Here is a 57,671-nt window from a genome sequence, read left to right on the forward strand (position 1 = left end):
CGTATTATTGAAACTGACATAGTTGGTCAATGCCTGCAGACGCAGATCTCCCAGCCATAGCCGCCGGTCTCGTTTCGGGCCATCTTCAAAGACGGTCTGCATACACTCATGTAATGTCCTAATGCCGGCTTTATCGATATCCCGCCACAAAGGGCTGTCATACTGCGCCGGAAGGTGCTTATCCTCGCCGGCCGATGACACCGCCTGAACCTGAATCGCATCGAATGTGACGTTGAAATTGGATGAAGTTGCAATCACATCGATTTTCACATAGCGAAAAGATTGCCGCCGGGCGATCCTCACCGGTGCCGGAAGAAAATCGACATTGATAATTTCTTCCGGCAGCCAGGCCGCGCTAATCCAGCCGTTATAAGGATAAAGGGATTCCGCGACATCCGTGACCACTTCGCCAAAGGTCAGGCGTAAACGTGCCGGTGAATCGCAGGAAACCCCTTTCCAGCCTAACAAAAACGTCAAGAATCCCGTGTAATGATCGCCGAAATCGACAATCACGCTATCGCCCGTTTTAAAAGTACGCTGCGCCAACTCCGCCATGCCGGCGGTTTTCTCCATGACATACCCCAGCATGCGGCTTTTATCCACTCTGGGCTCCACCGCCGTCAACGCCGGATAGGCAACCTCCTGCAGCGTTGGCGTCAAAGCATCAGCCTGTTGCAGATAGCGCTGCGCCGGCATCGTAGCCGCGGCATCGGTTCCCATCCGTATCGGAGAACCGGATTTGGCCTGTGCGTTCTGCACCGGCCATGCTTTGATGCATGAGGCAACCACGGCAGCTTTTATCAGTAGTTCTCGTCTATTCATGTTCATATCCGCTCAACTGCGATAAAACCCTAAACCGTCGGCGACGCGGTAAGCGTTCGGGCCTGCCGGCGATTTAGGGGACGTTAAGCCTATTTCAGCGCTTCGCCATTGCTGTTAATCACATCGCGATACCAGTAAAAACTTTTCTTCCGCTTACGCTCCAGCGTGCCGTTGCCCTCGTCGTCGCGGTCTACGTAAATAAAGCCGTAACGTTTGGAAAGCTGTGCCGTCGAGGCGCTGACCAGATCGATTGGCCCCCAGCTGGTGTAGCCCAACACTTCGACGCCATCTTCCAACGCCTCGCCGACCTGAACCAGGTGATCGTTCAGATACTGAATACGGTAGTCATCGTTGATGCTGCCGTCGCTTTCAACCTGATCTTTAGCGCCCAGCCCATTTTCCACAATAAACAGCGGCTTCTGATAACGGTCATACAGCACGTTCAGCAGGTAGCGTAACCCCACCGGATCAATCTGCCAGCCCCATTCGGAACTTTGCAGATGCGGATTGGGGATGATATTCAGAATATTGCCGCGCGCTTTCTCCATCTCCGCCTCATCGGCGCTGGCGCAGCCGCTCATGTAATAGCTGAACGAGATGAAGTCGACGGTTTCTTTCAGCGCCTGGCGATCCGCATCGGTGATATCAAGGCTGATGCCATTCTCCTTAAAGAAGCGGGTGGTATAGGAGGGGTAAGCCCCGCGCGCCTGCACGTCGCCGAAGAACTGCCAGTCTCGGTTCTGTATCAGGCTCTTCATCACATCATCCGGTTTGCAGGTCAGAGGATAGAGGATACCGCCCAGCAGCATGTTGCCGATTTTGGCATCGGGGATGATCTCATGGCAGGCTTTCACCGCCTTGGCGCTGGCCACCAGTTGGTGGTGAATGGCCTGATAGATCTGTTGCAGCGAGCTGCCTCCCGGCAGGCCGACGCCGGTGAACGGCTCATGCAGCGAAATATTAATCTCGTTAAACGTCAGCCAGTACTTCACTTTATTGCGATAGCGTTGGAACACCGTGCGCGCATAGCGTTCAAAGCATTCGATGGTTTTGCGATTGCCCCAGCCGCCATGATTTTTCACCAGCCCATACGGCATTTCGTAATGCGACAGCGTCACTAAAGGTTGGATATTATATTTGGCCATTTCGTCAAACAGACGATCGTAGAATGCCAGTCCGGCTTCGTTTGGCGTCTCTTCATCGCCCTGTGGAAAAATGCGCGTCCAGGCGATCGAGGTGCGTAAACACTTAAAGCCCATTTCGGCAAACAGCGCGATATCTTCCGGATAGCGGTGATAAAAATCGATCGCCACATCCTTGATGCCGCTATCGCCGGGCGTACGTTCTACAGGCGGAGTCAAAATGCCATGCGGCTGCAAATCAGAGGTAGACAACCCCTTGCCTTCGCTCAGATAGGCGCCTTCCACTTGATTGGCGGCGACAGCGCCGCCCCATAAAAAGTTGTCAGGAAAACGGTGGCTCATCTTTAATCTCCTTCCCAATTCGGGTGCTAAATGTTTGTCAATCAAATAACCAGCGTTAACAAGGGCGACTGTTCCGAAACGGAATCCCCCGCCACAGGCAACACATCGATGTAAGCGTCGCTATTGGTAATAATGACCGGCGTGATCGTGTCGTATCCCGCGGCTTCAATAGCCTGATAATCAAACTCCACCAGGAGATCGCCCTGCTTCACCACATCGCCGGTTTTAACGTGGGCAGTAAAATACTGTCCGTTCAGTTTTACGGTATCAATTCCGACGTGAATCAATATTTCGGCGCCCTCATCAGACTCCAGGCCAATCGCATGATTGGTTTTGAACAGCGATGCGACCGTCCCGTTGACCGGCGAAACCACGCGTCCGCTCCGCGGTTTGATGGCGATGCCTTTTCCCATCAAGCCGCTGGCGAAAGTCTGATCGCTGACCTGCTCCAGCGGATGAGTTTCTCCCTCGATTGGGCTGCTGATGGATTGCTGACGTACCGGCGCGGCGCCTTTCTGTACGGTCTCGGCCGGCTGAGTCTCCGCTACGGGTTCTTTCTTTATCCCGAACAAGTAGCTGGCCAACGCAGAGAACGCAAAGGCGATGACCGTGCCGATGATTCCCCCCCATACGCTGATGTCCATGCCGGTCGGCGGGATGATTTGCGTAAAGGCGAAAATACTGGGCAAGCCGAAAGAGTACTGTGTCGTGCCGAAATAGCCGGCAATCGCGCTGCCGATCGCCCCGCCGATACAGCCGAAGATAAACGGACGACGCAAAGGAAGGTTGACGCCGTAGATAGCCGGTTCGGTAATGCCGAAGATCCCCGCCGGAAACGCCGACCCCGCAATGCCTTTCAACTTCGCGTCTTTGGTGCGCAGGGAGACGCCCAGCGCCGCGCCGGCCTGCGCCAATACCGCCGGCGTCAATACGGCGATCAGCGTGTCATGCCCCAATGCGCTCAGGTTGTTGATCATCAGCGGCACGAATCCCCAGTGCAGACCGAACATGACGAATATCTGCCATAGACCGCCCATAAAGCCGCCGGCAATGGTTTGATTCGCGCCATAGATCAACTGATAGCCATGCGCCAACTGATAGCTGAGCCAGGTGGTCACCGGACCGATGGCTAAAAACGTCAGCGGTACGGTAATCAGCAAGCACAGAGCCGGCGTAAGGAAGTTACGGATATTGGCGTGCAGGAAAGCGTTCAGCGGTTTTTCCAGTTTGCAGGAAACCCATGCGGCAAAAATAATCGGAATAACCGATGAGGAATAATTGATAAACGTGATGGGAATGCCGAGAAAGTGTAATGGCTGATAACCCGCCGCCGACATGGCATTAAATTCGGCAATCATCGTCGGGTGCACCAACGCGCCGCCAATCGCCATGGAGACAAAAGCATTGCCGCCAAATTTTTTACCGGCGGTATAACCAAGAATAATCGGGAAAAAATAGAATAATGCATCGCTGGCGGAAAATAAAAGTTTATAAGTTCCGCTGCTCTCCACCAGCCAACCGCAGGCCAGGCTTAATGCTAAAAAACCTTTTAATATACCGGAGGCGGCCATTACGCCCATTAATGGGGTAAAAATACCGGCAATGATATCAATAAAGCGGGATAATATATTTTCCTTATTACTATTTTCCTGATTTTCAGCGTTAGCGCCCGATGATTCACTGATACCAGACACTTCTAGCAAATCCTGATATACTTCGCCGACATGATTACCTACGACGACCTGAAACTGGCCGCCGCTTTCAAGCACCATGATAATTCCAGGATTATTTTTAAGCGCAGAAATATTTGTTTTCTTGCTATCCTTTAATTTAAAACGAAGCCGCGTCGCGCAGTGTATTACACTATTTACATTATCGCGACCGCCAACACCTTCAAGTACCTCACTGGCTAATGTCTTGTATTTCATTGCCTATCCTTAATGCCCAGTAACCACATAGTAAAATCAATACGTTATGCACGCTCAACGCTATTTTTGAGACAAAAAAAAACCCAAACTGTTTTTCTTACTGCCGTGACGGCAGAAAACAAAAACGGTTTAGGTTTTGCCTGTATGACCGATATTTAGCCTTACAGTTACAATCCTGATTTTACGAATCATCTTCAATGCAAGAATCTTATTCTTTCCTCTAACATTCTTGCAAGCAACTTATCCTTTTTTATCACTATAATGTGATGAACAGCAAATTTCTCTCTTCTTTATTTTTACGCTTTATCCTGCGATTCGGTTCTTACCCGCTCAATATGAATCGTCAAAAACATCAGCTCTTCTTTCGTCAAGCAATAGCGATACTGTTGATCGATATACGCCTGTATTTTTTCAGCGCATTGATAGGCAAGTTGATATTTTTCCTTAACTACATCATGTAATGATTCATCATCACTAAATACCGTATTTTTTCCAATAAGCCGCTGCGCAAAAAACTTAAGATGGGTAACAAAACGATGATAGCTTAATGCTTGCTCATTATAATCCAGATTTAACTGGTATTTCACAATATTCAAAATCTCCTGCATGATCTTGGTAATGTGAATAACTTCCGGCATTTCACTGTCTAGCTGCGCATTAACTAAATGCAACGCAATAAAGCCGGCTTCGTCCTCCGGCAACCGAACGGATAAACGCTGTTCAATGATATCCAGCGCTTCCACGCCGACCAGAAATTCCTTCTGGTAAAGCCGCTTGATTTCCCATAACAGCACGTTACGGATATTAACCCCCTGCTTATGACGCTCAATCGCGAAGTGGCAGTGGTCGGTCAACGAGATGTAAATGCTGTTTTGCAGCTTCCCCGGCAAACGTTCTTTTGCCAATGAAATGATTTTGTCCGCGGTAGTGATCACCTCCAGCGGGATCTCCGACAGCAGCTCCCGCAGACGCGATGTCAGTTCCCCGCTTTTCAGCGAAAACACTTTTTCAATCAGCGATTCGTCCAGGGAATCGCCAGTATGTTTTTTGAACCCCAGCCCGCGCCCCATCACAACCGACTCATTATTATTCTCGTCGATAACCGTCACGACGTTGTTGTTGAGTATCTTGGCAATTTTCATCGTTCATACCTTGAAAACAAAAAAACCAGACTCCCGCTGTAAAGCGGGAGTCTGGTTTTGCCTGCTAACGCAGTAACAATCCTTATGCCGGATAAATTATCACTTATCATATTCTTCTCAACATCTACTGGATAGAAACGTGATGCGGATCGATAGAACACACTTTATTTACAAATTCTTTTCTTTTCCATAAGAGAAAGTGACAATGATCACAATGTCTTCTGCCATCCCGTGATTTTGGTCATCGCGGACATGGTGCTTTTTGGTGCTGTTGCGCAACAAATCTTGGTAAAAACGACAAATCGTTACTTTTTTTGCGTAAACAGGCTAAAAAATGCGCCCCGAAGCCTTTAGCCACCTTGTTTATCACCGGTGAATAACTATAATACGGAACGTTGTTTCAATTGAATGGTTTCAGCTAATTAACGTGCCACTATTATTAAAACCGTTATCCAAGGCATCGCTTATCGTTATCTCGTTGATAAAACGTGATAATATTTTATGCAGATCATCATCTATACTTATCTCGTGCAACCTGCATCCAAATGAATTCTTCCCGAGGGCCCAACTCTCGCAGCCTTCGGTTCAATCGTTTTTTATCCATCACAACTTGTAGAAGCTATCGTATGAAAAAGACAAAAATTGTTTGTACTATCGGGCCAAAAACAGAATCAGAAGAAATGCTGAGCAATATGCTTGATGCCGGCATGAACGTTATGCGCCTGAACTTCTCGCATGGGGATTACGCCGAACATGGTCAACGCATCAAGAACCTGCGCGCCGTGTTGGCAAAAAGCGGTAAAAAAGCAGCCATTCTGCTGGATACCAAAGGCCCGGAAATTCGCACCATGAAGCTGGAAAACGGTTCTGACGTTTCCCTGACCGCGGGTCAAACATTCACATTCACCACCGACCAAAGCGTTATCGGCAACAAAGAACGTGTTGCGGTTACCTATGCGGGCTTCGCTGAAGACCTGAGCGTCGGCAATACCGTGCTGGTCGACGATGGATTGATCGGCATGGAAGTAACGGCGATCAATGGCAATGAAGTGGTTTGCAAAGTATTAAACAACGGCGATCTGGGCGAAAACAAAGGCGTCAACCTGCCTGGCGTGTCCATTCAACTGCCGGCGCTGGCGGAAAAAGATAAGAGCGACCTGATTTTTGGTTGCGAACAAGGCGTTGATTTCGTCGCCGCGTCCTTTATTCGTAAGCGCTCTGACGTTGAAGAAATTCGCGAACACCTGAAACAACACGGCGGCGAACATATTCAGATCATTTCTAAAATCGAAAACCAGGAAGGTCTGAACAACTTCGACGAAATCCTGGATGCGTCTGACGGCATTATGGTTGCGCGCGGCGACCTGGGCGTTGAAATCCCGGTTGAAGAAGTCATTTTCGCGCAGAAGATGATGATTGAAAAATGTAATCAGGCTCGCAAAGTCGTCATCACCGCGACCCAAATGCTGGATTCCATGATCAAAAACCCGCGTCCTACCCGCGCCGAAGCGGGCGACGTCGCCAACGCCATTATCGATGGCACCGATGCGGTCATGCTGTCTGGCGAAAGCGCCAAAGGGAAATATCCTCTGGAAGCGGTGAGAATCATGGCGACCATCTGCCAGCGCACCGACACCGTAATGAAGTCCCGCCTGGATACCATCAAAACCGTTGGCAAACTGCGTATCACCGAAGCCGTGTGCCGCGGCGCCGTTGAAACGGCGGAAAAACTGGATGCGCCTTTGATCGTAGTTGCGACCAGCGGCGGCAAGTCCGCTAAATCCATCCGCAAATACTTCCCGACCGCGCGCATCCTGGCGCTGACCACCAATGAAGTGACCGCCCGCCAGCTTCTGCTGTGCAAAGGCGTCGATACGCTGCTGGTAAAAGAAATCGCCTCTACCGATGATTTCTATCGTATCGGCAAAGAAGCAGCATTAAACAGCGGCCACGCTAAGGCCGGCGATGTTGTGGTTATGGTTTCCGGCGCGCTGGTTCCAAGCGGCACCACCAATACCGCATCCGTACACCGCCTCTAAAATTTTTACTCTTCCACATTATTAAAAAAGCGCCCTTCAGGGCGCTTTTTTATATTCGGCCGTTATCATAGCTAATATTAATATGCTTATTAACACATGCTTTTAATAAGCAAAAGCTAAGACTTTTCTGATGGAAATAGCGCTGTTTTTTTTGCTTTTTTCATTATTAGGTAAAACCCGCTGCTTCTTTGAGCTAACGATCAAAATTAAGCATGTTCTCATCAAAAATTTATTCTCATTAGAAAAAAGTTTGTGTAATACTTGTCACGCTACATGGAGATTAACTCAATCTAGAGGGTATTAATAATGAATCGTACTAAACTGGTACTGGGCGCGGTAATCCTGGGTTCTACTCTGCTGGCCGGTTGTTCTAGCAACGCTAAAATCGATCAACTGTCTTCTGACGTTCAGACTCTGAACGCTAAAGTTGATCAACTGAGCAACGACGTGAACGCAATCCGCTCTGACGTACAGGCTGCTAAAGACGACGCAGCTCGTGCTAACCAGCGTCTGGACAACCAAGTTCGCACTTACAAAAAGTAATCGAACTGGTTAAGTAATGAAAATGGCGCACCTTGTGCGCCATTTTTTTTATCTTCAGTTTTGCTTTCCATCCGTTCGTCCGAGTACGTCAATCCCTTACCTTTAGGGTCTGAACCCGGCGAACGCTTCCGCCGGGTTTCTCCATATCACTCAGATGCGCCGCCAATAGCAGTAATAGGCGCGGCCGCCTGCGTCTCAGAGCCCTCAGGAACCGCCTGTAACGCCTCCTGGTAAGTATTAATGTCCTGGCCTACGTTGACCAATACCGGCATGCCTGAACGGCGTACAATGGCGTCTGCTACGGTTTTGGCATCCGTATCCGCATCATCGATAAATTTCTTCGTCTTGTTATTGATGTTGATCGGCATGGTCTGCGGGTCGTCCTGATCCGTTTGGGACAATGGCTGATGAACCTCTACATAGCGTTTGCCATCGGGTTCAACCGAGGTTTTGATCGCATCATTGATGATTTGCACACGCGTGCCGACCGGCACGGAATTAAACAGCGCTTCGATATCGTCGGGCCGCAGCCGGATACAGCCGGAGCTGACGCGCATACCGATGCCAAAATTCGCATTGGTGCCGTGAATCAGGTACACGCCGCCATGCGCCGCCAGACGCAGCGCGAAAAGCCCCATCGGATTATCAGGCCCGGCAGGCACCACCGCCGGCAACACGATGCCCTGCTCTTCCAGATAGTGTTTTCGGATATTCGCCGTCGGCGTCCAGGTCGGGTTCGCCCGCTTCTCGGCGACGGTGGTAGTCATTAATGGCGTTTTACGCCCCAGTTGGCCAATGCCGATAGGATACACGATGACGGTATTCTTACCTTTCGGATAGTAATACAGCCGCAGTTCCGCAAGGTTAACCACAATGCCTTCGCGCGGCGTATCCGGCAGCAGCATTTGCGCAGGAATGGTTAATGTTGAACCGGCCGTTGGCAGATAGGGATCGGTGCCTGGGTTAGCTTCCAACATCCCGAGCAGGCCAATTTTAAAATCAGCGGCGATGGCTTCCAACGGACGGCCATCATTGGGGACGGTATAAGCGATGTTCTCGCCGATAAGACGGCTGTTTGGCGGCGGCAGCGGGTATTCCGTCGCACTGGCCGCGCCGCAGCCCGCCAGATACGTTGCGAATACCATACCAAGTAACGTTAACGCGCGTTTCATACTAATTTCCCCACGTCACTGGTCTATGTCGGTTTAAAAAACGATGACTGGTTCTCTTTTTATCAACCAGTATCATGTTCCTGCTATATTAGCATTGTTGTAACAAAATGATATTTTACTTAAAAATCAAATCATTGATATTCAATTCTTTACAAAAGCCAGTGTCAGAATAAAATCCGCCCCCAAATAAATCTACGGGACTAATTCTGAAATATCAGAATGTTAATTTGTATATACCTATCTTTATTATGGTTTAAATAAAAAGCGAATAGTTATTAAACGTGCGTAAATATAAACGCTCGCCGGGAGGGATTTAAACGCCGCTTGCAATGACCGGAGCGCGCCATAAAAAAACACCGGGTTTTCGACCCGGTGTTTTTCTACAATCAACTCAGTTTAGGATAGCTGCGCCGCCTTGGCGCGGATGGCCCGCAGCATCGCTTCCAGTCCCTGTGAGCGGGATGGCGTCAGATGCTGGCTCAATGCCAATTCCTGAAAGAAAGGACGCACATCCAGTTCAACGATCTCCTGCGCGGTCAATCCCTGATAGAGACTGAACACCACGGCGATCAGCCCTTTTACAATGGCTGCGTCGCTGTCGCCATGCAAAGCAACCAATCCCCGATCGTCGCGCTGCATCACAATCCATACCTGACTCTGACAGCCTGCAATCAAATTTTCGGCCCGCCGCCAGGCGTCGGGCAACGGGTCCAGACGGGCACCCAACTCAATGATGTAAAGGTATTTTTCTTCCCAATTATGACAGCGCGAAAAATTACGTACTAATTTCTGCGGATCCGGCAGACTTGCCATTTTTTCCTCCCCAGGCAACAAAAATAACGCTTAGTTGCCCAGTAATCGATGGACACGTTGCAACCCGGCTACCAGCCGGTCAATTTCTTCGCGTGTAGTATAAACGGCCAGCGAGGCGCGGCACATACTGGAAACACGATAGTGTTCCATTAGCGGCATCGCGCAATGGTGGCCGGTGCGAATTGCAATTCCATACTGATCGAGGAAACTGCCGACATCATAGGCATGATGCTTGCCAAGATTAAAGGCGATGACGCCATGCCGCTCCGCGGGGCCGTACAGCGTCAAATCGGGAACCTGCGCCAGCGCTTCCAGCGCGTAGCCCATCAGCGACGTTTCATAACGCTGGATCGCTTCACGTCCCAGTTCGCTAACATAGCTCAGCGCCGCGCCCAGCCCCATGATCCCGGCGGTATTCGGCGAACCGGCCTCAAAGCGCCACGGCGCATCGGCGTAGGTTGTGCCGTTCAGAAGACTCACTTCGCGGATCATCGCCCCGCCGCCTTCCCACGGCGGCATCGCCTGTAACAGCGCGCTTTTGCCATACAGTACGCCAATCCCGGAGGGACCGTAAATCTTGTGGCCGGAAAAGACATAAAAGTCACAGTCCAGCGCCTGCACGTCAACCGGCTGATGCATGATCGCCTGAGCGCCGTCCACCAGAACGACGGCGCCCGCCGCCTTCGCCTGCGCGATAATCTCTTTAACCGGGTTCAGCGTGCCCAATACGTTTGAAATCTGGGTTACCGCCAACAGCCGGGTACGCGCGTCCAGCAAGGCCGGAAGTTTGCTCAACTCCAGCGTGCCGTCCGGCGTCAAAGGCAACACGCGGATTTCAATGCCCCGTTCTTTCGCCAGCATCTGCCAGGGAACGATATTGGCATGATGCTCCATCTCGGTAATGACGATATTATCGCCGGGCTCAAGGAAAGTCCGTCCATAGCTATTGGCGACCAGATTGATGGCTTCCGTCGAGCCGCGCACAAACACGATCTCTTCCGCCGACGCGGCGTTAATGAAAGCGGCGACCTGTTCGCGCACCGCTTCCATCGCGCTGGTGGCCCGCGCGCTCAGCGTATGAATACCGCGGTGTACCGCCGCATACTCATGTTGATAAAAAGCCAGTTCGCGATCGATCACCGCCTGCGGTTTCTGTGCGCTGGCGGCGCTGTCCAGATAAGCCAGCGGCTGACCATTCACTTCCGTTGACAACAGCGGAAAATCAGCCCGAACCCGTTCGATTGGATAACTCATAGTTCTGCCTTCAATAAATCCGTCTGTGCGTTCGGCAAACGTTGCGCGATACGTTTTAATATCACGTCTCTTAATGATTCATCGGCGATGGCTTCCGTCAACTCTGCGGCGAAAGCAAAGATGATCATCTGCTGCGCATCTTGCTGGCTGATGCCGCGCGACCGCAGATAGAACAGTTGCTCTTCGTCGATGCGGCCGATAGTGGCGCCATGACTACACTTCACATCGTCGGCGTAAATTTCCAACTGCGGCTTGGTATCGACTTCGGCCAGCCGTCCTAACAGCAGGTTGTTGTTGGTCATCTGGCCATCGGTTTTCAGCGCGTCGGGAGCCACTTTTATCATGCCGTTAAACACGGCTTTGGCCCTATCGTTAACGATGGTTTTATGCAGCTGACGGCTTTCGCCGTACCCCTGGTTGTGTTCCAGATAGGTTCGGGTATCGCAGACCTCGCTGCCGATCGGCATAATAAGGCTGTTCATCGCCAGGTTGGTGCCTTCGCCATTAAGCTGAGCGCTGGTGTTATGCCGGGTCAATCCCGCCCCCAGCAAAAAGCTCTGGCTGCGAACCAGCGCGTCACGCGCCAGCGCCAGGTCATTATGAGAGAAGTGATAACTGGCCGCCGCTTCAAACGCCAGTTTCATATGGCTGACCTGGCTGTTTTCCTCTGCGTTAATCGTCAACCGCGCGCCGGTGAAATGCGCCTGTTCATCCAGGCTGACGTAATGTTCGATAATCTGCGCGCTGGCGCCGCGCCCAACGTTCAGATGGTGGCGGTAATGTACGGTATTCAGAGACGACGCCTGAGCCTGGCCGCTGCTGATGTGCAGCAGATACAGCGGTTTTTCCGCCTGCCGGCCGGCGGCCAGACGTATCAGCGTGCGTTCGACGGCCAGGCTTTCAGTCAGATGCAAAAACACCTCAGGCTGGATTGCCGCGGGAAAGTCATCGTGGCCGTCGCGTATCGCGTTGACCTCAACCTGATACGGCCCCCACTCGGCGTCGCTGAGTTCCGCGCTAAATTCGCCGTCAACAAACACCAGACGCCAAGCGTCAACCGGCAGCGCCAGCTTATTCAAGGTTGTTTTATCGACCTGCGCCCTGGCGGCGACGAACTCATGCGAAAGCAAACCATCCAGCGGGGTATATTTCCAGTGCTCGTGTTTGCGGTGCGGCAGCCCCAATCGCAACACTTCCCGCCAGTGCTGATGGGCGTCCGCCGAACGCTTGGCGCTATAGGTTTCAAACAGGTTATGCCACTGTTGCAAGGCTTTTCCCTGTTTCCGCTCAACGCTGATTTTAGCGGCGGTTGCTTTATTGTTGGTCGGTAAGCCAGCCATAGCCTTGCTCCTCCAACTGTTTCACCAGTGAGAAGTCACCGGATTTAACGATGCGTCCCTGATACAGGACGTGAACGTAATCTGGCTTGATATAATCCAGAATGCGCTGGTAGTGCGTCACGATGATAAACGAGCGATTCTGATCGCGCAGCGAGTTAACGCCATTGGCAACAATCTTCAGCGCATCAATATCCAGACCGGAATCGGTTTCATCCAGAATGCATAAATCCGGCTCAAGCGCCGCCATTTGCAGAATATCGTTACGTTTTTTCTCCCCGCCGGAAAAGCCGACGTTCACCGAGCGCGTCAACAAATCCGCCGGCATACTCAACAGCTTGATTTTATCTTCGATAAAGTCGGCGAAGTCAAAACGGTCCAGCGGTTCCTGCTGGCGGTATTTGCGCACGGCGTTGACCGCGGTTTGCAGGAAGAACTGGTTGCTGACGCCGGGGATCTCCACCGGGTACTGGAACGCCATGAAGATGCCTTCTCCCGCGCGGTCTTCCGGATCCAACTCCAGCAAATCCTTGCCCTTAAAACTCACCGAACCGTCGGTGACTTCATATTCTTCACGTCCGGCCAGCGTGGCGGAGAGCGTACTTTTCCCCGAGCCGTTCGGCCCCATGATGGCATGCACTTCACCTGGTTTAACCGTCAGGTTAAGTCCTTTAATGATCTCTTTGCCTTCTACGCTGACTTTCAAATTTTCAATACTTAACATGCTCTATCCTTCAGGCGTCTTGCACCTTGTGACGCTCATCATTTTCGTGACCGATTAAAAACCATCGGCAACCGGCGAATTAACCCACACTATGTTCCAGGCTAATCGCCAGTAACTTTTGCGCCTCTACCGCGAACTCCAGCGGTAGCTCAGAGAACACATCCTTACAGAATCCGTTGACAATCATCGAAATCGCGTCATCTTCGCTGATGCCGCGCTGTAAGCAGTAAAACAGCTGATCCTCGCCAATCTTCGACGTGGTCGCCTCATGCTCCAACTGGGCGGTATTGTTGCGAGCCTCCACATACGGGAAAGTATGCGCGCCGCAATTGCTGCCAATCAGCATGGAATCGCACTGGGTGAAATTACGGGCGTTGGTGGCGCTCGGCATAATTTTCACCAGTCCGCGATAGGTATTTTCGCTGTGTCCGGCGGAAATCCCCTTGGAGATGATGGTCGAACGGGTGTTCTTACCAATATGGATCATCTTGGTTCCGGTATCCGCCTGTTGATGACCGTTGGTCAGCGCGACAGAGAAAAACTCGCCGACAGAGTTGTCGCCGCGCAGGATCACGCTGGGGTACTTCCAGGTGATGGCCGAACCGGTTTCCGACTGCGTCCATGACATTTTCGAATTCTCACCGGCGCACAGCGCCCGCTTAGTCACGAAGTTCAGGATCCCGCCTTCCGACTCTTTGCCGGCAAACCAGTTCTGCACGGTGGAGTATTTCACTTCGGCGTTTTTATTGACGATCACCTCCACCACCGCGGCGTGCAGCTGATAGCTGTCGCGCACCGGGGCCGAGCACCCTTCGATATAGCTGACGTAGCTGTCGTCGTCGGCAATCAGAATAGTGCGCTCAAACTGTCCGGTTTTCGCCGCGTTAATGCGGAAATAGGTCGACAGCTCCATCGGGCAGCGCACGCCTTTCGGGACATAAACAAAGGTGCCGTCGGAGGCGACCGCCGCGTTCAATGCCGCAAAAAAGTTGTCGTTCGAAGGCACCACAGTCCCGAGATACTGCCGGACCAAATCAGGATGCTCCTGAATCGCCTCGCTGAACGAACAGAAAATAATGCCCTGTTCGGCCAACTCATGGCGGTAGGTGGTCGCCACGGAAACGGAGTCGAAAATCGCATCCACCGCCACCGATTGGCCTTCACGCACCGGTACGCCAAGCTGATTAAACGCGTTTTCCACTTCGCTGGTCAGGTAATTATTCACCTCGGCGATGCCCGACTGCTGGGTCGCGCCCGGCTGGGAACCGCAGCTATCGTCACACTGCCCGCAGGATGGGGCGGAGTAATAGCTATAGTCCTGGTAGTCGAGATGCTCATACTTGGCCTTCAGCCAGTGAGGCTCTTCCATTTCCAGCCATGCCCGATAGGCGTTAAGCCGGAATTCCAGCATCCATTCGGGTTCGTTGCGTTTCGCTGAAATCGCCCGGACAACCTCTTCGTTGATGCCCCGCGCCAGCTCATCCGTCGCCAATTCAGTGAAGAAGCCTTCTTTATAGCTCACATCACCCATCCAGATCTGAACATCATCAGGTACTTCTACTGTGCTACGTGCCATAATTTTTCATCACTTAAATGCCAAAGCTCTCGCCACATCCACAGGCATGCTGAGCTTTGGGATTATTAAATTTGAACACCTGATTCAGCCCTTCACGGACAAAATCGAGCTCGGTGCCATCAATGAAAGGCATCGCCTTTAACGGTACATAAAGGTTTGCGCCATCGCGTTCGAACAACAGGTCATCCGGCGAGCTCTCTCGCACCAGATCCAATACATAGCCGAATCCGGCGCAGCCGGACTGCTTCACACTAAGTCGTAAACCTTTAACTGCGGCATCCTGCTGCATTAAATTTTTGATTTGTTTTGCTGCGCTGTCCGTTAGCGTCAGACCTTGCCAGATGTTTTCATCTAGTGAAAAGGTCCCTACATTTTCCGTCTGCATACGGTATACCTCATTACGTGTGGTACCAGTTTTAGGCTGGTTTCCCCTAATGTTAGTGATAATGTGCCTGGCTTCAACCACTTGCTTCGCATGGCTATTCTTAACATTTCATTATTGGCGGCGGCTATTGACCCCGCCCGCCGTCTGCCCGTTTCAAAAACAGGAATGAAATTAAAATATAACCAATTGATAAATAAAATAAAAAATCATTTACCGCCAGCTTTCTTCCGCATAAAAATTATCAACTCATTATCATTACTTTAACATACATCGAGAATACCTATTTATAAAACAGGGAAAGTAAATGAAGATTTAATCTCATCCATGACGATTTTTACTGCGTCTCATCCCTTCGCCGCGCTTACGGGCCGTCGCCGACGGGGAGGTGAAAACTTCTCCCGGAAATTTTTTGTCGGCAAAGCGCATTTTCCCCATTGATCCCGACTATTTTTATAAATATGATAATGATTATCATTAATGTTCAAGGTCGATACCCATGCTTTCCGTGAATGCCTGGCTGCAACATCAGATTGACGAATATAAATTTCAAATCCGGGATGCCACAGTAGATTTCTATATGGCGGAGGCTCGCCTAAATCGTCCAGAAAGCCATATCGACCATCTGAGGCGCTATTATAACGCTTGCATGGAAATGGTCGATTTATGTCTGAGAAACGGCGACGACGACAGTTATTTGCACGCGTTGATAAAACTGCACAATAGACTGATTAAAGAAATAAATAATGAGGAGCGCTGTCATCTTTTCCGGGTGCAGAGCTACTACTTTGCACGCAATACGCTCAAGTCCATCTGCCACCAGCTAAGCATGCAGGGGCTATGGGATAAAGCCACCGCATTCCAGACTGATTTCGTCAAACAGGTTCCTTTTCTGCCCTGACGCTTTGCCGCCAGCGCACGATGCGCCCATCCGAACAAAACAATTTAAGTATAGCAGGCTATAGCGGCAAAACTGACCAGGCAATAGCCTATTGCCCAGTCGGTTTTGTGATGGCTGAACTAAAGGCTAATGACCGAGGTCGTCAAGCGGGATGAACAGCACAGCCGCTCGCCCGCGTCATAAATGTTTATCTGCCAAACCTGATGACGCCGACCAATGTGCAGCGCGTAGCACTCGCCGCGGACCTCGCCATCAACGACGGCGCGCAGATGGTTGGCATTGACTTCTATCCCTACCACCCGCTGTTCCCCTTCGGTGCATAGATAGCCGGCGACCGAGCCGAGCGACTCAGCCAGAACAACGGAAGCGCCGCCGTGCAGAAAACCAAACGGCTGCCGGGTCCGGGCATCCACCGGCATGATCGCTTCCAGGCTCTCTTCGGTCAGCTTGGTAAAACGAATCCCCAAATGCGCGATCATGCACCCCTGGGCCTGCTGATTAAGCTGGTCAAGCGTCATCTGTCGTTTCCACTGCATCAGATAATCTCCAGTAAAGCCTGTAGCGGATGACGTAGCGCGTGTCCTTCCATCCGCTTCACCTGACTGCGGCAAGAGTAGCCCGTGGTCAGACAGCGTTTTTGCGGTAGCCGCTGCAGCGCCTGTTGCCAGGACAAAGCATAGATACCCTGGGAATTTGCCAGATTCTTACTTTCATGACCATAGGTTCCCGCCATCCCGCAGCAGCCGACGCTGACATTTTCCAGCCGGGCGCCGAAGCGGGAGAAGATATTCGCCCACTGCTGGCTGCTGGCCGGCAACGCGGTGGTTTCGGTGCAATGCCCCAGCAGATACCAGGATTCGCCGGTGGCGGCCGGCGGCGTCTCTTGCGCCGGCAAGGTCGTCAGCCACTCATGAACCAGTTGCACCGTAAAGTCGCCCCGTTTTTCCCCCAGAATTTCACGGTATTCATCGCGATAACACAGCACCAGCGCAGGATCGACGCCCACCATCGGTATCCCCAACGTCGCCACGCGATTAAGGAAATCGGCGGTTTTGGCGGCCGTCCGGGCAAAGCTGTTCAGGAATCCTTTAATATGCTGCGCCTTACCATTCGGAGAAAAAGGCAGCAATACCGGTTTCAGCCCCAGCTTCTCTACCAGATGAACGAAATCAGCGACCACTTGCGCATCGTAATAGCTGGTAAAAGGATCCTGTACGATTAGCACGTACTGCCGGCGTTCCTGCCCGGACAATTTTTCCAACTGTTCCAGCGTTGTTTTACCGGCGCGGTGGCCGGCGAGTTGCTGACGCAGCGACGGGGAAGAGAGCAGCGGCAGATCGACCATGCCGATTTGCCGGCGGCTCAGTTCGTTCACCCACGGCATTTTCAAAAAGAAGTTAAACGTTTTAGGACTGAGCGCCATAAGCGGCGCGTAGCTTTCCACGCCCGCGACCAGATAATCCCTCACCGGGCGTAAATAGCGGGTGTGGTACAGCTGTAAGAAGCGAGAACGAAAACTTGGGACGTCGATTTTAATCGGACATTGCGTCGAACAGGCTTTACAGGCCAGACATCCCGACATCGATTCCTTCACTTCGTGGGAGAAATCATATTCCCCCTGACGCGCATGCCAGGTGTTGCCGATTTTCCGGATCAACGCCCGCAGGCTGATCTTTTGCTGCGGTAGCTTTTTCTCCAATTCCAGCGGATCGACGCCCTGTTCCGCCAGCAAACGCAACCATTCACGGACCAGCGTCGCCCGGCCTTTCGGCGAATGGATCCGGTTGCCGGTAATCTTCATGGAAGGACACATCGGGCTGCGGGCATCGAAATTGAAACATAGCCCATTGCCATTACAATCCAGCGCGCCGCGAAAAGAGGTGCGAACCGCCAAAGGAATGGTGCGATCGTAGGTGCCGCGCTTGACGGTATCCACCTTCATCATCGGAGCGTCGACTCCCAGCGGAGCGCAGATTTTACCGGGGTTCAGGCGGTTATCCGGATCGAAGGCGGCCTTGATACGGCGTAACTCGGCGTACAGTTCGGGGCCAAAAAACTCAGGGCTGTACTCGGCCCGGAATCCTTTGCCGTGTTCCCCCCACAGCAGGCCGCCGTATTTCGCCGTTAACGCGACGATATTATCGGAGAGCTGCTTCATCAGCATTTCCTGCTGAGGATCGCACATATCCAGCGCCGGCCGCACGTGCAGAACGCCCGCGTCCACATGGCCGAACATGCCATACGCCAGGTTGTGGCTATCCAGCAGCTCGCGGAATTCGGCGATATAATCCGCCAGATGTTGCGGCGGCACGCAGGTATCTTCGGCGAACGGGATCGGCTTTGCCAGACCTTTGCTGTTTCCCAGCAAGCCGACCGCTTTTTTGCGCATGCCATAAATGCGTTCGATGCCTAGCAGATCGTTACAGACCTGATAACCAATAACCCCCGTTTCCCCTTCCGCCATCAGAGTTTCCAGCCGTTCGCATAGCGTGTTCACCTGATCGTTGATCAACGCTTCATCATTGCCGGCAAACTCAACAATGTTCAGTCCTAGCATGTCCCGATCGGGCACATCGGTAATGAGTTCGCTGACGGAGTGCCAGACAATATCTTCACGGGCCAGATTCAATACCTTGGAGTCCACGGTTTCCACTGACAGCGCCTGAGCTTCCACCATGAAAGGCGCGCTACGCAGCGCCGAATCGAATGAGTCGTACTTGACGTTGACCAACCGTCTGACCTTCGGCAACGGCGTGATATCGAGCTTGGCCTCGGTAATAAACGCCAACGTCCCTTCCGCGCCGGTCAGGATACGCGTCAGATCGAAGGTTTGCAGATCGTCGCTGAAAACATGGCGTAAATCGTAACCGGTCAGAAAGCGGTTTAGCTTAGGAAACTTATCGAGGATAAGCTGGCGTTGCTCACGGCAGCGATGCAAGACAGTCTGATAAATCCGTCCAACCGCGGATTCATCCTGCGCCAGTTGCTCCGCCAATGCGGTAGGCATGGCCTGCGTATCCAGAATCTCGCCGCCGATCAGCAGCGCCCGTAAACCCAGGACGTGATCGGAGGTTTTGCCATACACCAGCGACCCCTGCCCCGAGGCGTCAGTGTTGATCATCCCGCCCAGGGTAGCGCGGTTGCTGGTGGACAACTCCGGAGAGAAAAAATAACCGAAAGGCTTAAGATACTGATTTAGCTGATCCTTGATTACGCCGGCTTCTACTCTGACCCACCCCTGTTCCAGATTGATTTCCAGAATGCGGTTCATATAGCGAGACATATCAACCACTACGCCCCGATTCAGCGCCTGACCATTGGTGCCGGTACCTCCGCCCCGCGGGGTGAATGTCAGGTCAAGAAAGCGTTCCTCTGCAGCCAAACGCGACAAAATCGCGACATCGGCGGTGGAACGGGGGAAAACAACGGCATCCGGTAACAATTGATAAATACTATTATCTGTCGCCATCGTCAGACGATCGGCGTAGTTTGTCGCGGTATCGCCAGTAAAACCATTTTGTTTCAATGCTTCCAAAAAATTGAGCACCGGCTGAACGAGGCCGGGCGACTGAGAGATCTGTGGGATCATTATTTTTTGACCCTGTCTTATACAAGAAGTGTTTGCCAATATGACGTTAGGTGTCTGTGAATGAAACGATTTATTATTTATCCAACCATCAGACCCATCACGTTTTATCATATTTCCCGCAGCGATGCCGCTGGTTCGGTAAAAAACACACTGAGTATTGGTTTTCCACTGTTCACACCGACAATATGTTCGACAGACTGTCAAAAACCACATAAATATCTCATGATAAATCATCGCCGTTTCATCGCATTGCCAAAGCGGCGTTGCTTTTACACGTGGCGTTTACTTAATAGAGGTACTATTCATTGACAAGAAAAATTCCACAACCGCATCTCGACCTGGTCAGAATATTATTCAGCCTGCTGTTCATTGCCATCATGATCATCGCCTGTTTTTGGGTTGTTCAACCTTTTATCCTGGGATTCGCCTGGGCGAGCATGGTGGTGATCGCTACCTGGCCGTTATTAATCAAACTTCAGCATCTGCTTTGGGGGCGCCGTTCTCTCGCCGTTGTTGCCATGACGTTACTGCTGATCCTGCTGTTCGTGATGCCGATTGCCGTACTGGTCAGCAGCGCTGTCGATAACAGTTCGGCGTTAATGGGTTGGGCGGCCAGTCAGGAAAACTTCTCCCCGCCGCAGTTGGAGTGGCTGACCTCCATTCCGTTGGTCGGGGATAAATTATTCAATAGCTGGCAAACCCTGTTGCAAAGCGGCGGCAGCGGTTTGTTCGCCAAAGCGCAGCCTTATGTGGGAAAAACCGCAACCTGGCTGGTGGCGCAGGCGGCGCACGTCGGCCGTTTTCTGATGCACTGCGCCCTGATGCTGGTATTCAGCGCCCTGCTCTACTACAAAGGGGAAGCCGTCGCCAAAGCGGTGCGCCACTTCGCTATCCGCCTTGGGCATGAGAGCGGCGATACCGCGGTCATTCTGGCGGCGCAATCCATCCGGGCGGTTGCGCTGGGCGTGGTGGTAACCGCTATTGTGCAATCCCTGTTGGGAGGCATCGGTCTGTTCGTCGCGGGCATCCCGTATACCACGCTATTAACGGTACTGATGTTCTTGTGCTGTCTGGTGCAATTGGGACCGCTCCCCATACTGGTTCCCGCGATTATCTGGCTTTACTGGAGCGGGGATACCACCTGGGGAACGGTGCTGTTGGTTCTAAGCTGCGTGGTCGGAACGATTGATAATTTCATCCGTCCGATATTGATCCGCTTCGGCGCCGATTTGCCGCTGCTGCTAATCCTGTGCGGCGTTATCGGCGGTTTGCTGGCCTTCGGCATGATTGGTCTGTTCATCGGGCCGGTCGTCCTTGCGGTGTCTTATCGCCTGCTTTTTGCATGGATGGACGAAGTTCCCGAACCAAAGGGAATCGTTGATGATCCCCTTAAACCGAATACCGGCAAGGACTAAGCGACGTTAAACGCCATTACTGCCGCGGAAGATCTATTTCGCGGCAGTTAATTGATAAATATTTTTAATGTTTTATCTCATTTTTGCGGGAATATTCCTAAGAAATCGCGCTATTTTCTCCTTATCAGTTCAATTTTATTAAAACCCCCGCGCTTTTTGCCAATAAATCCTTAAAAAACAATTAACTATTAGGATGATTCCTAATGACTGCGCGGAACAGAGTTAATAGGATTGTTTACGGAGCTAATTTAACCTTCATTAGTCAAAAGGTTTCCTCCTCGTCAGAGTTAGTAACGAATTGCTGTGTGTAGTCTTTGCCCATCCCCTGAGATGGGCTTTTTTTTATCGCGAGCTATCCATGCCCGCTTCTTCGTGCCGCCGCAAGCGGCGTTGAAAGCCGCTCCCGGAAATTTTTACCCGCCGACCAATGAAGATTCACCGCCATAAATTGCGGTTGGCCATGTTTTTGTAAATCTTCTATTTGTATTTCACGCGCTTTGCTTTATATCTTTCCTCTTTCAAGCGGATGCGGCTTGAAAGATAACGGGCATGGCGTCTTCGTTTTGAAATCTATTCGATATATTAGTTGGCAAATCGCTTTATTCTCAGGAGTTTTTATGGCTAACCTCGCCAGGGGATTACTACTCGGCTTCTTGCTCAGCCTGCTCGCAGGTTGCGATAACCCGCCCCATACCGATCTGCGTCCACTGTTGACCATCGAGGGAAAAACGATGGGAACGTTTTACAGCGTAAAAATCAGCGGTGAACAGAAAGAGAGCAAGGAACAACTTCAGCAAGAGATTGATGCCTTGCTGGAGCAGGCGAATAACGAGATTTCGACCTACCGTAACGATTCGACGCTGTCGAAATTCAATCAATATCGCGGCAGCGATCCTCAGCCCATCAGCAACGGCATGGCCGATATCATATTGGCGGCCCAGCGTATCGGGCGGGCAACCGGCGGCGCTATGGATATTACCGTCGGCCCCCTGGTCAACCTGTGGGGATTCGGCCCGCAAAAACAGCCGACGCAAATTCCCAGCCAGCAACAGATTGATGAAGCCCGGCGGAAAATCGGGCTCAAGCACCTGAAATTACTGAGTGACGAACAGGGCGAATGGATCCAAAAGGATTTGCCCGATCTGTATGTCGACCTATCAACATTGGGCGAAGGCTATGGCGCCGATGTTCTAGCGCAACTGATGGCCCGGAAAGGCATCACCGACTATCTGGTTTCCGTTGGCGGCGCCATCTCCAGCCGAGGAGTGAATGCCGAGGGGACGCCGTGGCGAGTGGCGATTCAGAAGCCGACCGACCAGGAAAACGCCATGCAGGCGGCGGTCAACCTACAGGGATACACCATCAGCACCTCCGGCAGCTACCGCAATTACTTTGAGCAGAACGGTCAACGATATTCCCATGTGATCGATCCCTCCACCGGGAAACCCATCACGCATCAGTTGGTTTCGGTTACCGTGATCGCGCCGACCGCCCTGGAAGCCGACGGCTGGGACACCGGATTAATGGTTCTGGGAAGGGAAAAAGCCTTACAACTGGCGGAGCAACAAGGGTTGGCCGTTTACCTGATTACCAAGACCGATAAAGGCTTCCACGCGGAAATGACGCCTCAATTCCGGTCGTTTCTGATTGCGCAGTGAATGCCGCAGAGCAACGAACGGTCTGAAAGAAGATCCCCGCCTGCGCGGCGGGGATGGCGATGAAAGCGGGAGGTACGGCGGTAACCTGACGCCAAATAGCGTCAGGCAAGATACCGTCGCGTCCGGCGACTATTGATGTTCGGCCAGATTCAGCCAGGTTTGCACCACGGTATCCGGGTTAAGCGACAAACTGTCAATCCCCTGCTCCATCAGCCAGAGCGCGAAATCTTCATGATCCGACGGCCCCTGACCGCAGATCCCCACGTATTTCCCCTGTTTTTTAGCGGCTTTGATCGCCATCGACAGCAATGCCTTGACCGCGTCATTACGCTCATCAAACAGCTCGGAAACCACGCCGGAGTCCCGATCCAGCCCTAACGCCAACTGCGTCATGTCGTTCGAACCGATGGAGAAACCGTCAAAATACGCCAGAAACTCCTCCGCCAGCAGAGCGTTAGAGGGGATCTCGCACATCATGATGATTTTCAGCCCGTCTTCGCCGCGCCGCAGCCCTTGCCGAGCCAGTTCGTCGATCACGGCCTCCGCCTGGGCGACGGTACGCACAAACGGGATCATGATCTCGACGTTCTTCAGCCCCATATCATTGCGAACACGCTTAATCGCCTCGCATTCCAGCGCAAAGCACGCTTTAAAATCAGGGGAAACATAGCGTCCCGCGCCACGGAATCCCAGCATCGGGTTCTCTTCATCCGGTTCGTAACGTTCGCCGCCCACCAGGTTGGCGTACTCGTTGGATTTAAAATCGGATAACCGCACGATGACCCGCTTCGGCGAAAAAGCCGCCCCAGAGTGGCGATGCCTTCCGTCAATCGAGCGATATAGAACTCGACCGGATCGTCATACCCTTGCATCAGCGCCTTGATTTCGCGCTGTAGCTCCGGGGTTTGCTGGTCGAACTCCAATAGCGCGCGGGGGTGAACGCCGATCATGCGGTTGATAATAAACTCCAAACGCGCCAGCCCAACGCCATCATTCGGCAGGCAGGCGAAATCAAAGGCGCGATCGGGGTTGCCGACGTTCATCATGATTTTCAGCGGCAAGTCCGGCATTTCATCGATTTGCGAACTTTTCACGGTGAAATCCAACAGATCATGGTAGACGTAGCCGGTATCGCCCTCCGCGCACGACACGGTCACTTTCTGTCCGTTACCCAGACGTTCCGTAGCATCGCCGCAACCCACCACCGCCGGGATCCCCAGCTCACGGGCGATGATCGCCGCATGACAGGTACGCCCGCCGCGATTTGTGACGATGGCGGCCGCTTTTTTCATGATCGGTTCCCAATCAGGGTCGGTCATATCCGTCACCAGCACATCACCTGCGTTAATCAGGTGCATTTCGCTGATATCCTGAATCACTTTCACTTCGCCGGCCCCGATGCGATGGCCGATAGCCCGCCCCTCCACCAGCACGTTACCGCCGGACGGCAGATGATAACGCTCCATCACCTGACCATTGGAGCGCACGGTCTCCGGACGCGCCTGCACGATATACAGCTTGCCGCTGTGGCCATCCTTCGCCCATTCGATATCCATCGGCCGGCCGTAGTGCTTCTCAATCAGCAGCGCCTGCCGGGCCAGCGCCTGGACTTCATCATCGCTCAGACTGAAGCGCGCGCGCTGCTGCTCCGGAACGTCTTCAATTTGTACCTGCTTGCCATGCTCCTGACTGGCCGCGTACACCATACGGATTTTTTTCGATCCCATATTGCGCCGGACAATTGCCGGTTTGTTGTTGCGCAAGGTGGGCTTGTGCACATAAAACTCATCGGGATTAACCGCACCCTGCACCACCATTTCCCCCAATCCATACGCAGAGGTGATGAACACCACCTGATCAAAACCAGATTCGGTATCGATAGTGAACATCACGCCGGAAGCGGCCAGATCGGAACGCACCATACGCTGAACGCCCGCCGACAGCGCGACGCCGCGATGGTCGTACCCCTGGTGGACGCGATAGGAGATGGCGCGATCGTTGAACAGCGAAGCAAACACGTGCTTCACGGCGACCATTACCGCATCAATGCCCTGAACATTCAGGAAAGTTTCCTGCTGTCCGGCAAACGAGGCGTCCGGCATATCTTCGGCGGTTGCGGAAGAGCGTACGGCAAAAGAGGCGTCTTTCTCCCCTTCGGCCAGTTGTTGATACGCTTCGCGGATCGCCTGATCAAGCGAGGGCTGGAACGGCGTATCGATAATCCACTGGCGAATTTGCGCTCCTGCTTTCGCCAATTGGTTTACATCGTCAATGTCGGTTTGATCCAACAAATCGTAGATACGCTGATTAATACCGCTTTGATTAAGAAAATCATTAAACGCCTGTGCCGTCGTCGCAAAACCATTCGGCACCGATACGCCCAATTCTGACAGGTTGGTGATCATTTCACCCAGAGAGGCATTTTTGCCCCCCACCCGATCAACATCGTGCATACCAAGCTGGTTATACCAGAGGACATTCCGCAAATCAGAGCCGTTATTGGACATCGAAAAAATCCTTTCTGCATACAAGTAAGGTATGGAAACGTTCAGTTGAGAATTCGTCTCAACGTAATCAGCGTAGCATAACGTTCTATAAAGTATTGAAAGGTGAATCGATCAACCTATGAAAAAAAACCAATTTCACAGGCCAAAATCGATAAATGCGGTAAAAATAAAATATTGCAGAAGATTCTTATCGTTATCATACTGATAATGAAACCGCGTTTTAATAAAAGCATTCTTGAAAGACATTTTTTACTGCAGTTGACATGTTTTTTTTATTAAAAAACAACAAGAGGTGGATGTGGAAAGAAGCGTATTTTATGTCTCTGACGGGACGGCAATCACGGCCGAGGTGCTTGGTCACGCGGTGTTGTCGCAATTTCCGGTGAGCACCGTGAGCTATACCTTGCCCTTTGTTGAAAATGAAGCGCGGGCCAAAGCCGTTTGCGAACAGATCAACACCTTGTATCACCAAAGCGGCCTTCGTCCATTGGTCTTTTATTCCATCGTCACTCCCACCGTACGCGATATCATCACCGGCAGCGAGGGGTTCTGTCAGGATATCGTGCAGGCGCTGGTGGCGCCGTTGCAAAAAGAACTCAACATCCCGCCGACCCCGATCGCCAATCGTACCCACGGTTTGACCGCCAACAACTTGAGTAAGTATGACGCGCGTATTGCCGCTATCGACTATACGCTGGCGCATGACGACGGTATTTCTCTGCGAAATCTCGATCAGGCCCAGGTCATTCTGCTCGGCGTTTCACGCTGCGGCAAAACCCCCACCAGCCTCTATCTGGCGATGCAGTTCGGCATCCGCGCCGCCAATTATCCTTTCATCGCCGATGATATGGATAACCTGCGTTTGCCCGATGCGCTCAAACCTTTTCAAAACAAGCTGTTCGGGCTGACCATTGATGCGGAACGGCTGGCCGCCATCCGTGAAGAACGCCGCGGAAATAGCCGCTATGCCTCTCTGCGCCAGTGTCGTATGGAACTCAGCGAAGTTGAGGCGCTGTTTCGCAAACACCAGATTAAGTACATCAATACCACCAACTATTCCGTTGAGGAAATCTCCGCCAAAATCATCGATATCCTCGGCATGAGCCGACGCATGTACTAGTACATGGTGTATTTATCGCCGGATTTAGTTTATGGTAAGCGCCATTACTTCCCGGCATTCCGCCGTTGAGAAGAAAACCATTTTAGCTGAGAAACATTCTCCCGACAGGATTCGCGCTTCTGGCTGGTAAAGGCGACACGCGCAACGGATGTAAAAATGCGGGCCTGCATGAGCGCGGCGCCCGCCTTACTTTTTTATATACATACGCCGCGGCTTCGCCTCAGAAGATATCCCCGATAACGTCGAGCGGCGGACTGTCAAATGCCCGCGGCGCGGAAGGCGAGAAGCATAGGTTCTCAGCTAAGCGCACTCAGAGATACTATATGCATCAAACAGATGAACTGCGCAGCACGCGCATCGACAATCTGGTTACGCCTCAAGCGCTGATAACCGAATTGCCGCTTTCGTCCGCCGTCGCCGCAACCGTGACGTCGTCACGAAAACATATCGAACACATTCTTAGCGGTAAAAATCGCCGTCTATTAGTCATTGTCGGCCCCTGCTCCATTCACGATACGGTCAGCGCAATGGAGTACGCCAACCGTCTGACGGCATTACGCACGCAATACCAGGATCGGTTGGAAATCGTAATGCGAACCTATTTTGAAAAGCCGCGCACCGTCGTAGGCTGGAAAGGATTGATTTCCGATCCGAAGCTGGACGGCTCTTACCGGGTGAATGAGGGACTGGCGTTAGCCCGGCGTTTGCTTTTGGACATCAATAGTCTTGGATTGCCTACCGCCACCGAATTTCTGGATATGGTCGTCGGTCAGTATATCGCTGACCTGATCAGCTGGGGCGCTATCGGCGCCCGCACCACCGAAAGTCAGATCCATCGTGAAATGGCATCGGCCCTTTCCTGCCCCGTCGGCTTTAAAAACGGTACGGACGGCAACACGCGTATTGCCATTGACGCCATTCGCGCCGCCCGCGCGCAGCACATGTTCCTCTCCCCCGACAAACAAGGGCGGATGACGGTTTACCAAACGCACGGCAACCCGTTTGGCCACATTATTATGCGCGGCGGGAAACAGCCGAATTATTATGCCGACGATATTGCCGCAGCCTGCGCGCATCTGCGTGAACACCGCTTGCCTGAACATCTGGTGATTGATTTCAGCCACGGAAATTGCCAGAAGCAGCATCGCCGTCAATTGGAGATCGCCGATGACGTCTGCCGGCAGATTCGCTCAGGCTCATTAGCGATTGCGGGAGTGATGGCGGAAAGTTTTCTGGTGGAAGGAAACCAGCCGGCGCGCCATCCGCAAACGCTGACCTATGGGCAGTCGATTACCGATCCGTGTCTGGGCTGGCAGGACACGGAAACCCTGCTTGCCCGCCTGGCCGACGCGGTCGATAGCCGTTTTTGATGACCAACCGGCCGGCAAACCCTTTTTGCCAATCAAGCATGAGAGATAGCGAAGGACAGATATCTCATGCTTGAGCGGCTCCGCCACGGCGTTCAAGCCGCTAATTCGCCTGCCGGTTTTACCCCGCCACAAGCCGCATATCCGTGATATTTAGGGCAGCGTAAGTTTATTGCGTTGCATATAAAAGCTAATCTGATAGTCATGGGCGTTGATCATGATGGAGAAATCGATATAGTCGCCCCCTACCGTTTTCGCCAGCGACGTCATCTGCAACAACGGCGTTCCCTCATTAACCTTCAGCAATCCGGCGACGACGCGATCCGCCAGAATCGGGGAAAAGATCTCATAACAGCCGGCAATTTCAACGTGCTTTTCATCTTCAATATAGGCGAACTTCGATCCCTGCAAATGCTTAATGGAGAGATCGGGAAAAGGCGCGATAGGTAAATAACTATCCTCAAGCATGCAGGCTTTCCCATCCACATAGCGTATGCGGCGGGCAAAATAAATTCTTTCGTCGGTGCGCAGCCGCAGTTGGCGGGCGATAGCAGGCGGCGCAGGAATGGTTCGAAACTCAATCACCTCGTTATTCGTTGTACGGCCAATCAAGCGCATATGTTCCGCGAAGCTGTTCAACGCGTGTCCTTCATGCTGAACATCTTTCCGCAGAATATAGGTACCGCTGCCGTGACGGCGTTGCAGCAGCCCCTCTTCAATCAACTGTTCGATGGCTCTGCGGATCGTCATGCGCGAAACAGAGAATTCAACCATCAAACGTTTCTCCGGCGGCAGGGCTTCGCCAATGCGAAATTCGGCCGAATTGATACGCGAACGAATCTGTTCTGCGATAGATTTATAGATCACTTTCAGACCTCCATTTCACGGCAAACGAGTCTCATTTTCGCGCTCATATCAATTGAATTTACCTGATTATCAGTATATTACAACGAGCTATGCGTTACTCGGCCGAGCGGTTCCGCCAAGATGTCTGCGAAATGACAAAAAGGCATACCTCTCAGGCTATCACTAAATCATGATTCAGTTCACATATCTCTGGTTAAATGACTACCCGCCTTATTCAATCTTCATATTCTCAATTCACAAGAAAATATTTAGACGTACAAAAATAGCTTCTCCCTACAAAATTTAAAATGAAGGAAAACACTATGCTAAGTCAAATCCAACGATTTGGTGGAGCGATGTTTACTCCCGTACTACTATTCCCGTTCGCTGGGATTGTCGTCGGTATTGCAATTATGCTGACGAATCCAATGTTTGTCGGTGAATTAGCGAATCAGGATAGTTTATTTTTTCAGATTATTAATATTATTGAAGAAGGCGGATGGACAATATTCCGCAATATGCCGTTAGTCTTTGCCATCAGCCTGCCGATTGGCCTTGCCCATCAGGCTCCGGCCAGAGCCTGTCTGGCCTCGCTGGTGTCTTACCTTACCTTCAATTATCTTATTCAGGCCATGGCGACCCAGTGGGGCGGTTATTTTAATGTTGATTTCACCGCCGATGCCGGAGGCGTAAGCGGATTAGTTATGATCGCCGGAATAAAAACATTGGATACCAGTATTATTGGCGCCATTGCCATTTCCGGTTTAGTCACGGCTATTCATAACCGTTTTTACGATAAAACATTACCGGTTTATATCGGTATATTTCAGGGAACGGCTTATGTCGTTATTGTCAGCTTTTTTATTCTGCTTCCTGTCGCCTGGTTAACATTGCTTATTTGGCCAAAAATTCAAACAGGCATTTCTTCGCTGCAAGATTTAATGTTGGCGTCGGGGGCATTAGGCGTCTGGATATATACCTTTTTAGAACGAATTTTGATCCCGACGGGCCTGCACCATTTTATTTACGGACCTTTCATCTTTGGTCCGGTCGCGGTGGAAGGCGGCATTCAGGTTAACTGGATTGAACATATTCAGGCCTTCAGTCAATCAACCTTGCCGTTGAAAGAGCTGTTTCCTCAGGGCGGTTTTGCGCTGTACGGCAATACCAAAATGTTTGGCTCCATCGGCATCGCCGCCGCCATTTACGCCGCCGCCAGCCCGGAAAACAAGAGCAAGGTGGCCGGCCTGCTCATCCCGGCGGTGCTGACGGCGGTACTGGTGGGAATAACCGAACCGCTGGAATTCACCTTCCTGTTTATCGCGCCATTCTTGTTCGCCATTCACGCTCTGCTGGCCGCCACCATGGCGACGGTAATGTACCTGCTGGGCGTGGTCGGCAATATGGGCGGCGGACTGATTGAAATTGCCACGCAAAACTGGCTGCCGATGTTCCACCACCACGCGATGAACATGGTGATCCAAATCGCGGTTGGCGTCGCGTTTTCATTCATCTACTTCTTTGTCTTCCGCACGATAATTTTACGTTTCGACGTCAAAACGCCGGGCCGGGAAGAGTGTGAGATCAAGCTGTACACCAAAACCGACCTGCGCAGCAAGAAAGCCGCTCAGCCGGCAGGCCAACTCGAACAGGCTCAGGCCTATCTGGATGCCCTTGGCGGCACGGCGAATATCGTCGACCTAACCAATTGTGCAACACGTCTGCGTATCACGCTCGCCGATCCCGCCCTGATGCAGCCTGACGACATATTCCGTCAGTTGGGCGCCCACGGCGTGGTGCATAACGACAACGCTATTCAAATTATCGTCGGCCTATCGGTTCCGCAGGTTCGCGATCGTCTGGAAAACTTGATGCAACATTCACGCTATACGGAGGTTCACTCATGAAAAAATTCTCAATTGTTATCGCCGGCGGTGGCAGCACATTCACCCCAGGAATTGTTCTAATGCTATTGCAAAACCGCGACCGTTTTCCCATCGGCACGCTGAAATTTTATGACAATGACGGCGCAAGACAGGAAACCATCGCCGAAGCCTGCAAGATCCTGCTGCAAGAACAGGCGCCGGAAATCGCATTCAGCTATACCACGGATCCGGAAGAAGCCTTCACCGGCGTGGACTTTGTTATGGCGCATATTCGCGTCGGGAAATACCCGATGCGTGAACTGGATGAAAAAATCCCGCTGCGCCACGGCGTGGTCGGTCAGGAAACCTGCGGCCCCGGCGGCATCGCTTACGGAATGCGCTCTATTGGCGGCGTGCTGGAACTGGTGGATTTCATGGAAAAATATTCCCCGCAGGCCTGGATGCTGAACTATTCCAATCCGGCCGCCATTGTCGCGGAAGCCACGCGGAAACTACGTCCGCAAGCCAAGATCCTCAACATTTGCGATATGCCTATCGGTATTGAGGGACGGATGGCGGAAATCATCGGCTTGAAATCACGTAAGGAAATGAAAGTCCGCTACTACGGGCTGAACCACTTCGGCTGGTGGACCTCCATACAGGATAAAGACGGCAACGAACTGCTGCCGACCATTCGCGAGCACGTGGCGAAATACGGTTACATTCCGCAAACGGGCGATGCTAACGTCGAACAGAGCTGGAATGATACCTTTGCCAAAGCCAAGGACGTATGCGCGCTGGATCCGCAAACGCTGCCGAATACGTATCTGAAGTACTATTTCTTCCCGGATTACGTGGTGGCGCACTCAAACCCGGAATACACCCGCGCCAATGAAGTCATGGCCGGCCGCGAGAAACATGTTTTCGGCTCCTGCAACGCGATCATCAACGCCCGTTCCGGCGCCGCCGGCGATCTTGAAATTGATGAGCACGCTTCGTATATCGTCGATCTGGCGCGCGCCATCGCCTTTAATACGCAGGAGAGAATGTTGCTGATCGTAGAAAACAACGGCGCGATCAATAACTTTGATGACGACGCCATGGTGGAAATTCCTTGTCTGGTGGGCAGTCAAGGACCGGAGCCGTTGCAGGTAGGCGATATTCCCACCTTCCAGAAAGGTTTGATGAGCCAGCAGGTGGCGGTGGAAAAACTGGTGGTCGAAGCCTGGGTCGAGCACTCTTACCAGAAGCTGTGGCAAGCCATCAGTTTGTCTAAGACCGTCCCCAGCGCCAGCGTGGCGAAAGCCATTCTTGATGATTTGATCGAAGCCAACCGCGACTACTGGCCGGAACTGAAATAAGCGCCGATTTCCCTCCCCGCGCCGGGGAGGGATCGCTTTCATCGCCGATGCGGTAAGACGCCGCTTTACCGGCGCTAATCCGTCAACTTAAGCAGAATGTTAAAGAGAACACGGCAGAAGCGCCTCACGCCGCGACATCCCGATGCTTAAACGCACGGCACCTCCCGGTTACTCACGCCTTAAACACAAAGCATTAACGTTGACCGCCCCGCTTTACTCGCGATATTCGGCATCTTCCCCCGCCCGCCAATGACGCATTTCCCATGGATTAAGAAAATTTCACTTGATGTAACTTTTTTGTTACATGAAAATGATTCTCATTAGTTTCTGGCTATGCTGTGATGAAAACAAAGAATAAGGAAGCGACAATGCAGACTTCAATCTACCAACAATATCTACAGGCTAAAACTGCGCATCCGCGTAAATACGCCCGCGATCTGGCCGCCCTGCTCGGCATCAGCGAAGCTGAGCTGACCCACTCGCGTGTCGGACATGATGCAAAGCGCCTGCAGGGAGATGCCAAATCCTGGCTGACCACCCTGGAGCAGGTTGGTAATACCAAGTCTATCACGCGTAATAATTACGCCGTTCATGAGCACGTGGGTTATTACCGCAACCAGCATTTGGACGGCCATGCCGGCCTGATCCTAAATCCGCGCGAGCTGGATTTGCGCCTGTTCCTGCATCAATGGTCATCCGCTTTCTTCCTGGTGGAAACCACGCCGCGCGGCGAACGCCAGAGCATTCAGTTTTTTGACCACCAGGGCGACGCCATTTTGAAGGTTTATGCGACCGACGCCACCGATATGCCGGCCTGGCGGCAGTTCGTCGATCAATTCGCCAGCGCTGAAAATCCGGCGCTGGTCATTCGTCCGCAAGCGGCCGACGCCGCCGCGGCTAGCGCGGTGGAATACAACCCGGAGCTTGAGGCCGAATGGCGCGCCATGACCGATGTCCACCAGTTTTTCATTCTGCTGAGGCGCTATAACCTCACCCGCCAGCAGGCTTTCCGCGCCGTTAGCGATGAGCTGGCCTATCGGGTTGATAACACGGCGTTATCACAAATCCTGTTCGCCGCCAAAGACGCGCAAAATGAAATCATGATATTCGTCGGCAACCGCGGCTGCGTGCAGATTTTCACCGGAAAAATCGAACGCGTGGAACGAATGGAGCAGCACGCCGAATGGATTAACGTTTTTAATCAGTACTTTACGCTGCATCTGATTGAAAATTCAATTGCCGAGAGCTGGGTAACGCGCAAACCGACCGCCGATGGCATCGTCACCAGCCTGGAACTGTACGCCGCGGACGGTACGCAAATCGCGCAGCTATTCGGACAACGAACCGAAGGCACGCCGGAACAGCAGCAATGGCGTGAGCAGATTAGCGCCCTGAAAGCGCTTAAGGATCTTGCCGCATGAAACACTGGCTATTCCCGTTATTAATGGCGCTGCCGTTAGGCGCTTCGGCCGCCGAGCGTATTGTCTCCATCGGCGGAGACGTCACTGAAATCATCTACGCTCTAGGGGCGGAGAAAGATCTGGTCGCCAGGGACAGCACCAGCCTGCATCCCGATGCCGCCACCAAACTCCCGGACATTGGCTACATGCGCCAGCTCAACACCGAAGGGATTTTGTCCATGAGACCCTCGCTGGTGATCGCCAGTGAACTGTCTCAACCTTCGCTGGTATTGCAGCAGGTGGCGGACAGCGGCGCCAAGGTCATCAATATTCCGGCCGACCCCGTGCCGGAAACCGTTCCGCAAAAGATTAGCGCGATCGCTCAGGCGCTGGATAAAGAAGCGGAAGGCAAGAAGCTGGCAGAGACTTATCAGCAACAGTTAGCCGGCGTCGCCAGTTCGCCGCTGCCGGTTAAGGCGCTTTTCATTCTCAGCCACGGCGGTATGACCGCGATGGCCGCCGGGAAACATACGCCTGCCGACACCATCATCCGTAACGTCGGATTAACCAACGCCATGCAGGCCATCGAACGCTATCAGCCGCTATCGCAGGAGGGCGTAGTCGCCAGCGCGCCGGATCTGGTGTTGATTTCCACTCAGGGGTTAAAGAGCCTGGGCGGCGAAGAGCAGATATGGAAATTACCGGGTCTGGCGCTAACGCCGGCAGGGAAAGACAAGCGCTTGCTGGTGGTTGATGATATGGCGATGCTCGGCTTTACGCTGGAGACGCCGGCCCTGATGGCGACCATCCGTCAGGCCGCAGAACAAATAAAATGACGCGACGGCTTCATCCACGCTATTTACTGGCCGCTCTGCTGCTGTTGCTGTTGGCGCTGATGACGGGAGCGGCGAATATGGGCGCGCTCACCCTATCGGTAAAGATGCTGTGGCAGACGCCATTTAGCGATCCGCTATGGCACATCTGGTTGAATATTCGCCTGCCCCGCGTGCTGCTGGCGGTGCTGGTCGGCAGTGCGCTGGCCTGCTCCGGCGCCATCATGCAGGGATTATTCCGCAACCCGCTGGCCGACCCCGGACTATTGGGCATCAGCAGCGGCGGCGCGCTTTGTGTGGCATTGACGATTGTTCTGCCTCTCGGCCTTCCGCCGCTGTTGTCGCTTTACAGTCCGATGCTGGCGGCGTTCGCCGGCTGCCTGGCGATTACCGCGGTGATTTTCATTCTGAGCCGTTCCGAACAGGGCGGGCTGACGCGGCTGTTGTTGGCCGGTATTGCGCTGAACGCGCTGTGCATCGCCAGCGTTGGCGTATTAACCTACATCAGCACCGATCAGCAACTGCGCCAGTTCTCGCTGTGGGGAATGGGAAGTTTGGGCCAGGCGCAGTGGCCGATGCTGCTGGTCGCCGCTACGCTGGTGCTTCCGGCGCTGGTGATTACTCTGTATCAGGCCCGGCGTTTAAACCTGCTGCAGTTGGGCGATGAAGAAGCGCATTATCTGGGCGTGAACGTCAAACGCACCAAGCACACGCTGCTGCTGTTAAGCTCGCTGCTGGTAGGCGTGGCGGTGGCGGTCAGCGGCGTGATCGGCTTTATCGGCCTGGTTATTCCCCATCTTATTCGCATGCATCTGGGCGCCGATCACCGCTGGCTGATTCCCGGCTCCATACTCGGCGGTTCCTGCCTGTTGCTGATTGCCGATACCCTGGCGCGCACCGTCTTATCCCCGGCGGAGATGCCCGTCGGGCTATTAACCAGTCTGATTGGCGGCCCCTATTTTTTATGGCTGATCGTGCAACATAAAGGACGCGGCCATGAATGACACCGCGCTGGCAGCCCGAAATCTGAGTTACCGCACCGGCGGACGATATCTGACGCAAGATGTTTCGCTGGAGGTTAATTGCGGCGAGATCGTGGCGATCATCGGCCCCAATGGCGCGGGTAAATCCACGCTGCTGCGCTTATTGACCGGTTATTTAACGCCGCACCAGGGAGAATGCCTATTAGCCGGCAAGCCGTTTGCGCAGTGGACGCCGACCGCACTGGCGAAAACCCGCGCGGTAATGCGCCAGCATAGCGGACTGGCTTTCGCCTTCAGCGTAGAGGACGTTGTCGCCATGGGCCGTTCTCCCTATGGACGCGACCAGCGGAACGATGAAATCATCTGCCGGGTAATGGAGCAAACCGGCTGCCGGGATCTGGCAAACAGGGATTACCGCCATCTCTCCGGCGGCGAACAACAGCGCGTGCAGTTGGCCCGCGTGCTGGCCCAGCTCTGGCATCCCGAACCGACGCCGGGATGGCTGTTTCTCGATGAGCCCACCTCGGCGCTGGATCTCTATCACCAGCAGCATCTGCTGCGGCTGTTGAAGCAATTGACGCAACAGCAGCCGTTGGCCGTTTGCTGCGTGCTGCACGACCTCAATCTGGCCGCCTTGTACGCCGATCGGATTTTACTGCTGCACGAAGGGAAACTGGTGGCGCAGGGCACGCCGGATCAGGTTTTGCAGGCGGACCTGCTTACCCGCTGGTATCAGGCCGATCTGAACGTCAGCCCGCATCCTGAATATCCGCTCCCGCAGGTCTATCTGCGCCGGTAAGCGGCTTTCAACTGGAGCAGGAGACGGTCAGATGTTTGCCCCACTCTGGCGGCAACGCCGCCAGATCGTCCATTTCCGGCTGGTCGGCATAGGGCTGACAAAGCGCCCGATGCAGCCGCGCCAACGCGCCGATATCATCCTTTTCCGCCGGTTCGATAGCCTGCTGCGCCAAGTAGTTGCGCAGCACATATTTCGGATTGGCGGCCTTCATTCTCTGTTGCCGTTCGGCATCGCTTTGCGGCTCCCGCATCAGGCGTTTACGATAGGCGTCAAACCAGCGGTCGAACGCCGGGCGATCGATAAACTCATCACGCAGCGGCGAAACGGCATCGTTTTTCTCGGCCCCGGACAACAGGCGAAAGGTTCGGGTATAGTCGCGCCGCTCTTGCTGCATCAGACTTAGCAACCCCACCAGAATATCGTTATCTGCGGCATCGGCGGTAAACAACCCTAACTTGGCGCGCATCAGTTCCCCGAATTGCCGCATCAGCGCCGGCTCATAGCGAGCCAGTTCGCGCTCTAGTTCATCCGCGGTCATCAGCCCCGACAGCGACTGCGCCAGACGATACAGGTTCCATAACCCAACCACGGGCTGATTCTCGAATGCGTAGCGTCCCTGATGGTCGGAATGGTTGCAGATATAGCCCGGTTGGTAATCATCCATAAATCCGAACGGGCCGTAGTCAATAGTCAGACCGAGGATCGACATATTATCCGTATTCATCACGCCATGCGAAAAGCCGACCGCCTGCCAGTGCGCAATCAGCCGCGCGGTGCGCTCAACCACATCGCCGAACCACAATGTATAGCGCCGTTCATCGTCCCGCCACTGCGGCCAGTGACGGGCGATGACGAAATCCGCCAGTCGGCGGACGTTTTCCGGTTCACGACGGTAATAAAAATGTTCGAAATGACCGAAGCGCACATGGCTTTCCGCCACGCGCAGCAACATAGCCCCCGGCTCTTCCCGTTCACGCTGAATAACCTGCTCGCTGGTTACCACGGTCAACGCGCGCGTAGTGGGAATGCCCAGATGGTGCATCGCCTCAGAAGCCAGAAACTCGCGGATCACGGAGCGCAGCACCGCGCGCCCGTCTCCCATACGTGAGTAAGGCGTCAGACCTGCGCCTTTAAGGTGCCAATCCATGCCGCGGCCATCCGCCAGCCGCTGCTCTCCCAGCAGGATGCCGCGCCCGTCGCCCAATTGCCCGGCCCACGCGCCGAACTGATGACCGCTATACACCTGCGCCAGCGGCGCCATTCCGGGCAGCAGCGCTTCGCCGCGCCAGACGGCGTCATGCGGGGGCGTAAACCACTCCGGAGATAGCCCGAGTTCATCCGCCAGTCCTTGACTGTGATAAAGCAAGCGCGCGCCCTGAAGCGGCGTCGGTTTCAACTCGGTATAGAAACCCGGCAACTGTTGATGGTAGTGATTGATGAACGATAGTGTCTGCGGCATGTGTTCTCCCCTATAAGGAAAGTGTAGAACGGCCGTCATGAAACTAACACGGAGAGAGTATAGGGATATTGCCGATTCCGCCGTATAACCTGACAAAACCAGCGGAAGTAAAATCCGAGGCTTCGCGTTATGAGCGATGAAAGAAATCGGCCTGCGGTTTCAATTCATCAAAGTGAACCGCCGACCAAAGATTTCCCTGTACCGCATCAATACTTAACTGCCTGACTTTGTCTAAATATTCAGGCGTGTCAATGCCTTTCGCAATAACCGTTATCTGCGGATAATGAGTTTTCATGATCCGCAACAGCGGATCCATAATCGAAACATTGGTCGCACGGGATAATAGATGCCAGACGAAATTCTGATCCATTTTCACCATACTAATTAAGTTATCATTCAAAGGATTCAGATTAATTTTCCCCGAACCGAAATTATCCAGACAAAGGTTAAATGATTCACTTAGCTTCAGAATACGAGGATCTTTTTTACCCTGGGATAAGTTTGGAAACAGTTCATTAATCTCTAATTGGATAAATGGAAGGTTTTTAATTTCATGACTTAACATCTGCGATCCCATCAGGAAATCTGCGGCTTCAGGGTCGGTTTTTAACAAAAGAATAACGTTATTTTGAGTAAACCAATCCGCATTTTTTTTTGACAAACTCGATTTGTTCTTTAATGAAATCATACTGTTGCGTTTTGGTTAATATACTGAAAATAACATCGGGAAGGATGCTCATATTTCCTGACAAACTATTAAATCGAGTTATCATAACAACCGCCAATAACTCCCCTTCCATACGATAAATAGGCCAGAAAACATAATCACTTGCATAGTCTACATCTAACCGAATAAGCATGTTATATCATCATAAGTCAGGTAATAACAAACCACTATTTGCGTGCGTTTTATACTAAATATCCCAAAAACGATCGCTATTTAGCACTGTTTTTTCAGACACCATTTGCTATCCCAGCTAGAGGGTCGGATTAATCACTTAGGTTTTCTGGCCGTATAAATATGTCATGCCGCAACCTATAAAAAGCGTGCTACTTGCTTTATTTATAGACCAGAACAATCTATTTTCCACATTAATACAATAGGAATAGACTTAGTTCGGATATTAGGATGATTTCAGGGAAAGAATTTGCTCTTCGGCGTAAAGGGAAAAAGATTATCAAATCGTATTTTTCCGCTCATAACATTTTTTATACTCGCGGGGGCTAATGCCGTAGTGGTGGCGAAACAGCCGGGAAAAATAGCGCGCGTCGGGGTAACCGACCGCCAGCGCGATCTGCGTGATGGACAGCGATGTACTTTGCAACAGGCTCCTTGCCCGGCTAATGCGCTGTTTCTCCCGCCAGGCGAAAACCGTCTGGTTCATTTCCCGCTTAAACAGATGGGCCAATCGTGAAGGAGAAAGGAAAATCCGCCGGGCCAGCGCCTCAATATTGATATCCTCGGCGATATGCTCGTCAATATACTGGCACAGCGCATTAATGCGAGGATCCACGGCATGCCGATTGCTTATTGGCTGGGCCCGGAAACAGGTTAAAATCAGCCTTTCGAGCGCGTTCATGGCCATCGCCTCCGCCAGTGGTTCGATGGCGGCATGGTGGTGAATCACTTCAGAGAACAGAAGCTGCATATTCTCGATGGCGGTGGGAGAGCCGAGCCGCATCTTCCCGATATTTTTATCGGTGTTATCCCAGCGCAACCAGTCGACCCAATAGGGTCTTGGAATAAAATAAATCCATAAATGATCCCAAAACTCGCTGTTCTCCGCGCGCCCATAGTGATGCGGCACGCCCGGAGGGAAAAGCACCAGTTCATTTTCCTGGCAATGAATATAATGTTCCCCGGCCTTCACTCGCCCTTCCCCCGCAACGTGAGGTTAATGATATAACCTTTCATTCCCTGGGGACGATTAATGTAATAATCCAGCTTGCTGCCACGCGAAATCGGGGTAAACCCGGCAACCAGATAGGCATTGAAGGTGAAACTTTTCATCAATGGCGAGAAATTCACCATATCATCTGAATTAAGCGCCATTGTCATCATTCTCTCGCTGCCGGACAGAGGAAACTACTCGTCCTGCAATACGCGTAACCCCCAGGGGTCAAGCGTTACTTCCGCCGCCGCGGGCAACAACCGATCGCTGAGCAAGCAGCGGGACGGCGCCGGAATGCGGACGGCGCGAGCCGTTGCCGAATAGTTAAACATAAAGCGGATTGTCTCCCCTGCACGATTTTTCCCTTTGCATACGATTAACGGGAAGGCAGTTTCCGAAGTTTGCGACGCCAGTTTACAATCTCGGCATAAGTAATTGAATAATTGGCTGATAAAAGGTTTTTTCGGCAGAAATCCCACATACATCGCCAGCCCGCCGCCATAATTTTTTTCCGTTACGGCGGCATATTTTTGCCAGCAGGGATGCTGATATTGCGCCAGAATACGAGTCCCCTCGTCATCCGGCGTTAACAACTCCATCCATAACTCGGCCGGTTCATCTTCCCGCGCGCTTATCTCCTCAACCAATGACTTAATGACGACCTGCTCCGGCAAGACAAATTGGCTATAGGAGATCCCGCAGCTCTGGCTCAATATTCCTGGCTGCTTTCCGCTTCGCACCTTCACATTTTCATCGCAAAACCCGGATTTAAAGCCAATCAGCGCACGGCCTCCATTTTGGATATAACCGTTGATGCGCTCCAGCAGCGCATCGTCCGCCGCATATAATGCCGGTATGACGATGGCCTGATATTTATCACAGCCATCATCGATATCATTGATGATATCAAGCGCAATATTCTGGTCGTACAGGGCGTCATAAAAGCGTCGAACAATATCGTTATAGACATTGCCTGACGCTTCGCCAGGTTTAAACCAGTTCAAGGCTTCCATCGCTTCGTTGTTCACCAGCAACGCGACATCATTATGAAAAGAGAGACCGGCCAGCGCGCCGGAAAGGCGGGCAAAATCCGCGCCGATGGTCTGCGCTTCACGGTAGGTCGCGTTAGGCATGAAATCGTGGCTCAACAACCCTTTCCAATAGGTTTCAAACGAGTTATGAATCGAGTGCCAATGCCAGTACGACACCATTTTTGCTCCGCGGGCGATATGGCTAAAAGCCTGAAGACGCAGTTGCCCCGGATAAGGCGTCCACTGTGGGAACCCCTGCGCCTGCGTTTCCAGAACAAAGTAGTTCGCCCCCTGTTTTAAATTGCGCGCGACATCGCCGCCAAACGCAATCTCCCGCCCGGAGAGATGATCCTGTGAAGGATGATAAATATCCACGCCGGCCACCGTTAACGCTTTAGCCGCGGCGAAATGGTCCACGCGCGGCTGTACGCCGTAAGAGTAGCCGCGCCACTCAAAATCGAAATTATGGGTGATAAACTGATCGTCCCGGGCATATTCCGCCACGATAGCGGCCTGCCATGTCAGATACTCGGTTACCATCCGGCGCTGAAATTTAGCGAACGCACTACCCAAACTGGCATTAATGGTGCTTTCCACCGGGGGAAAATCTTCCCAGCTATCAATACGATTGCTCCAGTAATCCAGCCCAAAATCTCGGTTCATCTTACCAATATCCGGATAACGCGACTTCAGCGAGTCAACAAAACGCCGCTGTATCTCAGGCCCGACGTTATCATAATGTTTGGTTTCGTTATCCAACTGATAGCCGATAATAGCCGGGTGTCGATGCACGTGATCCATCAGGACGCGAATGATATTTTCGGCGTAACGCAAAAATGTCGGGCTCACGATATCCATGATTTGACGGCGGCCATATTTCTCCCGTCCTTGCGCCGTCGTAACCATAACCTCCGGGTGCTTTCTCGCCAGCCAACTGGGAATGGCATAGGTCGGCGTGCCGATTATTACGGCTATCCCGGCGGCGTGCATGGCATCCAGAACACGATCTATATGCGTAAAATTATATTCGCCCTCCTGGGGTTCCAGGGTACTCCATGTTGACTCAGCGATACGGACGACATTAATTCCCGCAGACAACATCAATTCAATATCTTTTTCCATCCGATCCTCTGGCATATATTCGTCATAATAAGCGACACCGTAATATAAATCGGCCATTGTATCTCCTGGAGTTATTTAGTGAGTACGGCTTGGTTAAGTAATACGCGAGAAGAATCAAGCGTGACAAATGAGATGACGGTAAAGAATAATGCGATGCATCCCAGCGCCAGATAACTTTCGGAAAACCCCATACGCTGGTACATATAACCGATCCCGCCGGACAGAAAAATAGTGCTGAAACTTTTTGAGAACTGAAAACCGATTAAATAAACCGTCGCCGACAACCAGGGGTTAAAATTGGCGGTAATATATTTTAATCCGGCGACCAATAAAATTGAACTTTCAAAACCGTGAAGCATCTTGATTGCGCTGATTGAAATCGGTCCTATTGCCCAGGCCGAACCAATAATGCGGAAACTCATGATTAACCCGCAATAAAGCAGGGCGTTTTTCGGCCCTATTTTATTGACGAACCAGGGCGCCATAAACATAACCGCCGCATCGAGAAATATTTGCGCCGTCGTCAGATAGCCGAACACTTCCGCGCCGCGCGCTTTACTGGCGAAGAAATGGCTATAATAAATGGCGAATTGCTGATCATAGGTTTCATAAATCGCCCCCACGCCCACCATATACATGGCAAAAAACCAAAATTTCTTTAATTTTATCAAGCTCTGGACATCAACCAGGGTGATGGGCGCAGTTTTAGGCAGGCTTTCTTTTGCTGCGTTCGTTGACGCGGGATGCGTTCTCCAAACGATAAACAGCAAAGCGATCCCCGCCAGACTGGCCATCCAGAAAATATAGTCCTGATTGATCCCATAAAGTTTACCCGCGGCGAAAGTACCGATTGCCGCCCCAATTCCCCCGAACATTCTGGCCCGGCCGAATTCAAAACCTGATAAACGGCTGACTTTATCAATATAAGCCTCACATACGCCGCAGCCCGCGCCGTATGCCATGCCGATGTAAAGCCCGCCCGCGAGCGCCCCCAGAATAACGTTGAATCGCAATAGCGGCGCGAAAACATAAATCCAATAGGGAGCAAATAACGTGATAATAATTGCCAGCATCCACATCAGGTTTTTTCTGAAAATCAACTTATCGGAAATAAAACCGAATATAGGTTGCACGCAAACGGAAAAAATAGCGGTAAACGAATAAACCAAGCCTACATCGGCATAATCAATACCTATTGTTTCCGTCAGCCATAATGAAAGATAGGGATAACAACATCCCCATCCGATAAAAAAGAAGAGAAAGAACAAACAGCACATTAAGTAGTTTTTTTCTGTGTGAGACATATACCTTGCCCCGCTGAAAGTGGATATTCATGCATTTTCATCAGGCAACTAACTTAGCGCTAAATTTATATGCCGATCAGCAGTGTCCTGCTGTCAAATGGCAGAAATCTGCTACGCAAACGCTATTTGTGAGCGGCTTCACGCATCCGGTTTTTTCCATAAAAAATGCGTGAATGTAAGGAAAATGGTAAGGAAAATCCGCTGCCGACGGAAAAAATAACCGGGCGATGCGCTATTAACGCGTCTTCCGACGCCATGCCGGTTTCCAGGCGAACTCCCCGCCTCAGTAGCTAGACAAAGTCGCGTTATGTCCGTCATCCCGCGGCTGCGGGCGCAGATTGCGTTAATAATTAATTCATTGATTTAAAAAATTCATGCTAAAACAGACGGGAGATCTATAGGAATGACCGGCTTAATAGTTCGACGGCGAACCGCCGATCTATAAAGCCGGATTACGCTGTGTGGGCGATTAATTAACGAATGCTTTGCGCCAGCCATTCTTCCATTTGCCGCAACTCACTTTGCTGTTCCGGAAATTTTTCTATTAATTGCTGACAAATGGCCGCCATATTTTCCGGCCGATATGCCGCGCCGCGCAACGCAACCGCCAGGGCTTCCAGCGGCGCGGGATTTAAGCTATCGGTAAAAATCTGGCTGCGGACGATAACGCCGCGTTCAACATCAAAATGTAATTCAACGCCGCCCCAGGAGAAACGATTATCCAGCAGATGCGTAAAATCCGGCGCCTGTCCGAAATTCCACTCCCAACTGCTCTGACGGGCGAATTGTTCGCTAAATCCCGGCAAATCAGGAAACGCGCTGGGAGAAATAATCTCAGGTCGGCAGCGTTCGCCGTAATAATCAAAAAAAGCCTGCATCACTGACTGACAGATTTGCTGGTGATCAATCGAGGGTAACAATTCGACCAGATTGGCGACCCGTGAGCGCACGGATGTGATGCCCTTCGCCTGTAATTTTTTCACATCGGGATTGAGATAATCGGCTAAACGGCTCAGATCCGCGTTTAACAGCAGCGTGCCATGATGAAAACCGCGATCTTTGGTTTCCCGGTATGCCGAACCCGATATCTTGCGGATACCATCCGCCCTTTCAATAACCAGATCGTTACGGCCGGATGCGCTGGCGTTGATCCCCAACTTGGCCAACGCATTAAGAATGATTTGGGTTGACACGCTTTTATCGTATCCGGGCTTACCCGCCATAAAGGTAAAGCAGGTATTGCCGAGATCGTGAAATACCGCGCCGCCTCCGCTGCTGCGCCGGGCCAGCTTGATACCGTCCTCCTCCATCCTGCGCGTATTACACTCTTTCCACGGATTCTGCGCCCGGCCAATTACCACGGTTTCGGCGTTGCGCCATAAAAACAACACCCGTTGCGTCGTCGGCATCTGCCGGAATATGCACTCTTCAACCGCCAGATTAAACCATGGATCGAAGGAGTCAGAGATAAGTAAACGCAGAGAGGACATAAATGCTCCGTACTCTATTCCCTTTATATTTCAAGCCGCACGGACGTTGCTTTATCCCTCGTCCCATCTTCCGGCCTGGTTAGGGGCCGCCTTCCTGCAACTCGACTTATTTAGAGCATAGAGATCAGTAAGATAGAAAAATCAGATACGGCGGGCTTGCCAGTAGGCCCGTTTCCAGTAAACATTTTCCAATGATGACCGGATGACGCCCTGGCTGGTGGAAGCATGGATAAACTGGTCGTCTTTATCATAGATCCCCACATGAAGACCGCTACCGCCGCTGCCCGTTTTGAAAAAGACCAGATCGCCAGGCAACAGGTCATCGCGATCGACCCGTTCCCCCACTTCAGTCTGCGCCTCCGTCGAGCGCGGCAACTGCATGCCGAACCGATCGCGGAACGTCAGATAGACAAAGCCCGAGCAATCAATGCCGCGACGATCCAACCCGCCATAACGATAAGGCGTTCGATACCATTGGCGTAGTTGGTCGTTCAACTGCGCAATCACCATAATCGGATCGCTTAGACGCGGGTTCGGCGGCAGGTTTTTATGACTGCTGCACCCCGCCAATATCAAGCATGCCAACACCAACCCATGTTTTAAACGTATCATGCGTTTTTACCTGAAAATCGCCGGTTGATGCAGAAAACCAACGGATAGTATCTATCAGAATGATATGCCTGCTTAATTTAGCGTTGAAAGGGAGCGACTGGCAAGTAAAGGCGATGTTTCCTGATGTTTCGTCACACCAGCGTTCAGGCGCGGCGGGTTATCACCCAGTGCCGCCCATCAACCATACAGCGCTGGAAATCGACGCCGAACACCGGCGACAGCGTTTCCGGTTGCATCACGTCATCGGTAGCGCCCTGCGCCACCAGCCTCCCGCCGGACATCAGCCAGATGGCGTCGGCATGATGCAGGCTGTGGTTGAGATCGTGGGCGCAGACGATAACGGTTAACCCTGACTGACAAAGCAAATTGAGCAAATCGTCCAGGGCCACCTGCTGCGCAATATCCAGACTGTTGGCCGGTTCATCCAGCAATAGCAACCGCCCGTGGGGATTGGCAGTCGGCCAAATCTGCAAAAGCGTGGCGGCCAGCCTGACGCGTTGCCATTCCCCGCCGGACAGTTGGGTCAACGGACGCGCCAGCTTGTCCGTCAGCATCAGCCGGTCCGTCAGAAAATCGACGGCGTCGGCGATAACCGATTCGCCGCTCATCGGCGGCTGATGCAACCTTAGATACTGAAACACCGGCATCATCGCCGCCGGCGGCTGCTGTTGAGCCAGATAGGCTCTATGCAGCGCCAGCTCGCGCGCAGGCCACGCCGACAGCGGCCTGCCGGACAGATAAACATCCCCCTCTCCGGCCAGCATACCGGCGATCCTGCTCAGCAACGTGCTTTTTCCCGCGCCGTTCGGGCCAATAATATGCAGCAACTGACCGGCGCGACACTGCGCGTCGATCGCGGAAAGGCGGGGAAACGCGGCGGCCTGCCGCAGCCGCAGCAAAGGGGAAGATGACGGCATAAATCGTTACTCTGCCAGCGCCGCTTCAATGGCGTCGACGATGGTTGAGTCATCAGGGGCGAGATCGGGAGCAAAGCGTTGGGTCACGCGGCCATCGCGGGCGACCAGGAACTTTTCAAAATTCCACAAGATATCTTCCGGATTAGCCGGCTTACGGCCCTTATTAACCAGGCGGGCATAAAATCCGCTCAGCAATGAATTGGTGGCCTTAGGCTGTTCGCGAATCAACAGCTGATACAGCGGATGACGGTTCGCGCCGTTAACTTCGATCTTGCTGAACATCGGAAACTGGACGCCAAATGTCGTACGGCAAAATTCCTGGATCTCTGCTTCACTGCCCGGTTCTTGACCGGCAAACTCATTCGACGGGAACCCCAGCACCACCAATCCCCGATCGCGATAGGTTTCGTAAATTTTTTCCAATGCGTCATACTGCTTGGTCAAGCCGCATTTTGACGCGACGTTGACGATTAACGCCACCTTGCCCTGATAGGGCGCAAGCGTCGTATCTTGTCCATCGATGGTTTTCAGCGGAATGGCGTAGATTTCATTACTCATCGTCTTGACCCTCTTGATCCTGTGAGAATGGAGGCCGGCAGCCATTTCTGGCTGTGCGGCAGGCTAGATCCTGTTACGTAACAACAGCCAGATAAAGCACGGCGCCCCCAGCGTAGCGGTAACGACGCCGATAGGCAATTCAGCGGAAGAGAGCGCGACCCGCGCCACGGTGTCGGCCAACATAAGAATCGAGCCGCCGGCCAGCGCGCAGCCGGTTAACGAATAACGCTGATCGGTGAGTCCGCACAAGCGCAGCATGTGCGGGATAATCAAACCGACAAAGCCGATCACCCCCGCCAGCGCAACGCTCAGCCCGACCAACGCGCCGATAACCAATACCAACATGTTGCGCCAGTAATAAACCGATACCCCCAGTTGACGAGCCTGCGTCTCGCCCAGCGCCAGCCAGTTGAGCACTTTCCCCTGACCGCTCAGCCACAGGATAAATGGCGTCAGCGCCAGCATCAGCCAACCATGCCGCCAGTCAATCCCGCTGAATCCGCCCATCATCCAGTACATTAACTGCCGCAAATCCAGGCTGGTGCTGAAATAGACCGCCCAGGTCATGACCGCGCTACAGATAATGCCCAACGAAACGCCGATCAGCAGCAAACGCGCATTGGAAACATGCCGGCGGGCGAAATGCAGCAGCAGAAAGGTGATCAGCAACGCGCCGGCAATGGCGCTCAGGCTTAAGACCCATATCGGCAGCATTCCCTGCCCCAGTAATACCGAAAGGACCAGCGCGACGCCCGCGCCGTTGGCTACTCCCAGCAATCCCGGCTCGGCCAGCGGATTATCAAATATCGACTGCATCACGGCGCCGGACATCGCCAGGCTGGCTCCCACCAGCAGTACCGCCAATGTTCTGGGAAAACGCAATTGCCAGACGAAGATGCGTTGCGAGTCATCCAGCCAGTCAGGCGGCCAGATCCAGCGGTCGCCGGCGCACAGCGCGATCGTCAGCATAAATAACGTCAGGAAAAACAGCAGGATCAAACGCTGGCGGTCATGAACGCGCTGCTGTCGTTTTAACTCGGTATATCCCAAATTCAAAGGCTGCATAATCCATCCGAGACAACAGAAAAAGCGCCTGTCCCGACAGGCGCCTGCGCTATGGCGACCGATTTTAGCTATCGCTTTCGCGCCTGGTCTTGCTTACCTGCCGCTGCCGGCGGCGAAAGCGAAACGGGCGTTCTAAACGCCAGCGGCGTTCCGTGTGCGCGCGTTGATATTTGCCATGCCGCAATCGCCGGAATATCAACTACGCTTAGTCATATGAGAATATCTCTCATTAGCTTCGTCTGGCGATACGCCTCCCCCATGCTTACATGAGGATAACGGTATGCTGACTTTCTTGCGTCGCATGATGCGCAGAGATAATCCATGCCCCCCACGCTCCGCGCCCCAGACGACGGCGACTTGCCGCTGCCATGAGAGCGAGTTCTGTTTCTTTAATCACTCGGCGACGTTTGCTTTCGATCAGGTCAACGAATGCGAACTTAGCGCGCCGCAGCGAAAAGAAAAAACAGAGAGCGAACAGCGCCGCTGACCGCTGACGCGAAGAGCCGGCTCTTCGCCGGCGCGGGGATCGTCCCCAAACCGACGAAACGGATCCCGCGCGCACCGGAATAATCGTTTTTACTATTCGCCGCTCTTGCGGTGGGCCAGACAGCCACTGACAAATTTAGGCACGACAACGCTGGCCGGACCGTAGTTTTTTTCGTCAAACAGGCTCTCCACCTGGCTGGGTTCAAGGTTGAGCTCAACCGTGTAGGCGCCGTGCGCGCGGGCTTCCTGCACAAAACCGGCGGCGGGATAGACATGCCCGGACGTGCCGATAGCAATAAAATAGTCCGCCTGCGACAGCGCTTGATAAATTTTATCCATTTCCAGCGGCATTTCGCCAAACCACACGATATGCGGACGTAAAGGCGCTGGAAACTGGCAACAGTGGCAACGATCGTCGACGGAGAGATCGCCCGTCCAGTCAACGACTTGCCCGCTTCGGCAGCAACGCGCTTTCAGCAACTCGCCGTGCATATGTACAATGCGCCGGCTGCCGGCGCGTTCATGCAGGTTATCGATATTTTGCGTGACGAGTAAAAAATTGTCCCCCAGCGACTCCTCCAAACTCGCCAGCGCCAGGTGAGCCGCATTGGGCTTGATTTCCGGCTGCTGCAACTGGCGGCGGCGCGCATTATAGAACGCCTGCACCAGTTCAGGATCGCGCTGGAAACCCTCAGGGGTCGCGACATCCTCAACCCGGTGCTCTTCCCACAGGCCGTCTGCCGCGCGAAAGGTTCGAATGCCTGACTCCGCGGAAACGCCCGCCCCGGTTAAAACAACAACTCGTGGTTTTTTCACTTCTGTTACCGCCAGATAATCTCGGTGGAAAATACGTGCTCGCAGACGCTGCTGACGCATTCGTTTCCCTTTATGAAAACGTCCTAACCGTTGATGCGAATGCATATCTGCTCCTGCTATTGGTCCATTAAGTGTAGCAAAGCCGCTCCGCGAATGCCGCCGGCATCGCCATAACGCGCCTTGACTATGCGCGGCAATTTGGCGATCGGCAATAATCGCGGGGGTAAACGCGTAGGTAGTATTTGATAAATTTCATCAAAATTCGATAATCCGCCGCCCAGCACCAGCAGGTGGGGATCGATGAGGGTTAGCAGGTTGCCCAGACAGGCGGCCAGCAAATCCATAAAGAGATCGACAAACGCAAGCGCATTGGCGTCGCCGGCGCGATAGTGCCGGATGATCGTGACGGCCGGCAGCGTTTGTTGATAAAAATGCGCGTACAGCCACTCAAATCCGCGCCCTGAAATATAGTTTTCAATGCAGCCGATCTGTCCGCAGCCGCATTTTACCAGCGGAATATCTTCCCCCAGGATCGCCAGCGCGTCGGCGGGCAGACGGAAGTGGCCGATCTCCCCCGTCATGCCGTTGCGCCCGTCGACCGGGCGGCCATTGATAACCAGCCCGCCGCCCACGCCGGTGCCTAGAATCATCCCCATCACCACCGGATAACAACGGAATTCCGCATCCCAGGCTTCAGACAGGACAAAACAGTTGGCGTCATTATTGATGCGGATCTCCCGCTGCAATAGCTGCCCCAGATCCTGGGCCAGCGGCCGCCCCATGGTCGCCGGTAAATTCGCCGTAAACAGCGCGCCGTTGCTGCCGGTCTGCATGCCCGGCACGCCGATGCCGATTTTACCTTCCGTCCCTGTCTGCGCATCCGCCTCTTTGGTCAGATCGACCAGCGTATTCAGCAATGCTTCATAGCTATTGCGGGGCGTAGGAACCCGCTTCTGCCAGACCTTGTTCAAATCGGCATCAAATACGCCCAGCTCGATTTTCGTGCCGCCCATGTCAAAACCGTAATACATGACCTGCCCCTTAGTGAATAATGCCCCACACGGCAGTGCGGTATAAAAGGTTACTGCCCGCTTAATACACGCGCAGGGTCAATCCGGCTGGCGCGGCGCGCCGGATACCAGCTGGCGATCAAACTCAGCAACAGCGCCGTCGCTAGTACGCTGATGACATCGATCGCATGCAACTCCGATGGCAGAAAATCAATAAAATAAATATCGCCCGATAAAAAACGATGACCGGTTATCGATTCAATGCCGCGAATGATATTGGTCAACTGCAATGTCGCGATCACGCCCGCTATTACGCCGAACACGCTGCCCAATAACCCGGCAAGCAGGCCGTACCAGACAAAGATGGCGCGGATCAGCCCGTCGCTGGCGCCCAGCGTTCGTAGCACCGCGATATCGCCGCTTTTATCTTTCACCGCCATCACCAGCGTGGAGACGATATTAAAGCAGGCGACGCCGATCACCAGGATCATCGCCAGATACATAATGGCGCGCACCATCTGGATATCGCGATACATATAGCCATAGGTGCCGATCCAACTGCGAATATACACGTAGGCGTTGGTGACCTCGCCCGCATCGCGCACCAGCTTATTGGCGCTAAATACGTCGGAGGCTTTAATCGCAATTCCGGTTACGCTGTCGCCCATATCCAGATACTGCTGCGCATCGGCCAGCGGCACCAGCGCCAGGCTGTGATCGAGTTGGCCGCTGAGCTGCAAAATACCGCTGATATGCAGCCGGATGCGTTTCGGCTGCATCAGTTTCATCTGCGGGTCGCTATTGGGGATCATCACCGTTACCCAATCCCCATCATTCACATTCAGCGCTTTCGCCACGCCCTGACCAATAATAACCTGCTGCTCGCCGGCGCGAAAATTTTTCCAGGCGTCATTCTGCACAAACCGCGGCAGCGCGCTGAGCCGGCTCTCTTGTTGCGGGTCGACGCCTTTTACCTGAATAGCTCGCAAATTGGCGCCGTTTTCCAGCAGCCCGGTAAAGTTAATATAGGGAGCCGCCGCCGTGACGCCCGGCACCGTCTCGACTTTCGGCAAAATCGACCGCCAGCCGTCAAAGGGTTGATTAACCGGTTCTATTTCGCCGTGGGGAACCACCGCGAGGATCCGGTTGTTCAATTCGCGCTCAAAACCGTTCATCGCGCTTAAGCCGACGATCAACACCGCGACGCCCAATGCGATACCCACCGTCGAGATAATCGAAATCAGTGAAACCATGCCGCCGCGCCGACGGCCGCGGCTAAAGCGCAGCCCAATCAGCAGGGAGAGCGGAGGAAATCTCATTGCGGCACTCCCATTAGCGTCAGTTCCTGTTGCAACTGACCGTCACGCATTTCCAACTGGCGGCTCAGGCGTCCGGCCAGTTGCAAATCATGGGTAACCACCAGAAACGCCGTGCCCTGCCGGACGTTCAGTTCGCCCAGCAGTTCAAAAATGGTATCCGCGGTGCGCTGATCCAGATTCCCGGTCGGTTCGTCCGCCAACACCAGCGACGGATTGTTCACCAGCGCTCTGGCGATGGCGACGCGCTGACGCTCGCCGCCGGAAAGTTCCGACGATCGGTGCTGGCTGCGCGTTTCCAGCCCGACGGCCGCCAGCATTTCCCGTGCTTTTTCCTGCGCCTTCGAGGCCGGGACGCGGCCAATCAGCAACGGCATGGCCACATTTTCCAACGCGGTAAAATCCGGCAGCAGATGGTGAAATTGGTAAATAAAACCCAGTTCACGGTTACGCAACGCGGACTTATCCGCCGCGGAGAGCCGGCTCATCTGCTGGCCTTTGAAAATCACGTCGCCGGAGGTCGGCGTGTCCAGGCCGCCTAATAAATGCAATAAGGTGCTTTTACCCGATCCGGAACTCCCGACGATCGCCATCATTTCCCCGCTGCGCATCTCAAAAGAGACGTTGCGCAGGACATCCGTCGACAATTTTCCTTCCTGATAACGCTTGCACAGGTTATTGCACTGCAACAACAGTAACTCATTCATAACGTAAAGCCTCGGCAGGTTGAACGGCGGCGGCGCGCCATGACGGGTACAACGTGGATAAGAGGGCAATCGCCATCGCGACGACAGCGATGGTGACGACCTGCAGCGGTTCTATCACCACCGGCAATGCGGCGTCATCTATCAATAACCCCAACATCGGCATCAGCGTATTCAACTGGCTGGCCAACAGCGCCCCCAGAAGCGCGCCTAATAATGCGCCGATAATCCCGGCCCCTCCGCCCTGCACCATAAACACCGTCATAATCTGACGTTGGGTCAGCCCCTGCGTTTGTAGAATGGCGACCTCGCCCTGTTTTTCCATCACCAGCAATCCCAGTGACGTAATAATATTGAAGGCGGCGACGGCGATGATCAGGCTCAGCAGCAGCCCCATCATATTTTTTTCCATCCGCACCGCCTGAAATAGTTCGCCCTTGCGCTCACGCCAATCCTTCCAGACCAGTCCTTCCGGCAACGTCTGGCCGCTCAGCGCATCCACCGTCAGCGGTCGATCGAGCCACAAACGCCAGCCGGTAATATTGCCGGCCGGATAGCGCATCAGCCGTGAGGCGTCCTGCTGATTAACCAATAGCTGGTAGCCATCCACCTCGCTGTTGGCGGAGAATGTCCCGACGACGGTAAAAATACGCTGGCTGGGAATACGTCCCATCGGCGTAAGCTGGCTGGCGCTGGGCACCATCAGGCGCAACTGTTCGCCGGGTTTGACGCCCAGTTGAGAAGCCAGTTGTCCGCCGAGAATAACCCGGTATTGCCCCGGCTGGAGCTGCTGCTGCGATACGTTTACCAAATAGCGCGCCAGCGGTTCCGGTTCATCCGGGTTAATCCCCAGCATAACGCCCACGGCGACGCTACGGGCGCTTTGCAGCACCACTTCGCCGGTGGTTAACGGCGCCGCGCGATTAACGCCCTGTAATGATCCCAGCGACGACGCGGGATGAGTTTGCGGATTGAGCGATCCCTGTTCCGTGGTAATCAACGCCTGCGGCATCAGCCCCAGGATATTGCCTTCCAGTTCACGCTCAAAACCATTCATAACCGACAGTACGGTTACCAGCGCCATCACGCCAAGCGTGATGCCAATCGCGGATAACCACGAGACAAACCGCCCGAAGCGGTCAGATGCTCGGCCGCGCATATAGCGCAAACCGATGAATAATGCGACAGGTTGATACATGAAATCCGTCTGGATGAGGTTGCCAAAGCAAAGTGTTCAAGGATAATAAAGGGTAGTACCGCTTTATGGAACCCTAACACCCTCACTCTCCGGCTTTTTCTTAGCGGATACCGGGGTCGAGACCTGATAATCAGATTATGCCTGAAAAATACCGTTATTCGTTGCCGCTTAAACCGGGCGAGCAACGCCTGCTGGGACAACTGACCGGCGCGGCCTGCGCCGTGGAATGTGCGGAAATTATCGATCGCCATGCCGGACTGGTCATTCTTATCGCCCCCGATATGCAAAATGCTTTACGTCTGCACGATGAAATTCGGCAATTTACGGAACAACCCGTCACGACTTTGCCTGACTGGGAAACGCTGCCTTACGACAGCTTTTCTCCTCATCAGGAAATTATTTCCACCCGGCTCGCCACGCTGTACCAGTTACCGTTAATGGAACGCGGCGTGCTGATCCTGCCGGTCAACACGCTGATGCAGCGGGTATGTCCGCACAATTTTTTGCACGGTCATGCCTTGATGCTGAAAAAAGGCCAGCGGCTGTCGCGTGATAAACTGCGAACCCAACTGGAGCAGGCCGGTTATCGCAGCGTCGATCAGGTGATGGAACACGGGGAATTCGCCACCCGCGGCGCGCTGCTGGATCTGTTCCCGATGGGGAGCGACGAACCCTACCGCATCGATTTTTTTGATGATGAAATCGACAGCCTGCGGCTTTTTGATGTGGACACGCAGCGGACGCTAAACGAAGTGCCGCTCGTCAATCTGCTGCCCGCGCATGAATTCCCAACGGATAAAAACGCGATCGAACTGTTCCGCAGTCAGTGGCGCGAACAGTTTGAAGTTCGCCGGGACGCCGAACATATCTATCAGCAGGTGAGTAAAAGCGCCTGGCCTGCGGGAATTGAATACTGGCAACCACTGTTTTTTAATCAACCGCTGCCGCCGCTGTTCAGCTACTTTCCCGACCATACGCTGGTGGTGAATACCGGCGATATCGAACAGGGCGCGGAGCGTTTCTGGCTGGATATTCAGCAACGCTTCGAGAGCCGCCGGGTCGACCCGATGCGCCCGCTGTTGCCGCCGGAGTCGTTATGGCTGCGCGTCGACAACCTGTTCTCCGAATTGAAAAAATGGCCGCGCATTCAACTGCGCACCGACACGCTGCCGAAAAAAGCCGCTAACGAAAATCTGGGTTACCAGCCGCTGCCCGACCTGGCCATCCAGCATCAGCAAAAAGCGCCGTTGGACCCTCTGCGCCGCTTTGTCGAACAGTTTGACGGCCAGGTCATTTTCTCCGTCGAAAGCGAAGGCCGGCGCGAAACGCTGCAAGAGCTGCTGGCCCGCATAAAATTGAAGCCTACGCCGATTAATAGCCTGGAGCAGGCGCAAAAACGCGGCGCCTATCTGATGATCGGCGCCAGCGAGCACGGTTTTATCGATACGATTAGCCAGCGGGCTCTGATTTGCGAAAGCGACCTATTGGGCGAGCGCGTCAATCGGCGGCGGCAGGATAACCGGCGCGCGATTAACGCCGATACGCTGATTCGCAACCTGGCGGAACTTCGTCCGGGTCAACCGGTGGTGCATTTGGAACACGGCGTCGGCCGCTATGCCGGCTTAACCACCCTGGAAGCGGGCGGCATTAAAGCCGAATACCTGATTCTGACCTACGCCGGGGAAGATAAACTTTACGTGCCGGTTTCATCTCTGCATCTCATCAGCCGTTACGCCGGCGGCGCCGACGAAAGCGCGCCGTTGCACAAACTGGGCGGCGACGCCTGGTCGCGCGCCCGGCAAAAAGCCGCTGAGAAAGTACGCGATGTGGCGGCGGAGCTACTGGACGTTTACGCCCAGCGCGCCGCGAAAAGCGGTTTCGCCTTCAAGCATGATAAAGAACAGTATCAGCATTTCTGCGAAAGTTTTCCGTTTGAAACCACGCCCGATCAGGCTCAGGCGATTAACGCCGTACTGAGCGATATGTGTCAGCCGCTGGCGATGGATCGCCTGGTGTGCGGCGACGTCGGCTTCGGGAAAACCGAAGTCGCCATGCGCGCCGCGTTCCTCGCGGTGGAAAATCATAAACAGGTGGCGGTATTGGTCCCCACTACCCTGCTGGCCCAACAGCACTACGACAATTTCCGCGATCGTTTTGCCAACTGGCCGATAAAAATTGAAATGATCTCCCGGTTCCGCAGCGCGCGCGAACAAACGCAGATTTTGGATGAAACGCGGGAAGGCAAAGTCGATATTCTTATCGGCACGCATAAGCTGTTGCAGAATGACGTGCACTGGCGCGATCTGGGGCTGCTGATTGTAGACGAAGAGCACCGCTTCGGCGTGCGTCATAAAGAACGGATTAAAGCAATGCGCGCCAACGTGGATATCCTCACGCTGACCGCCACGCCGATCCCGCGCACCTTAAACATGGCGATGAGCGGCATGCGCGATCTGTCGATTATCGCCACTCCGCCCGCCCGCCGTCTGGCGGTGAAAACTTTTGTGCGGGAGTATGACGAGTTGGTGGTGCGCGAAGCCATTCTGCGCGAAATTCTGCGCGGCGGTCAGGTTTACTATCTCTACAATGACGTGGAAAACATTGAGAAAGCCACCCGGCGGCTGTCCGAACTGGTGCCGGAGGCGCGGATTACCATCGGCCACGGCCAGATGCGCGAGCGCGAGTTGGAGCGGGTGATGAATGACTTCCATCACCAGCGTTTCAACGTGCTGGTCTGCACCACCATCATTGAAACCGGAATCGATATTCCCAGCGCCAATACCATCATTATTGAACGGGCCGATCACTTCGGCCTGGCGCAGTTGCACCAGTTGCGCGGCCGCGTCGGACGTTCGCATCATCAGGCCTATGCCTATCTGCTTACGCCGAACCCCAAAGCGATGAGCGGCGACGCGCATAAACGGCTGGAAGCCATCGCCTCGCTGGAGGATTTAGGCGCCGGCTTTGCGCTTGCCACCCATGACCTGGAAATTCGCGGCGCAGGCGAACTACTGGGAGAAGATCAAAGCGGACAAATGGCCACCGTCGGCTTCTCGCTGTATATGGAGTTGCTGGAAAGCGCCGTCGACGCGCTGAAAGCCGGGCGCGAACCGTCGCTGGAAGACCTGATCAGCAGCCAGACGGAGGTTGAACTGCGGCTACCGGCGTTATTGCCCGATGACTATATCCCCGACGTGAATACCCGGCTGTCTTTCTATAAACGCATCGCCAGCGCGAAGCAACCAAACGAGTTGGAGGAGCTTAAAGTCGAGCTTATCGATCGTTTCGGCCTGCTGCCGGATGCCGCGCGGCATTTGTTGCAGGTGGCGGCGCTGCGTCAGCAGGCGCAAGCGCTGGGGATCAAACGGATAGAAGGCCATGAAAAAGGCGGTTTTATCGAATTCAGCGAACAGAACCGCGTTGATCCGACGCATCTGATCGGGCTGCTTCAGCAAAATCCCGGCACTTATCGCCTGGATGGGCCGACGCGGCTGAAATTCATCACCGATTTAAGCGCCCGGCCGCAACGCATCGAATTTATCCAATCGTTGTTAACCAATATGGCCCGGCATACGCTGGCGGCGTAACGCTCCGCGTTCCCTTTGGCATTGGGCGCGGCCGCCCAATGCCAACAATCAGATAGGCCGTCCCGCCGTTCCCTATCCGCGAAAAATTTGAGCTGCGCCTCACTTTTACCACCTCCAGCGGCAAGCGCCGCCGCTGAAGGACTACGCTTATTCACTCAGTCATTTCCATTGCGCGGTCAGTCCGGGTCGCCGATTGCATTGTTCCGTCTTAGCGGCAACGCTCGGGCTTTACCGGCCTTACATAAGGAGATTTTAGCATGTTTTCCGCTTCCCTGGATGGAATAAAAGCCTCCCTTTCCCCCCTTGCTCTGGTGCTCAGCCTCGGCATTCCCGTTCCCTCGCTCGCCGCCGCTACGCCGGCGCCCGAGCAACCGGCGGCCATCGCCCAACCCGTTTCTGCTATCTCGGCCCCTCAGCCGCCCGATGTGTTGCTGGGGCCGCTGTTCAACGACGTGCAACGAGCCAGACTGTTCCCCGATCAAAAAACCTTTGCCGACGCCGTGCCGAACCAGGATCCGGCCGCCATCCTCGCGGCCTATACGCGGCAGAAATCGTCGCCCGGCTTCGATTTACCGCATTTTGTCGCGAGCCATTTTACCCTGCCGCAAGAAGGCGAGGCCTACGTTCCCCCTTCGGGGCAGACGTTGCGCCAGCATATTGACGGCCTGTGGCGCGTACTGACGCGCACCACCCGGCAGGTGAAAGCCTACGACTCGCTGCTGCCGCTGCCCCATAGCTACGTGGTGCCCGGCGGACGTTTTCGCGAGATTTACTATTGGGACAGCTATTTCACCATGCTGGGTCTGGCGGAAAGCGACAACTGGGAACTGGTGCAGAATATGACCGAAAATTTCGCTTACGAAATTGACCGCTACGGCCATATTCCCAACGGCAACCGCACCTACTATCTCAGTCGTTCGCAGCCGCCCTTCTTCTCGTTTATGGTGGAACTGCTGGCGCAGCATCAAGGAGACAACACCTATGCGCGCTATCTGCCGCAGTTGAAAAAAGAGTACCACTACTGGATGCGCGGCAGCGTGGGTCTGACGGCCGGACAAGCCAGCGATCGCGTGGTGCGTCTTGACGACGGCAGCGTGCTGAACCGCTACTGGGATGAACGCGATACGCCGCGGACCGAATCCTATTTGGAAGACATAACGACCGCCGCTCAGGCGAGCGATCGCCCTGCCGCCGAAGTATACCGCGATCTACGCGCCGGCGCCGCCTCGGGCTGGGACTTCAGT

The 57,671-nt window shown here is 53.4% G+C and carries 44 protein-coding genes, 1 other RNA gene and 2 pseudogenes (2 of these 47 only partly in view); 17 read left to right on the plus strand and 30 right to left on the minus strand.

Features of this window, described 5'->3' with window-relative positions; all coding sequences use genetic code 11:
* The 4 genes from HC231_RS13145 to licT all read right to left on the minus strand — a co-directional run.
* Positions 1-822, minus strand: the 5' portion of a protein-coding gene (locus tag HC231_RS13145; RefSeq protein ID WP_208227083.1) for an alpha-L-rhamnosidase-related protein. 726 nt of this gene lie to the left of the window's left edge; only the first 822 of its 1,548 coding nucleotides appear in the window; its start codon is at positions 820-822; its stop codon lies off the left edge, out of view.
* 89 nt (positions 823-911) lie between these two features.
* Positions 912-2,306: a 6-phospho-beta-glucosidase gene (ascB, locus tag HC231_RS13150; protein WP_208227084.1), complete on the minus strand. Its 1,395-nt coding sequence runs from the start codon at positions 2,304-2,306 to the stop codon at positions 912-914.
* A gap of 41 nt (positions 2,307-2,347) precedes the next feature.
* Positions 2,348-4,234: a PTS beta-glucoside transporter subunit IIABC gene (gene bglF, locus HC231_RS13155; protein WP_208227085.1), complete on the minus strand. Its 1,887-nt coding sequence runs from the start codon at positions 4,232-4,234 to the stop codon at positions 2,348-2,350.
* A gap of 296 nt (positions 4,235-4,530) precedes the next feature.
* A complete protein-coding gene (licT, locus tag HC231_RS13160; protein ID WP_208227086.1) occupies positions 4,531-5,376 on the minus strand; it encodes a BglG family transcription antiterminator LicT in 846 nt (281 codons plus the stop codon).
* Between the two features lie 626 nt (positions 5,377-6,002).
* On the opposite strand from licT, the gene pykF reads away from it, so the two are divergent.
* Both pykF and HC231_RS13170 read left to right on the plus strand, forming a co-directional pair.
* Entirely contained in the window at positions 6,003-7,415 is a 1,413-nt protein-coding gene (pykF, locus tag HC231_RS13165; protein ID WP_208227087.1) for a pyruvate kinase PykF, read from the plus strand.
* Between the two features lie 306 nt (positions 7,416-7,721).
* On the plus strand, positions 7,722-7,958 hold the full coding sequence (locus HC231_RS13170) for a major outer membrane lipoprotein (RefSeq protein ID WP_005970385.1): 237 nt from the start codon (positions 7,722-7,724) through the stop codon (positions 7,956-7,958).
* A 146-nt stretch (positions 7,959-8,104) separates the two neighbouring features.
* On the opposite strand, the gene HC231_RS13175 is transcribed toward HC231_RS13170, so the two are convergent.
* The 7 genes from HC231_RS13175 to sufA all read right to left on the minus strand — a co-directional run bounded on the left by HC231_RS13175 (position 8,105) and on the right by sufA (position 15,219).
* Entirely contained in the window at positions 8,105-9,130 is a 1,026-nt protein-coding gene (locus HC231_RS13175) for a L,D-transpeptidase family protein (RefSeq protein WP_208227088.1), read from the minus strand.
* Positions 9,131-9,526: 396 nt separating this feature from the next.
* On the minus strand, positions 9,527-9,943 hold the full coding sequence (gene sufE, locus HC231_RS13180) for a cysteine desulfuration protein SufE (protein ID WP_208227089.1): 417 nt from the start codon (positions 9,941-9,943) through the stop codon (positions 9,527-9,529).
* Between the two features lie 30 nt (positions 9,944-9,973).
* Positions 9,974-11,197: a cysteine desulfurase SufS gene (gene sufS, locus HC231_RS13185; protein ID WP_208227090.1), complete on the minus strand. Its 1,224-nt coding sequence runs from the start codon at positions 11,195-11,197 to the stop codon at positions 9,974-9,976.
* Positions 11,194-12,537: a Fe-S cluster assembly protein SufD gene (gene sufD / locus HC231_RS13190; protein ID WP_208227091.1), complete on the minus strand. Its 1,344-nt coding sequence runs from the start codon at positions 12,535-12,537 to the stop codon at positions 11,194-11,196. Before sufD ends, sufS begins: the two co-directional genes overlap by 4 nt.
* The gene (gene sufC, locus HC231_RS13195; RefSeq protein WP_208227092.1) at positions 12,512-13,258 is read right to left on the minus strand and encodes a Fe-S cluster assembly ATPase SufC; all 747 of its coding nucleotides are present in this window, start codon (positions 13,256-13,258) and stop codon (positions 12,512-12,514) included. Before sufC ends, sufD begins: the two co-directional genes overlap by 26 nt.
* Positions 13,259-13,337: 79 nt before the next feature.
* Entirely contained in the window at positions 13,338-14,834 is a 1,497-nt protein-coding gene (gene sufB, locus HC231_RS13200; protein ID WP_208227093.1) for a Fe-S cluster assembly protein SufB, read from the minus strand.
* Positions 14,835-14,847: 13 nt separating this feature from the next.
* Positions 14,848-15,219 carry a Fe-S cluster assembly scaffold SufA gene (gene sufA, locus HC231_RS13205; RefSeq protein WP_208227094.1) on the minus strand — a complete coding sequence of 124 codons (372 nt, stop codon included), beginning with the start codon at positions 15,217-15,219 and terminating at the stop codon, positions 14,848-14,850.
* A gap of 496 nt (positions 15,220-15,715) precedes the next feature.
* On the opposite strand from sufA, the gene HC231_RS13210 reads away from it, so the two are divergent.
* Positions 15,716-16,117: a hypothetical protein gene (locus HC231_RS13210; protein WP_208227095.1), complete on the plus strand. Its 402-nt coding sequence runs from the start codon at positions 15,716-15,718 to the stop codon at positions 16,115-16,117.
* A gap of 119 nt (positions 16,118-16,236) precedes the next feature.
* On the opposite strand, the gene HC231_RS13215 is transcribed toward HC231_RS13210, so the two are convergent.
* Both HC231_RS13215 and ydiJ read right to left on the minus strand, forming a co-directional pair.
* Entirely contained in the window at positions 16,237-16,653 is a 417-nt protein-coding gene (locus HC231_RS13215) for a hotdog fold thioesterase (protein WP_208227096.1), read from the minus strand.
* The gene (gene ydiJ / locus HC231_RS13220; protein WP_208227097.1) at positions 16,653-19,706 is read right to left on the minus strand and encodes a D-2-hydroxyglutarate dehydrogenase YdiJ; all 3,054 of its coding nucleotides are present in this window, start codon (positions 19,704-19,706) and stop codon (positions 16,653-16,655) included. The genes HC231_RS13215 and ydiJ overlap by 1 nt, the downstream gene beginning before the upstream one ends.
* 305 nt (positions 19,707-20,011) lie before the next feature.
* Between ydiJ and ydiK the strand changes: the two genes are divergently transcribed.
* From ydiK to apbE, 3 genes are all read left to right on the plus strand, one after another.
* Positions 20,012-21,121 (plus strand): AI-2E family transporter YdiK, encoded by a 1,110-nt coding sequence (gene ydiK, locus HC231_RS13225; protein ID WP_208227098.1) that lies wholly within the window; start codon positions 20,012-20,014, stop codon positions 21,119-21,121.
* Between the two features lie 237 nt (positions 21,122-21,358).
* Positions 21,359-21,467: antisense sRNA RprA (rprA, locus tag HC231_RS13230), an RNA gene on the plus strand.
* 271 nt (positions 21,468-21,738) lie between these two features.
* The gene (gene apbE, locus HC231_RS13235) at positions 21,739-22,779 is read left to right on the plus strand and encodes an FAD:protein FMN transferase ApbE (RefSeq protein WP_208227099.1); all 1,041 of its coding nucleotides are present in this window, start codon (positions 21,739-21,741) and stop codon (positions 22,777-22,779) included.
* Between the two features lie 129 nt (positions 22,780-22,908).
* Here apbE and ppsA read toward each other — a convergent pair.
* Positions 22,909-25,286, minus strand: a pseudogene (gene ppsA / locus HC231_RS13240) (phosphoenolpyruvate synthase).
* A gap of 298 nt (positions 25,287-25,584) precedes the next feature.
* Here ppsA and ppsR point away from each other — a divergent pair.
* Both ppsR and HC231_RS13250 read left to right on the plus strand, forming a co-directional pair.
* Complete coding sequence (gene ppsR / locus HC231_RS13245; protein WP_208227100.1) at positions 25,585-26,406, plus strand: posphoenolpyruvate synthetase regulatory kinase/phosphorylase PpsR; 822 nt, start codon at positions 25,585-25,587, stop codon at positions 26,404-26,406.
* A gap of 323 nt (positions 26,407-26,729) precedes the next feature.
* Complete coding sequence (locus HC231_RS13250) at positions 26,730-27,776, plus strand: 3-deoxy-7-phosphoheptulonate synthase (protein WP_208227101.1); 1,047 nt, start codon at positions 26,730-26,732, stop codon at positions 27,774-27,776.
* Positions 27,777-27,926: 150 nt separating this feature from the next.
* Here the strand turns inward: HC231_RS13250 and HC231_RS13255 are convergent, their stop codons facing one another.
* Complete coding sequence (locus HC231_RS13255; protein ID WP_208227102.1) at positions 27,927-28,640, minus strand: GntR family transcriptional regulator; 714 nt, start codon at positions 28,638-28,640, stop codon at positions 27,927-27,929.
* Between the two features lie 302 nt (positions 28,641-28,942).
* On the opposite strand from HC231_RS13255, the gene HC231_RS13260 reads away from it, so the two are divergent.
* The 6 genes from HC231_RS13260 (at position 28,943) to HC231_RS13285 (ending at position 35,860) form a co-directional block, all read left to right on the plus strand.
* Complete coding sequence (locus HC231_RS13260; protein WP_208227103.1) at positions 28,943-30,526, plus strand: alpha-glucoside-specific PTS transporter subunit IIBC; 1,584 nt, start codon at positions 28,943-28,945, stop codon at positions 30,524-30,526.
* The gene (locus tag HC231_RS13265) at positions 30,523-31,845 is read left to right on the plus strand and encodes a 6-phospho-alpha-glucosidase (RefSeq protein WP_208227104.1); all 1,323 of its coding nucleotides are present in this window, start codon (positions 30,523-30,525) and stop codon (positions 31,843-31,845) included. The genes HC231_RS13260 and HC231_RS13265 overlap by 4 nt, the downstream gene beginning before the upstream one ends.
* 368 nt (positions 31,846-32,213) lie before the next feature.
* Positions 32,214-33,266 carry a hemin-degrading factor gene (locus HC231_RS13270; RefSeq protein WP_208227105.1) on the plus strand — a complete coding sequence of 351 codons (1,053 nt, stop codon included), beginning with the start codon at positions 32,214-32,216 and terminating at the stop codon, positions 33,264-33,266.
* Positions 33,263-34,081 (plus strand): heme/hemin ABC transporter substrate-binding protein, encoded by an 819-nt coding sequence (locus HC231_RS13275; RefSeq protein WP_208227106.1) that lies wholly within the window; start codon positions 33,263-33,265, stop codon positions 34,079-34,081. Before HC231_RS13270 ends, HC231_RS13275 begins: the two co-directional genes overlap by 4 nt.
* Positions 34,078-35,082: a FecCD family ABC transporter permease gene (locus HC231_RS13280; RefSeq protein WP_208227107.1), complete on the plus strand. Its 1,005-nt coding sequence runs from the start codon at positions 34,078-34,080 to the stop codon at positions 35,080-35,082. The genes HC231_RS13275 and HC231_RS13280 overlap by 4 nt, the downstream gene beginning before the upstream one ends.
* On the plus strand, positions 35,075-35,860 hold the full coding sequence (locus HC231_RS13285; protein WP_425490396.1) for a heme ABC transporter ATP-binding protein: 786 nt from the start codon (positions 35,075-35,077) through the stop codon (positions 35,858-35,860). Before HC231_RS13280 ends, HC231_RS13285 begins: the two co-directional genes overlap by 8 nt.
* A gap of 7 nt (positions 35,861-35,867) precedes the next feature.
* Here HC231_RS13285 and HC231_RS13290 read toward each other — a convergent pair whose 3' ends face one another.
* The 10 genes and pseudogenes from HC231_RS13290 to btuC all read right to left on the minus strand — a co-directional run bounded on the left by HC231_RS13290 (position 35,868) and on the right by btuC (position 47,310).
* A complete protein-coding gene (locus tag HC231_RS13290) occupies positions 35,868-37,319 on the minus strand; it encodes a protein adenylyltransferase SelO (protein WP_208227108.1) in 1,452 nt (483 codons plus the stop codon).
* A gap of 127 nt (positions 37,320-37,446) precedes the next feature.
* A complete protein-coding gene (locus tag HC231_RS13295) occupies positions 37,447-38,007 on the minus strand; it encodes an EAL domain-containing protein (protein WP_246494492.1) in 561 nt (186 codons plus the stop codon).
* 490 nt (positions 38,008-38,497) lie between these two features.
* Positions 38,498-39,372: pseudogene (gene araC / locus HC231_RS13300) on the minus strand (arabinose operon transcriptional regulator AraC).
* Positions 39,373-39,405: 33 nt separating this feature from the next.
* Positions 39,406-41,421, minus strand: a complete 2,016-nt coding sequence (locus tag HC231_RS13305) for a beta-galactosidase (protein ID WP_208227109.1) — start codon at positions 41,419-41,421, stop codon at positions 39,406-39,408.
* A 14-nt stretch (positions 41,422-41,435) separates the two neighbouring features.
* Positions 41,436-42,668, minus strand: a complete 1,233-nt coding sequence (locus HC231_RS13310; RefSeq protein ID WP_208227110.1) for an oligosaccharide MFS transporter — start codon at positions 42,666-42,668, stop codon at positions 41,436-41,438.
* Between the two features lie 473 nt (positions 42,669-43,141).
* On the minus strand, positions 43,142-44,158 hold the full coding sequence (gene lplA / locus HC231_RS13315; RefSeq protein WP_208227111.1) for a lipoate--protein ligase: 1,017 nt from the start codon (positions 44,156-44,158) through the stop codon (positions 43,142-43,144).
* A 141-nt stretch (positions 44,159-44,299) separates the two neighbouring features.
* Positions 44,300-44,770: an NlpC/P60 family protein gene (locus tag HC231_RS13320; RefSeq protein ID WP_208227112.1), complete on the minus strand. Its 471-nt coding sequence runs from the start codon at positions 44,768-44,770 to the stop codon at positions 44,300-44,302.
* Positions 44,771-44,913: 143 nt separating this feature from the next.
* Entirely contained in the window at positions 44,914-45,687 is a 774-nt protein-coding gene (gene btuD, locus HC231_RS13325; protein WP_208227113.1) for a vitamin B12 ABC transporter ATP-binding protein BtuD, read from the minus strand.
* Between the two features lie 6 nt (positions 45,688-45,693).
* The gene (locus tag HC231_RS13330) at positions 45,694-46,245 is read right to left on the minus strand and encodes a glutathione peroxidase (protein WP_208227114.1); all 552 of its coding nucleotides are present in this window, start codon (positions 46,243-46,245) and stop codon (positions 45,694-45,696) included.
* 63 nt (positions 46,246-46,308) lie between these two features.
* Positions 46,309-47,310 carry a vitamin B12 ABC transporter permease BtuC gene (gene btuC, locus HC231_RS13335; protein WP_208227115.1) on the minus strand — a complete coding sequence of 334 codons (1,002 nt, stop codon included), beginning with the start codon at positions 47,308-47,310 and terminating at the stop codon, positions 46,309-46,311.
* Positions 47,311-47,590: 280 nt separating this feature from the next.
* Here btuC and HC231_RS13340 point away from each other — a divergent pair, with 280 nt between their 5' ends.
* Positions 47,591-47,797 (plus strand): hypothetical protein, encoded by a 207-nt coding sequence (locus HC231_RS13340; protein WP_208227116.1) that lies wholly within the window; start codon positions 47,591-47,593, stop codon positions 47,795-47,797.
* A gap of 92 nt (positions 47,798-47,889) precedes the next feature.
* Here the strand turns inward: HC231_RS13340 and cobB are convergent, their stop codons facing one another.
* From cobB to lolC, 5 genes are read right to left on the minus strand one after another with little or no spacing between them, the layout of a single operon-like run.
* On the minus strand, positions 47,890-48,717 hold the full coding sequence (gene cobB, locus HC231_RS13345) for a Sir2 family NAD+-dependent deacetylase (protein ID WP_208227117.1): 828 nt from the start codon (positions 48,715-48,717) through the stop codon (positions 47,890-47,892).
* A gap of 11 nt (positions 48,718-48,728) precedes the next feature.
* Positions 48,729-49,643, minus strand: a complete 915-nt coding sequence (nagK, locus tag HC231_RS13350; RefSeq protein WP_208227118.1) for an N-acetylglucosamine kinase — start codon at positions 49,641-49,643, stop codon at positions 48,729-48,731.
* A gap of 50 nt (positions 49,644-49,693) precedes the next feature.
* The gene (gene lolE, locus HC231_RS13355) at positions 49,694-50,941 is read right to left on the minus strand and encodes a lipoprotein-releasing ABC transporter permease subunit LolE (RefSeq protein ID WP_208227119.1); all 1,248 of its coding nucleotides are present in this window, start codon (positions 50,939-50,941) and stop codon (positions 49,694-49,696) included.
* Positions 50,938-51,645, minus strand: a complete 708-nt coding sequence (lolD, locus tag HC231_RS13360) for a lipoprotein-releasing ABC transporter ATP-binding protein LolD (RefSeq protein ID WP_208227120.1) — start codon at positions 51,643-51,645, stop codon at positions 50,938-50,940. Before lolD ends, lolE begins: the two co-directional genes overlap by 4 nt.
* Positions 51,638-52,840, minus strand: coding sequence for a lipoprotein-releasing ABC transporter permease subunit LolC (lolC, locus tag HC231_RS13365; protein ID WP_208227121.1), 1,203 nt, complete (start codon positions 52,838-52,840; stop codon positions 51,638-51,640). The genes lolD and lolC overlap by 8 nt, the downstream gene beginning before the upstream one ends.
* Positions 52,841-52,977: 137 nt before the next feature.
* Between lolC and mfd the strand changes: the two genes are divergently transcribed.
* Both mfd and treA read left to right on the plus strand, forming a co-directional pair.
* Positions 52,978-56,427: a transcription-repair coupling factor gene (mfd, locus tag HC231_RS13370; protein WP_208227122.1), complete on the plus strand. Its 3,450-nt coding sequence runs from the start codon at positions 52,978-52,980 to the stop codon at positions 56,425-56,427.
* Between the two features lie 257 nt (positions 56,428-56,684).
* A protein-coding gene (gene treA / locus HC231_RS13375) for an alpha,alpha-trehalase TreA (RefSeq protein ID WP_208227123.1) crosses the window boundary here: on the plus strand, positions 56,685-57,671 show its 5' portion. Its footprint extends 714 nt past the window's final position; 987 of the gene's 1,701 nt are visible here — the first part of the coding sequence; its start codon is at positions 56,685-56,687; the stop codon falls past the right edge of the window.

The sequence above is a fragment of the Brenneria izadpanahii genome (genome assembly GCF_017569925.1).
GTDB classification, from domain to species: Bacteria; Pseudomonadota; Gammaproteobacteria; order Enterobacterales; family Enterobacteriaceae; genus Brenneria; species Brenneria izadpanahii.

Bases quoted from the DNA above. Each gene is read 5' to 3' on its own strand.
- sufA (WP_208227094.1), bottom strand. From the start codon at position 15,219: ATGCAGACGGAAAATGTAGGGACCTTTTCACTAGATGAAAACATCTGG.
- bglF (WP_208227085.1), bottom strand. From the start codon at position 4,234: ATGAAATACAAGACATTAGCCAGTGAGGTACTTGAAGGTGTTGGCGGT.
- sufB (WP_208227093.1), bottom strand. From the start codon at position 14,834: ATGGCACGTAGCACAGTAGAAGTACCTGATGATGTTCAGATCTGGATG.
- btuD (WP_208227113.1), bottom strand. From the start codon at position 45,687: ATGCCGTCATCTTCCCCTTTGCTGCGGCTGCGGCAGGCCGCCGCGTTT.
- HC231_RS13290 (WP_208227108.1), bottom strand. From the start codon at position 37,319: ATGCCGCAGACACTATCGTTCATCAATCACTACCATCAACAGTTGCCG.
- mfd (WP_208227122.1), top strand. From the start codon at position 52,978: ATGCCTGAAAAATACCGTTATTCGTTGCCGCTTAAACCGGGCGAGCAA.
- HC231_RS13275 (WP_208227106.1), top strand. From the start codon at position 33,263: ATGAAACACTGGCTATTCCCGTTATTAATGGCGCTGCCGTTAGGCGCT.
- HC231_RS13305 (WP_208227109.1), bottom strand. From the start codon at position 41,421: ATGGCCGATTTATATTACGGTGTCGCTTATTATGACGAATATATGCCA.
- lolE (WP_208227119.1), bottom strand. From the start codon at position 50,941: ATGAGATTTCCTCCGCTCTCCCTGCTGATTGGGCTGCGCTTTAGCCGC.
- HC231_RS13310 (WP_208227110.1), bottom strand. From the start codon at position 42,668: ATGTCTCACACAGAAAAAAACTACTTAATGTGCTGTTTGTTCTTTCTC.
- lolC (WP_208227121.1), bottom strand. From the start codon at position 52,840: ATGTATCAACCTGTCGCATTATTCATCGGTTTGCGCTATATGCGCGGC.
- HC231_RS13250 (WP_208227101.1), top strand. From the start codon at position 26,730: ATGCATCAAACAGATGAACTGCGCAGCACGCGCATCGACAATCTGGTT.
- btuC (WP_208227115.1), bottom strand. From the start codon at position 47,310: ATGCAGCCTTTGAATTTGGGATATACCGAGTTAAAACGACAGCAGCGC.
- ydiJ (WP_208227097.1), bottom strand. From the start codon at position 19,706: ATGATCCCACAGATCTCTCAGTCGCCCGGCCTCGTTCAGCCGGTGCTC.
- HC231_RS13170 (WP_005970385.1), top strand. From the start codon at position 7,722: ATGAATCGTACTAAACTGGTACTGGGCGCGGTAATCCTGGGTTCTACT.
- HC231_RS13270 (WP_208227105.1), top strand. From the start codon at position 32,214: ATGCAGACTTCAATCTACCAACAATATCTACAGGCTAAAACTGCGCAT.
- HC231_RS13175 (WP_208227088.1), bottom strand. From the start codon at position 9,130: ATGAAACGCGCGTTAACGTTACTTGGTATGGTATTCGCAACGTATCTG.
- HC231_RS13215 (WP_208227096.1), bottom strand. From the start codon at position 16,653: ATGCAGTGGAAACGACAGATGACGCTTGACCAGCTTAATCAGCAGGCC.
- lplA (WP_208227111.1), bottom strand. From the start codon at position 44,158: ATGTCCTCTCTGCGTTTACTTATCTCTGACTCCTTCGATCCATGGTTT.
- nagK (WP_208227118.1), bottom strand. From the start codon at position 49,643: ATGTATTACGGTTTTGACATGGGCGGCACGAAAATCGAGCTGGGCGTA.
- licT (WP_208227086.1), bottom strand. From the start codon at position 5,376: ATGAAAATTGCCAAGATACTCAACAACAACGTCGTGACGGTTATCGAC.
- sufC (WP_208227092.1), bottom strand. From the start codon at position 13,258: ATGTTAAGTATTGAAAATTTGAAAGTCAGCGTAGAAGGCAAAGAGATC.
- cobB (WP_208227117.1), bottom strand. From the start codon at position 48,717: ATGCATTCGCATCAACGGTTAGGACGTTTTCATAAAGGGAAACGAATG.
- pykF (WP_208227087.1), top strand. From the start codon at position 6,003: ATGAAAAAGACAAAAATTGTTTGTACTATCGGGCCAAAAACAGAATCA.
- HC231_RS13330 (WP_208227114.1), bottom strand. From the start codon at position 46,245: ATGAGTAATGAAATCTACGCCATTCCGCTGAAAACCATCGATGGACAA.
- lolD (WP_208227120.1), bottom strand. From the start codon at position 51,645: ATGAATGAGTTACTGTTGTTGCAGTGCAATAACCTGTGCAAGCGTTAT.
- HC231_RS13210 (WP_208227095.1), top strand. From the start codon at position 15,716: ATGCTTTCCGTGAATGCCTGGCTGCAACATCAGATTGACGAATATAAA.
- apbE (WP_208227099.1), top strand. From the start codon at position 21,739: ATGGCTAACCTCGCCAGGGGATTACTACTCGGCTTCTTGCTCAGCCTG.
- sufE (WP_208227089.1), bottom strand. From the start codon at position 9,943: ATGGCAAGTCTGCCGGATCCGCAGAAATTAGTACGTAATTTTTCGCGC.
- sufS (WP_208227090.1), bottom strand. From the start codon at position 11,197: ATGAGTTATCCAATCGAACGGGTTCGGGCTGATTTTCCGCTGTTGTCA.
- HC231_RS13265 (WP_208227104.1), top strand. From the start codon at position 30,523: ATGAAAAAATTCTCAATTGTTATCGCCGGCGGTGGCAGCACATTCACC.
- HC231_RS13260 (WP_208227103.1), top strand. From the start codon at position 28,943: ATGCTAAGTCAAATCCAACGATTTGGTGGAGCGATGTTTACTCCCGTA.
- sufD (WP_208227091.1), bottom strand. From the start codon at position 12,537: ATGGCTGGCTTACCGACCAACAATAAAGCAACCGCCGCTAAAATCAGC.
- HC231_RS13285 (WP_425490396.1), top strand. From the start codon at position 35,075: ATGAATGACACCGCGCTGGCAGCCCGAAATCTGAGTTACCGCACCGGC.
- HC231_RS13320 (WP_208227112.1), bottom strand. From the start codon at position 44,770: ATGATACGTTTAAAACATGGGTTGGTGTTGGCATGCTTGATATTGGCG.
- HC231_RS13340 (WP_208227116.1), top strand. From the start codon at position 47,591: ATGCTGACTTTCTTGCGTCGCATGATGCGCAGAGATAATCCATGCCCC.
- HC231_RS13295 (WP_246494492.1), bottom strand. From the start codon at position 38,007: ATGATTTCATTAAAGAACAAATCGAGTTTGTCAAAAAAAAATGCGGAT.
- HC231_RS13280 (WP_208227107.1), top strand. From the start codon at position 34,078: ATGACGCGACGGCTTCATCCACGCTATTTACTGGCCGCTCTGCTGCTG.
- ascB (WP_208227084.1), bottom strand. From the start codon at position 2,306: ATGAGCCACCGTTTTCCTGACAACTTTTTATGGGGCGGCGCTGTCGCC.